This is a genomic window from Spirochaetales bacterium, assembly GCA_016930085.1.
GTDB lineage: Bacteria > Spirochaetota > Spirochaetia > SZUA-6 > JAFGRV01 > JAFGHO01.
Genome location: JAFGHO010000064.1, coordinates 57,672 through 115,342, shown reverse-complemented (window position 1 = coordinate 115,342; position 57,671 = coordinate 57,672). Strand labels below are relative to the sequence as shown.

The window sequence follows — 57,671 nt, the reverse complement described above, 5'->3', positions numbered from 1 at the left end:
TATCGATCTGTGTAATCGATACCGAATCCGCAAATACCGGAACGGCTGCAACAATAACAACCAATAAACACCATAATCGTTTTCTCATCTTATCCCCTCTCCTTTTTTTTGAAAAGAAACTGGGCCGTACCAATCCGGATAATGTCGCCGTTTTCCAGTTTCTTTTTCGCCGTTTGTTCGTCATTGACAAAGGTGTTTGTCTTTGTCCCCGCCTGGGTAAGATAAAATCCATCCTTTTCTTTCGTAATCTCCGAATGTACTTCCCCGATATTCTTATAACCTTCAAGATTCACAACCGTCAGCGGAGAAGATCCAATCGACGTCAATTGCTGTGTGAGGGGGTATTCCCTTCCCTTGTAACTTCCGTTCAGGAGGAAAAGTGATGCGTCGGTCATCTTTATCTCGATAAAGCCATAGAAGACTCCGATACAGAGTCCCAGGAGAACCAACCCCGCAAGCCGGGCGACCGGATTCCCTTCGAGAAGCAGCTTCAGGTATTCAAAGGCGAGTCCGCCGAAAATACCGCCGATACAACCGCCGATCAGGCCATTACGGATCTTCGCGAACGACCTGCTTCTGATTCCCTCGCCCATCCCGACAAGCGCTCCGAACAAAGCCCATCCCACCGCTTTCGATAGCGGGGTTCCGAGTGTCTTGATCGACAGATTGGAATTGAAAAAGGTCGTGCCGATTAAAAGAAGAACAAACTGACCCAGCAATAACCCCGCGGCACCTCCGATAGCGCCGAAAAGAATCCCCGTCAAAATCCCCGGTATCATTTTGGCTTTTGACATGGAAATGATTCCCTCACTCATTCCGAAACATCCTCCCATAAAAATTCCGATCGACACCCCCGTTGCCATACTGAAGAGAAGAAGGTTCGGAAAATCCTTTTGGAAAAAAATGACAAGCTCGGCAAACGGCCATGAGAGAATCCCGGAAGCGATACCGATACACCCATACATAATTATTCGCATACCAAGTGACATAGAACCTCCTTTACTTTCCAGGACTGATTATAATGGTATTTTTCTTGTTATCAAAGCTTATATCCAGAACCGTAGTTCTTTTTTGTATTATTTTAAACTGGTACGATTGCTGTTCCGCCGCTGCCCCCATTCTCACCGTCAGCGTATAATTGCCCTCGGGAAGCGGAAACTCCTTTTTTCCGTCGACGGTATATCCGTATGTAACGAATTCCTTACGGTCGCCCCCGATATAATTCTCCGACCGGTTGTCAATGAGTATTTCGCCTTCGGTGAAATTGCTTTTGAGAACGAGCTTCCCCGGATATTGAACGAGTCCGATATCGAGTTCGAGATTTTCGACATCACGTTCGACATAGAGGATTATCTGTTTTTCATAATAACCGGGGGCCTCGTATTTAAAAATATAATTTCTGCCCGAGGTGATTTTATCCAGCCGTTTCCATTCGCTTTTCCAGTTTTTCCACACCCTTCCGTCCTTTATCCATATGTTCGTCTGGGCATAGATCGATTTTCCGGTAACGCTGTCATATATCGCATGTTTGATGCCGATCGGCTGAACGGGCGGTTGATCCACGCTGAATTCGAATAACCTTCGCTTTTCCGTCTGGAGGGATTGTCTTTGTATTCTTCTTGGATTAAGATAAAAAGCCTTTAAGATTTTCTGATTTTCCAGAATCAGATTCAATTCGTAATTGCCTGCGGGTAAAAAAATTGTACCGGTGGAAAGCATATCCTTCCATTTTTTATTCAGTTTTTCCTGTTTTAAAAAAGGCAACGCAATGGGGAAGGATTGCGGATGCAACATGAATGTTTTCGCCTCTTCATTCTTGCTGTCCACTTTCAACAATTCCGCCACACCATAAATGAACCTGGTATCTTTATAATAATTCTTTGGAACGAACGCCCGTATCTCGAGCCCGCCGTACGCCTTATCCTGAAAAAAATCATGGTAGAATCCCCATGAGTAGAACAGGAATCCTGAAGCCAGCACCAAAGCGGCGACGACTGCCGCAGCCGCCAAAAGGAATAGGGGGTTCCTTTTTTTCTTGACTGCCATGGACGCAAGAAGCGATTCGCTTGACTTGGAATCCTCAAGGATATAATTCCTGATTGCCCTGTTCATCTCCCTCTGGTCTTTGAAACGGGACACATACGGCGACAATAATTTCAGGAGGTATTTCAAATCCTTATACCGCCGCTTGATTTTATGGTTCATTGTTTTTCTGATTATCCGTTTAAAAAGCGCCGGTATAGCGGGATTTATTTTTTCGGGTCTGTCGTAATGACCTTTAGTAATATTTTTTATCGTGTCGGCCGAAAAATTGGACGGGAACGGTTTTACTCCCGTCACTACTTTGTAGAAAAGCACCCCGAGCGAATATATATCGGACCTTTTATCCACTGTTTTCGCGCTGGTAAGCTGCTCGGGAGACATATACGCGGGTGTTCCCATAACGGCACCGGTTTTTGTCAGATCTTCCTCTTTCTCCTCCCGTGCCGTCGCGATGCCGAAATCAACCAGCTTCACTTCACCGGCTTTTGATATAAGAACATTATCCGGTTTTATATCACGATGAACGACTCCCTTGTCGTGAGCATATTTCAGACCTTTGGCAACCTCATAGAGGATGAGAATTGATGCCATCGGGCTTATCTGTTTTTTCTTTTTTATAAGGTTCTCGAGGGTAACGCCGTCCACATACTCCATCGCGATATAATATGAGGAGCCTTCTCTGAAATGATCGTAGACCTGGACGATATTCTCGTTTCTGAAATCGATCATTATCCGGGCTTCTCTTTTAAACCGCTGTGCAAGCGCCTTCTGCGAAGTGATTCGAAGCTGTTTTATGATAATCGGCCGTCTGAGGGTGGGGTGAAGGGCTTTGAATATTTTTCCCATCCCCCCTTCACCAATCTTATCGAGGACTCGATATTTCCCTATCTTCATTTTTTCTGACATCTTACATCCCATTCCTTATTCCGTCACAAAGTACGGTGATAACCGGATATCTGCAAGCCCCAATCCTTACACAATACCTTATCACCCGTGCAAATCCGTTCATCAGCAGACAGCTTTCGCTTTTGCTATAATAAGACAGAATTCTTGATATAATCCTCCGCCTGTCCATTGAGTTCAATAATATCATTTTCCAGATCTATCGGCCGGTCCTGCGGGATCCTCGCAACGAGATGTTTTTTAGGATTATGCAGCTGAATATACTTACCCCCCGCACGGGCAAAATAACGGTCGGTGACCGCCCGATGTCCACCGAAATAATAACCGTCATCTCTTTGGGATTCATCAAGATAATATTGAATCATCTTCTGGACACTACCCTGTCGAGCCGCTCCATTATCGGTCCACGTGAGACCGGCGACAACTTCCGTGTTACCCCGGTAATTTATAATCGTCTTTCTGTCAAAAGCCGATGCCGGTTCCGCATGCGAGACGAGAAAATTCTTCCCGACGGCAAAAAGCGGTAAATTCTTTTCAAAGGTATAATATGTTGTGAGAAACTCGACACCGTAAAATCTGTTGATAAACTCGAACACCATTGCGCCTTCGTATGCGTACTTTCTGAAAGGAAAGTTACCTCCACCGCCTTCATTCATGATATTTTCGTGGTTGCCTTTCAGAAAGTGAAAATTGTCGGGAAAAGCGGTTTTCACAAACATAACCATTTCCATGATACCGAGACTTTCCCGCATCTCTTCATCCATATGCCGGTGGCGTTTGTATTTGGTCGTAAACTCCTCGAAGGCCTTCTGCCACCTGGCGACAGCCCTTCCTTCCGCGTGGAATCCATCACCCACACAGACAATCTGAAGGGTATCGGAAGATAGTTTATCGATATTTGTTTCTCCTTGATCATCGGATAAAAGCATAATCTTGATAAAAAAATCGAGCCGGGCGTGCAAATCGGGAACGATAATTACCGGTGTATATTGCTTAAGCTGTATGACCCCCCCGGGTTTGTTGCCGTTAATGCCTTCGGTTCCGTACGGCCGTATTGATTCATTCTCGTTTTCCAGCACATAGTTGACCTGCTTCAGCACTTCGAGATATTCGGGAACGGGAGGAAGCGTTTTTCGATTATATATCTCTACCAATTTCTTTTTGATATGTTTGCTCTGTTCACAAATGGCCGTTTCCTCACTCATTTCCATATCCATATTTAATGTAAATTAACATAATCTAAAAATCGATTTCTCTTTACACACACGTTACGATCGACCGTGATGACACCGCATGTTTTGTCAATCGAAGGATATACCCTCCCGCGATAATCCATATCGGGTGAAACTTTCCACGCACACGGAACCCGCTTTTTCCCCGACACTCTCATTAATAACACACACCCCGATAAAACCCCGGGCAGACCGGAAGAAACTTTCCATAGATACCCGTGCCCTTCATAAGAACGCCGTTATCCCTCATTCGGAGTCCGCCGGATCGGGATAACGCACATTCTCTCTTCAATGTCGCTGCTTACCGGCAGACTCGTCGATTGTTATGGAATATATCCCTGACGGAATTAACCGAAGCTTTTATTCGTCAAGCATTATCGTTTTGTTTACGCCGAGCATAAGTTCTTCCACCTGGGTCATCACCTGTGTCAGATTTTCTTCCTGTTCCTCCGGACTGATATCATCCTTGAAAACGGCGATCTTGAAGATTTTGGAAGTGCTTTTTACCGGTCCCGATTCAAAATCGATAATTTCATCGATCGCAACGTCTTTGGCCAGTCTTGAGTTTTCTTCCTGGGCGGAATCCGGGGCATCCGTTCTGAGTCCGATACTCGTATAGACACAATTTCGAACTCCGTCAACAAGCGGACCAATATGTACCAGAGAGCCGGAATACGTCAGCGCGAGCGCACCCCTCTCGTCATCCCTTGGAAGCACATCAATATCTTCCATATTCTGCCGTTCGATTTCTTCTTCAAAAGCATCTTTTTTTTCAAGCCAGCCCCTCGCGACTTTCTCCATGGTCTCTTCATCGTCGGGTAATTTCGATGCCTTGACGATTGCCTTGATATGGCCATGTAAACTTTCCGGTACCTGATCCAAATATTCACCCATAATCTTCCTCCTTATTTGATTATACATATGAAATATCACGCGACATAAAGAATATCAGATGATATTTCCTCTTTTTAAATACCGCCTCTCTGATAAAGCCTACTAACAGATATATAAAATGTCAAGGTTAAAAGATAAATTTAAAGTATAGACCCTTTGGCATGAATTTTTATACGTAGGTACCCCTATACGGGTGGGCCGCCGGCCGTAGGTGTTGAAAAAAAAAACACCCTTTTACGTAAAAAACCGTGTTTTTTATCACTTGAGTTTCTTTAATACAATGAGAGAAATATCGTCGGCAAGCTTTCCCGCATATTTTTTCATATCGCCTTCTTTCGCGTGTTCTTTTACGACAGACACTATTTTCTTTACAATCTCGGCTGCCGAATGTTCGCTGTGAGTAAGAATAAGATGCTTGAGATTGGCAATACCATATTGGTTATAAAAATGGTCTTTTGCCTCGATGATTCCGTCGGAATAGATAACCAGAATATCACCTTCAGCCATGTCAAAGCTTCCTTCCGAATCTTTTGCATCGATTGAACTGGTCAATCCCATATATGCCGTCTTTTTCGCGCAATCTTTCAGTTCGATCATTTTCTCTTCTTTATTAAAATAAAGGAGGGCGATTTCATGCGCGCCGGCATGGATAAAATGGCCGTCTTTTTCAAGAAAATAATTCTGCGTCATAAATTTATCACTGCCTATCCGTTCGGAATTGAGTCTGCACAACACATTGTTCACGATATTATAAATCATATACGGTTTCGCCGGAATCCCGATAGCGAGTGAGGTAAAAATCGATGACTGAAAGGCGGCCTGCTGTATCAGGGCGGTAATCCCGGCAGGCAATCCGTGACCGCTGACATCACCGATTCCCAGGTAATTTCCGTTTTCCGTGGCAAAGAAATCATAGGCATCACCGCCGACTTCTGTCGTCGTTTCCATAAAACAGGCCGTATCATAGCCTGGAATATCAACGGTTTTGGGAAGAATCGACGTTTGTATGCGACGGGCCGTATCCATTTCGCCCTGGAGTCTGTTTTTCTCAGATTGCACCCGTTTTCCTTCGATAATCGCGAAAATGACCTTCAAGTCATCGATCATATCCTTTATTGCATTCTGTTCCTCGGGAAAGAGGAACTCAAATGAATCCTTGAACACGATAACGATACCGTCGACCCTTCCCATATTGATGATGGGGTATAACCCGATGAATCGCTGGAGGCCAAGAAACTCCTTTGGAAGCGGATCGATGATATATTCCTTGTTGGTATCAAACACATTCTTGATAACCTGCTCCCCCCAGTCATTGAGGTCTTCCTTTTTGCTTTTCATTATCCTATCGATATCATATGACTTTCTCAGAATGAGGTCGTTCAGCTGGGCCTTCGTTTGTTTTTTCAGATTAAGACCGGGTGTCTTTATAAGCGGTGTGCAATACTCATAGATCAGTTCGCTTGAATCGACCTTCAACCAGTTCTCCGTTCTTCTCAATACATAGGTTCCCGTTATTCGATACTCATTCACCACCAAATTTCGCATGGATCTTTCGATGGATTCGGCGACCGCGCTTTTAATAATATTGATGTCTTCGGATACGGGACTTGCCAAAACGAGATTGATAAGGTCGTTTTTCAATTCAACGGTTTCTATATATTTCTCGATCGTTTTGTCGAGATTAAGCAGCCGCTGATAAAAATATTCGGTATAAAGCCTTATCACATAAACGACGTTTAAAATAGTAAATATTTCGATCGGCAGATGACTGCTCGGGACCAGACCGAAAATCCTGAAATCCTTTTCAAGCCCGAATCCGTTAAAAAAGACAAAATAAATCGTGCATAAAAAGATAACGCCAAAAAGCGTGTTAAAGAGGATTGTCTGTTTTCGGATGACGCCGCGTTGTAAGTTGAAAATATTATTGTTGATATTGACCGTTATAAGGAAATAAAAAAGCGAGAAGCCCATTAAAAAATTAAAGTAGAGAATACCCAGCGGAATCCCCCGCTGGAACAGACCTCTTTCCCTTATTTCTTCCAATAAAGCAAGCGGTTCTTTCAAGGCATAGATAATACATGAGGCGATCGAAATGGATACAAGGGGGAAAAGGAGCCAGTAGAAGGATTTCAATTTCATTCTGAAATCATTTGTCAGAAAGCTTTTTTCAATTCTCTGGCAATGAATCGAGTATTCGAGAAGGAAAAAACAAAGGAGGTACGCGATACTTATAATGGTGAAGGCAGGAAAGACAAAGAGACTGTCAACCCCTGTTGCAAGGATGTCGAGAAAATCCTGCTTCAAGGGAGACTGCTGTAATGTCTCTGCGGCCGGCTTGGGGAGAGGCTTCGTATAATACCCGACAATGCTTGTCGCGAGGATAAAAACACCGATAAGGGCTAATATTAAAAGTGAAATCAAAAGATAAAGCGGCCTTTTACCAAAGGTCTGCTTTTTATTCACATCACTCCATAAAAAAAGAGAGAAAAAGGTAACACCGATGAAGCTGAATAAATAAAAAATATACATAACCGCTCCCTTACTTCCCGTTCACCTTGATCTTTACACACTATCCGTCATTCCACGCACTCATCATCCCATAATTATAGTTCCGACCTATATAACCATACTCCATGTATGATGTCACACAGAGACGGTATAAATGGAATATGATAATTAAGGTTTATTCAATATACCTCTTTTATATTTATATTGTAAAATAAAAAAAAAGATATGTTTACGTAGAAAATCCTTTTTTTTGTTATCCATTACATTTATTCTGATTCTACTCTACCTGGACCGCTCCTGGAACTAAAAAAGTAAGTGTCGGAAGACTTGTTACCTGCCATGTAATATCTTTGTTATGTACTATCTTAATTATATATTTCTGACTGTCATCCACCTCCGATAATTTCATGATCCACTTTGCGACCGCCTTGATACCGCTTGAATTGAGAAAATTCAATTCACGAAAATCCGCGACAACCTCTTTTATATCATTCTCCAGCACCTTGTTATGTACCTGTTCAAAAAGCGGGTCCAAAATAATACTCGGATCTTCCATATCTATATCGCCGATAAACTTTATAACCACTCCAACGGTACTATCCAATACTTCTATCTTGATTCTTTCCTCGTTTATCGCTTCAATTCCTAATTTATTCATTCTTTAACTCCTTGAAATATGTAGTTATTAATTATCCTATATCGATTGAAACTTTCACGACATTATCTTCGATAGTAATACTTAATTCTCCGCCTGTTTCATACCTTATTCTTGCCAGACCAAGTTGACTTTTTCCGTCGCTTCGAAGCGCAGCCTCCTTCATTTGGGAAACGTACGCATCCAGGGCATTGCCTTTTATGATTTTTCCATATACCTGCCTCAATGTACCGATTGAATCCCTGGAGGCGATATTTGTTACCTGCACCGTTATTTTTTCTGTTTTCGGTGAAACATTTACCGATATATGCGTATCTTCACCACTGGCATATTTAACGGCATTTTCAAGAAGTTCACTCGCCGCCATCGCGATCTTGTCCGCTTTTGTCTGATCGACGATACTGATTGCCAGAAAATTCTGAATAAAACTCCTTGCGCATGCAATATATTTCCATCGAGGGCCAAATCTTAGTTCTATATAGCCTTTTCCTATATCTTTTTCTGCCACCTCTATCACCTCCTCATTATACAATAAGTATAGACAAGTGTATTGCACAATGCAATAGTATTCTCGGTGTTATTGCCAATTTTTTTTTCAGTGCTATATTTTATATTATTTTGGGGCAAAATCGATTATTTTTTAACCAACGACCGGTTTTTTTTTGATTATCTCCTGAATTTCATACTCACGGAATAAAAGACCACTGTCGGAGGTTGTCTATTTGTATTAATGAATGCGGCGTCGTTCTCTCTTCGACATGATTCGTCTTTATTGAAATATCACCACCTGATAAGGTTTCCGCCATAAGTCAGTCCACCGCCAAATCCGACCGTGATGAGAAGTCCGCCTTTTCTGAGCATTCCTTTTTCCCACATCTCGTTCAAAGCAATAGGAATTGTTGCCGCCGATGTATTGGCATACTCGGCAATATTAATAAAAAATTTCTCTATTGGTATTTTTAACCTTTTCGCGGCGCCTTCGATGATGCGTATATTCGCCTGATGGGGTATGATATAATCGATATCATCATGTGAAAGATGATGTATATCCAGAATGCTTTTGATAATACCGGTAAATGCCCTCAGTGCAAAAGTATACACACGTCTTCCATCCATGAAAAGAAACAACTCCTGCGAATTGCTCGCATGAATCTTGCTCACGGGTAATCGCGCGCCGCCTGCGGGAATTTTCAGGTATTCCGCCCCTTCCCCTTCCGATCGTAATATCGAAAAAAGGATACCGCGATGTTCATCTCCGGCATTTGAAGAAAGAACGGCCGCTCCTGCTCCGTCACCAAAAAGGACGCATGTGTTTCTATCCTTCCAGTCAAGCACCCGGCTCATTATTTCAGCGCCCACAACCAGTATATTACGTGCCGCTCCGTTCATGATCATGTTTCGAGCTATCTCGATGGAATAGACAAAACCACTGCATGCCGCGGCAACATCGAACGCACCGGCGTTCATTGCGCCAAGATTATTCTGGATGATACATGCTGTCGACGGAAATCCGGGATAATCCGGCGTTGATGTTGCACATATGATACAATCGAGTTCCTCCGGTTTGATACCCCCCCGATCGAGGGCAATTCGGGCGGCTTTTGAACCAAGGTTGGATGTAAACTCATTATCGGCAGCAAGATGTCTGTTTTTTATCCCGGTGTGGGATACAATCCATTCATCCGAAGTATCGATAAACTTTTCAAACTCGCTATTACTCATGCATTTTTCAGGAACATATGCACCGGTAGAATGAAAAACTGCATTCACTTGTTACTCCTTGCAATCAATTCAACAAAAAGGATGATAATGATAAAAAAACCCAAGGTCAACCCTCTCGTACCTTCAAGTTTTCACTCTTTTTCTTGACATTGTATCAATGTCTATGGTATTTTCCCATTCAATAGGTCCTTATATAATGGATAAAGAGATTTGTCAATTTTTGCATAAATGGGTTGACGTATATCCTGTATTGCATAACAATAGTGTGAAACGTCACCTAGAGAAATAACGAAGAAGGAAAAAAATCTGATATTCCTGACAAGAAAGGAAGAGAGTGATGAAAACATGTTTTTTATTTCCAGGCCAGGGAGCCCAGTATCCAGGTATGGGGAAGGACCTCTGGGAAGAAAGTGACCAGGTAAAAAAACTCTTTGATATCGCTTCCGGGAAAACAGGAATAGATATGAAAAAACTTCTATTTGAAGGCTCGGAAGAGGACCTCAAGGCCACCGATAAAACCCAGATCGCGGTAACATTGGTGAATCTTTCTTCCAGTATGTTATTGCAGGAGAAGGGTATTAAACCGGATGGATTTGCCGGTTTCAGTCTCGGTGAATATGCCGCCCTCTGCGAGGCCGGCGTTATATCGATCGATGATGTCTTCCCCATAGTCAAAGCGAGGGGAATTCTCATGGAAAAGGCAAGCAGGGCTTTAGATTCGGGCGAAGGGAATCCCGGCATGGCGGCCGTTATCGGACTCAGCTACGACCAATGCAAGAATATCCTTTCAAAGGGCAATCTACCTGATGTTTACCCGGCAAATTACAACGGTCCCGATCAAATCGTTTTTTCAGGGACCTATTCAGGCCTTACGGCGGCCGAACCTCGCTGTAAGGAAGCGGGGGCTCGGCGATACATCATGCTCAAGGTTTCCGGTCCGTTTCATTCACCCCTTCTTTCTGAAGCTGCCGCCGGTCTTGCGGATGTCCTTGCCGGCTATACCTTCAACGATCCGTCCAAGCCTGTTTTTTCAAATGTTACGGGAACGATCGTACGATCGGGAAAAGAGGCAAAGGAGTTGTGTATTAAACAGGTGACCTCCACCGTCAAATGGGTCGATGAAGAAAAAGCTCTTATTGACAACGGGTTCGATACATTCATAGAAACGGGTCCGGGGGCTGTTCTTACCGGACTTCTCAAACGGTATACTAAAGAATATATCTGTCAACCCGCCGGTACACTCGTTGATATCGGGAAATTGATAACTACCTGAGGAAAGAAGAGGAAATAGTATGTTACTGAAAAACAAAAAAGCGATCGTCACAGGCGGTGCGCGGGGTATCGGAAAAGAAATTGTCACCGCTTTTCTGAATCAGGGCGCTTCCGTCTATATTATCGATCTTGTTCAGGGTGAAGATATGAACAGGCTTGAAGAGACTGCCGCCCGGAACGATACGACCGTATTCTTCAAAAAATCCGATGTTTCGGATGAAACCGCGATATCGGCATGTATCGAGGAAATAATCGATCAATCGAAAGGAATCGATATTCTCGTGAACAATGCCGGGATCACACGGGACGGATTGATTTTCAGAATGGAAACCGAAGCGTGGGAGAAGGTAATCAAAATAAATCTGACATCGGTTTTTTTAATATCACGTATCATTGCCCGTCACATGGTCAAACGGAAAACGGGCTCCATTATCAACATGGCGTCCGTTGTCGGAATCGGAGGTAACCCCGGACAGACGAATTATGCGGCGTCCAAAGCCGGCCTTATCGGACTCACGAAAGCCCTTTACAAGGAAGTCGCGTCCCGTGGTGTCCGCGTCAACGCCATCGCTCCGGGTTTTATCAAAACGGAAATGACCGCCGCCCTGGATGAAAAGGTAATCGATTCATACCTGAATCATTATATTCCTTTTAAAAGAATGGGAGAACCAACAGAAGTTGCATCTGTTGCCGTATTTCTTGCATCAGACATGTCCTCATATATTACCGGACAGGTAATCAGAGTTGATGGGGGGATAATCATTTAAGGAGTAACAAATGGAAAAACGAGTAGTGATAACAGGAATGGGGACGGTGAATCCCCTGGGAAATAATGTCGAAGATTTCTGGAAAAATATCCGGAATGTCGAAAACGGGATTGACAGAATCACGAAATTCGATGTATCAGATTTTCCCTCGAAAGTGGCGGGGATTGTCAGGGATTTTAATCCTACGGATCGACTCGAGAAAAAAGACGTGCGCAGAAACGATCTTTTTTCTCTTTTCGGCCTCTATGCGAGTATCGAAGCGATGGAAAACGCCGGCTTAAAAGAAGGGGATGTCGACCATACACGAATGGGGGTGATTTTGGGCAATGGTATCGGGGGGCTCGAAACTCTCGAAAGTGATATCATCAAAATGCAGAGCAAGGGGAGTATGGCGGTGCAACCCCTCCTCGTCCCGAAAATGATCAGTAATATCGGGCCCGCGGTGATTGCAATAAGACATAATGCACAAGGGCCGTGTTATTCGATCGTCACGGCATGTTCGTCCGGGGCGGATGCGATGGGCGCCGCAATGCGCTGGATAAAAATGGGCGTGTGTGATGTGGTCATCTCCGGCGGTACGGAGGCACCGATAACGCCGGTAAGCCTTGCAGGTTTCTGCGTTCTCCAGGCCTTGAGCACAAAGCGAAACGATTGCCCGGAGAAGGCAAGCAGACCGTTTGACAGGGACAGGGACGGATTTGTGGTCGGTGAAGGGGCGGGAATCCTCATTCTCGAGGAACTCGAACACGCAAAAAAACGCGGCGCGACGATATACGCGGAGTTTGCCGGATATGGTATTTCATGTGATGCATTTCATCTCACCGCGCCGCACCCCGACGGCGTAGGCGGCATTGCCGCTATTAAAATGGCGATAGCGACCGCCGGTCTCAAACCAGAGGATATCGATTATATCAATGCCCACGGTACGTCGACCCCCTTGAACGATCCCACGGAAACAAAGGCGATCAAGGCGGTATTCGGTGAACACGCAAAAAAACTGAAAGTATCGTCGTCAAAATCCATGACCGGCCACCTCCTCGGCGGCGCGGGCGGAATCGAGGCAGTCGTTACCGCACTCGCCCTCCATCATCAATATTATCCCGCGACGAGAAATCTTGAAGAATCCGATCCTGAATGCGATCTCGATTATGTCCCCAACAAAGGATACGACGGAACGATACGTGCGGCACTCTCCAATTCTCTCGGTTTTGGAGGGCATAACGGCATCATCTGCCTGAAGAAATACTCGGAATAATCGGGGTCGTGAAACGGTCTCGATTATTCGCACATGCCGGCTAATATTGCACACATCAACCGGACCCGGAAAAAACCGGGCCCGGTTTTTATCAGCGCAGGCATAAAAGCGGTCCGTCATTATATCCGCCGGATAACGGCGGGTATCATATACATACACACCACACGCCGTTTGACTCTTTTCACTTTTTTCATTATCTATAGATATCCATATAAAAAGGAAAAACGATGGATAAAGAACATGCGCCGACCAAGGGTGTGAAAACACTCCTTGGAGATCCAAAAAAAGCCATATTCAAACTCGCCGTTCCCATGATTATCGCGATGTCCGTCCAGACATTGTACAGTCTCGCCGACGCCTTCTGGGTCGCCGGCATCAGTTCCGACGCGCTGGCGGCTGTGGGATACTTTTTTCCTTTTTATATGTTTGCGATCGCGCTTTCAACCGGACTCGGAGTGGGGGGCGGTTCCGCGATATCGCGAAGAATCGGGAAAAAAGACAAGGAAGGGGCCAACGCTGCTGCAACCCATACACTCGCGATTATGATGATCCTCTCGTTTGTCTATATGATTCCGCTTTTTTTCAGTATCAGTTATATCTTTTCCCTTCTCGGCGCGGGGAATGCCCTTGGCATGGCGGTCGATTATGCACATATTCTTATCCTGGGAACGATCCCTATTTTCTTTTCTCAGATCGGAAACGCCCTGTTGCGTAGTGAAGGAAATGCGACAAAGGCCATGATCGCCATAACAAGCGGCGCCGTCCTCAACATCGCACTCGATCCGGTTTTCATCTTTTGGTTTGGTCTCGGGGTTGCCGGGGCGGCATGGGCGACCCTTATTTCACTCTGTCTTTCTTCTCTCATGCTCGCGTTCTGGCTATTTCGTGATGAAGGGACATATATCACCATACGTTTTTCCGGATTCAGGTTCAGGTCCGACATCCTCGCAGATATATTCAAGGTCGGTATTCCCGCGACCATTTCCCAGGCGTCGATGTCGATAATGATGTTCGCGATCACTTTTATCGTCCGCCAGGTGGGAGAAAACGAGGGGGTAGCTGTGTATACGACGGGTTGGCGCGTGGTGAGTCTCGCAATTCTTCCGCTTCTGGGTCTCGCGACCGCCGTCATATCCGTGAGCGGCGCGACATACGGGGCAAGGGAATACCGCAAACTCAATACCGCCTATCTTCACGCAATTAAAATGGGAATAATCATTGAAATAGGCGTCGCCCTTTTTACGGTTTTATTCGCTCCTCTCATCACTATGGCATTTACCTGGTCTCCTGAAACCAGGCATATCGCACCAGACCTGACACTGATGCTTCGAATCATCTGGATTTTTTATCCTTTTGTCGTTTTCGGCATGTTCTCTTCCTCCATGTTTCAGGGAACGGGAAAAGGCATCTACGCCCTCATCATCACCATCGGGAGAACGATCGTCCTCAACGTGGCGTTTGTCTATTTGTTCGGCATGGTATTCAAGCTTGGACTGGTCGGAGTCTGGATCGGAATGATCGCAGCGACATTTATTTCAAGCGCTATCGCGTTCGTCTGGGCACGGATATATATCAATGGATTATTGAATACCTCACCGTCTCCCCCGGCTGAACCGCAAAAAGAGGAACCGCCTCAAACCGGCGTTCATCAAATCAAAGAAGACCGGGCCGTTTCGACCGGTTAAGCGTGAACCGAACGCGCATCACCTTTCCTGCCTCGAAGCCGCGGGCTGCCGCTTTTCCCCGTATATCGAATTGAGAAGCTCATTGAGCCGGGTCAGCGGAGAAACATAACGATTGAACGTGATTTTCGACTGGTACCCGTGGGGAGATACCATGACAATATCTTTGTCCAGGCAATCGACCACAGGACCGTCCGTATCAGGGAAGTATTCGTTTTTTATCGGATTGAAAACATATGTTCCGTTTTCCTTATAGATTTCGGCGATATGCGACGGGATGGGTACAAGAAAGATAAGGAAATTCGAAAACCCTCCGCCGACACTCATTCGACGGTTTTTCTTGATTTTATGGATATTCCGAAAACCCACATGCGGGTTCTGGAAACTGACGCGCATTTCGATAAGGGGCAGGCCGTTTTTATTAATAGTGAGCAATCGTTCCTTCCATTTGACCGGTTTCATCACGGTTCCGAACATATTATCAACATTCTTTTTTCTGAGGGTGAGGATAATGCTGATAATAAAGACACTGATAAAAAGCAAAAAGAATATCACCGGTATCGCCCCGCTTACAAGCTGATACATTGAGCTTATGATGTCGCCTTTATAGTAAAAGGTCAGTATTCCTTTGCCGGGCCGTATATGTGTTCCCTCACCAAAAACAAGCCTGACGGGCAGGTGGTGTTGTCCTATTTCCGTTTCCGGACTCAGCATTATCGTTACGTCAAAGGGCTGCCTGGTTCCGGCAGCGACCGTTCTGGGCGAAACGGTACCGGTCAATATATTCGTTCCTTCATGGCTTAAAGCCAGAAGGGACACCACTATTTCTTCTTCATTCGGATTCTCGATGATAAAGGGAACGGAAAAAATACGACCCTGTTCTCCCAGGTCACCGGGAAACTCGATACGTGAATATCGGATGACATCATATGGATTATTCCCATAATCGACGGTATCATCATGGTCCAGAGGTATGTTCATATTGTCCGCCACTTCCCGGATGGTCCCGTATCCGGCCGTATTCCCTCCTTCCGAACCATGAACCCGGAAAAAGTAAATACTGTAGCCGCTTCGACGTATGACTCCGGTTGCGGATGCATCAAGGCGTTTTTCGAATAGTTCCGGATCGATGGAGGATGACCATGAGCCGGGCGGGGGATCATGGATTCCATCGGTAATCAGCGCCAGAACTTTCACGTGCTGTTCCGGAAGGCTCTCCCCGAAGCGGAGCAACTCCCGCGTTGCCGTAACAAGATCGGTATAGCGGCCGAAAACCAGTTTTCCCGATAACAAGAGAATTTCCTTCTCGAAACGGACCCGCTCCGCGGCATCATCGATGTACCGCGTCGTCTCATGCACGGGAAAATCGGAAAACCGGAGAAGATGCAGCTTTGTTCCACGGGGAAGCCACTCATCGAAAAATACCTGATTGAGGTACGCCGTCATCTCATCAAATACCGGTTCCATACTTGCCGAGGTATCGACCATGAGAACGAGTTCGTTTTCTGTGCCGTAAAGCGAAAAAACACAAGCCAAAAGAAAAATAATGTAATATAAAGATAATTTTCTCACCATTTTTATTATCGCCTTATTAATATATCCCACTTGAGCAGGAAATTCCATGAATTCAGCCCCTCATCGTCGATATAATCGTGCGGTATCGGGTTGTTGACGAATCACCATTAATGACTTTACTCTTTGGATGAAATCTGATATATAGAGATACGACCACAGTAAACAGGGTTTCGGACAAATGGAAACAAGAGAAGCGGATAAAATTTCAATAATTCTCCCCACCTTTAATGAAGAAAAAAATGTCGTTATGCTTTATGAAAAACTGACCGACGTTATCAAACATCTTTCCATACCGAACAAAGAGATCATATTTGTCGACGACGGATCGACGGATAACACAATCGAAAATATCAAGGAGCTGGCTGCATCGGATCCCGATGTCAAATTTCTTCGGCTTTCGACGAGGGTCGGGCATCAGATTTCATGTTTCGCGGGGATAAAGGCGGCAACCGGCGATATAGTCGTTTCAATGGATTCGGATCTCCAGCACCCCCCCGAGGTCATCTCCGAGCTTTACCGGAAGTGGCAGGAAGGTTACGATATCGTCAATACCGTACGTAAAGATACGTTGAAACGCTCCTTTTTGAAAAAAATGTTTTCACGTTTTTTTTATTCACTCATAAACAGAATATCGTCTTTGGACATCACGCCGAACACGGCGGATTTCAGACTGCTCGCGCGTAATGCCGTCACCGACCTCCTTACCTATGAAGACAGAGATCTTTTTCTGAGGGGAATCATCAGCAACCTTTCGTACAAGAAAGCGTATGTGGAATATGTCGCACTCGCCCGCCGGCACGGAGAGTCGAAGTATGATTTCAGGCAGAGTCTGCGCTTCGGCTTCATGGGGATTTTCTATTTTTCGGAACTTCCCCTCAAGTTGAGCGGTTACGCGAGTATTGTCTGTATTCTCTTTACCATCGGTTTCGTCATTTACGAAATCGTCCAGTACGCGACCGGCCATACCTCCGCGCCGGGTTATATCACGATCGTCCTCCTCATCAATATCTACTTCTTTTTTATTCTCTTTATTCTTGGGATTATCGGGATATATATCAATAAAATATATCATCAGACCAAACACAAGCCGGTCTTCTATATCGCAGAAAAAATCAACCTCGAGTGAGAACGCCATGCTGATCGTAAACGCAGACGACTTCGGTCTCGCGCCCCATATCAACAGGGGTATTATCGAGGCGGTCGAAGCGGGAGCGGTGAACTCGGTATCGCTTGTCGCAAACGGAACCGCTCTCCCTGAAGCAGTCGCGTTTTGCCGCCGCCGCCGGGGACTCGATACGGGAATTCACTTTGCACTGATCGATGAAATGCCGGTTTCACCCCCTTCCCGCATTCACTCGCTGATCGGAAAGCGTGAACGTTTTTATCCCGATTACCGCCATTTTATTATCCGCTATCTGTTCGGGCGGATCCGGCTTGAGGAAATCGCGATCGAACTCGAATCGCAGCTTAAAAAAATTCTCGACACGGGCCTTACCCTCTCTCACTGCGATTCCCACCAGCACCTCCATCTGCTTCCCGGCATTGCGGATATCGTCCTCGCACTCTGTAAGCAGTACGGGATCGGGCGGGTACGTATCGTCAATGAAAGACCCGATGCAAAATACGCTTTCCAGATACCCCCTCTTATCCTGATGAGGTTTTTCTCATGGATGATCGGTAATAAAGCCCGCACGATGGGAATTAAGACGGCGGGGAGGTTTTTCGGATTCAACACATCGATGAGAATCAATCGGTCCATAATAAAAAAGGCGGCACGGACCGCCCGCTACCGCGATGTTGAACTCATGACCCATCCGGGCTATAATACGAATTCCCCCGGCAGATACGCGCGATGGAAAATGAACTGGGACAGAGAAAGGGAAACGCTTCTGGATGCATTTGTGAAAAATCCAGACTGATTAGTGGAAGAGACCGATTGCATGGTTTTATAGGGGTGAAGCAATCACCCGTTACGCCGCACTGATAGATCAACCGACCGGATGAAAGTGAAAAAACCGCGCATCTTCCGAAGCAAAATCGTCGCGGATACTCTTGTGAGTTTCATATAAAGCCCTTATAATGGAAAGAAACAGGACATCGCGGCCGGAAAACCGGCCGGCCGCGTCATGAAATGAAAAGGCCGCCGTAGAAACGGTGATCCGCTTATAACATTCACTACCTGATCATTGGAGGAAAACGGAATCAATATGACAGACATAAAAAACAAAAAAGTTCTTGTTACCGGTTCGTCGGGCTTTATCGGCTCCCATCTTGCGGAGGAACTCGTCGCAAGCGGCGCGAAAGTCAGGGCTTTCGTTCATTATAATTCGAGAAACTCATTTGGAAACCTCGAACTTCTCGACCCGGATATTTTCAGATCCCTTGAAATCATCACCGGCGACATCAGCGATCCTTTTTTTGTGGAAAAGGCCGTATCCGGATGCGATATCGTCTTTCATCTTGCCGCCCTCATCGCGATTCCCTATTCCTATATCGCTCCAAGATGTTATGTGGAAACGAACATCTCCGGGACACTGAACATCATGGAAGCCTGCAGGAAGCGGGGGGTTGAAAAAATCGTCCACACCTCCACATCCGAAACGTACGGAACGGCGATCTACACCCCGATCGATGAAAAACATCCGCTGCAGGGCCAGTCACCTTATTCCGCCTCGAAAATCGGCGCGGACAAAATCGCCGAGGCCTTTCACCTCTCGTTCAATCTGCCGGTCTCAACGATCCGTCCTTTCAATACATACGGTCCGAGGCAATCGGCGCGGGCCGTCATTCCGACGATCATTTCCCAGGCCCTTGCCGGTGACGACATCAAACTCGGTTCACTGGATCCGGTCAGGGATTTTACTTATGTCAAGGATACGGTTTCAGGTTTTATCGCAATCGCACGATCCGAAGAAACCGTCGGCAGGGTCACCAATATCGGGACCGGCAAGGCGGTGTCGATCGGGGACCTCGCCGATACAATCATCCGTATCATGGGCGGAAAAAAACGGATCGTATCCGACGGAAAACGCGTACGTCCCGAGAAATCGGAGGTCATGCAACTACTTTGCGACAACGGCAAGGCAGCGGAATTGACGGGGTGGCGGCCGGCAACACGTCTCGAAGACGGTCTTGCCGAGACAATAGAATTCGTACGCGCTCACCCCGAACTCTATAAAACGGATATCTATAACATATAAGGGAGGTAGACAATGCAGGCGATCATTCTTGCCGGCGGCAAGGGAACCCGACTCTATCCGTATACCGTATCGATACCGAAACCACTCATTCCCGTGGGGGACGTTCCCATTATCGAAATCGTTCTCACACAACTCGCCGCAGCCGGTTTCACCGACATCATTCTCGCACTCGGCTACATGGCGGACATGCTGAAGGCCTATGTGGGAGACGGTTCGAAGTACGGGGTGTCCGTCACCTGTTCGATCGAGGAAAAGCCCCTCGGGACAATCGCCCCCCTGAAACTCATGTCGGACAACCTCGAAGACGATTTTCTGGTAATGAACGGCGACCTTCTTACCGACATCGACTACAAGGGACTTTACGATTATCATATGAAACAAAATTCAAAAGCAACCGTAGCGACCTATGTCAAAAAAACGAAACTCCAACTCGGGGTTATCGAAAACGACGGGGAGCACCGCATTGTGCGGTTCAGTGAAAAGCCCGTGCTCGAGAACAAGGTATCCATGGGGATTTATATCTTCAATAAAGCGATTATCGACTATATCCCCGACAACGACTATTTCGGATTCGACTCGCTCATGTACGACATGACGGAAAAGCGGGACAGGGTCTATTCATACGAGTTCGACGGCAGGTGGTTCGATATCGGCATGCATGAAGACCTCGTGACGGCAAGCGAAGAGTTTCTTTCCAACAGGCACATCTACCTGCCCGGTGTCAATCCCGCATGACGGTAACGCAATGAACCCGGAGTCCATGAACGCCGAAAGCAGCATTCTGATCACCGGTTCATCCGGCCTTGCCGGCACGTGGCTCGTCCGGGCTCTTCGTGAAAAGGGGTACCGCAGGCTTTCTTTGCTCGACATAGAAGACACAGCGGGCGAAGGGAGATATACGGGTTCAATCTGCGACAGGGCTTTTACGGAAGAAGTGATCCGCACCGTCCGTCCGAACTGCGTCTTCCACCTCGCGGGGATCGTCGGACACCGCCCTGATTCCGAACTCGTCGAAGTCAATGTCCGCGGCACCGAACTGCTTCTCGCTTCGCTCTGCATGGCGGGCCTTTCTTCCGCCCGCGTGCTTATCGCCTCTTCGAGTGCCGTTTACGGAGACAAAGGCGAAACACCGATTACCGAAGACTCATCCTCCTGCCCCGCGAACGGCTACGGCCGTTCTAAACTGATGCAGGAATATTCCGCCCTCTCGTTCTTCAGTCGCCTCGGGCTTCGGGTCATTGTGTCACGGGCGTTCAACAACACCGCGCCGGGTGAAAAGCCGCACATGTTCGTTTCACGCATCGCCTCCCAGATCGCCGAAGTGGAAGCCGGGTTGAAAGAAAAACTCTCTATCGGTCCCCTCCACTCATACAGGGACTACCTCGATACCCGTGACGTTGTCGATGCCTATATCGCCCTCATGAAATCGGGAATCCCGGGGGAAATTTACAATGTCTGTTCGGGAAAAGCGATCAAGGTGGAAGATCTCTTTCTCACCCTCATACGGCAAGCCTCCCGCCCCGTTCCCTATGAGGTGATCGAATACGATCAACGGGGCAATATTCCGTATCAATGCGGAAGTTCGGCCAAGTTGAACGAAGCGACCGGATGGAAGGCAAAGAGGGATATCACGGTCACACTGGGCGAGATATTATCGTACTGGAGGAGAAAAATAAAAGCATGAACAAAAGCCCGTTCATCGACACACACGCCCATTTCAACCTCATCCTCGAAGACGCCGGTCTTACCGAAGAAGCACTCCTCGACGATTGTTTCAAAGCCGGTCTTTCCCACGCGGTCCAGATCGCCATTTCCGAAGAAACCCTTCAGTGGAGTTATGATTTTGCTGTCAGGAACAAATCACGCGGCATTCTCTTCAGCCTCGGGCTGCATCCCTCCTCGCATGCCGGGGAGCGTGAACTCGGAAAACTCGAAAAAATGGTCGAAAGCGCCCTACGGTCGCATCCCGGCCTAATCTTCGGGATCGGTGAATGCGGTCTCGATTTTTACCGGATGCGGCAGAGTAAATCGATGCAGGAAGATTCCTTCCGTTACCAGATACTCTGCGCGAAAAAATACAACCTTCCCCTCATCATTCATAGCCGGGACGCGATGGCCGATACCATGTCCGCCCTGAAAGAACTCGAGCCCGCCCGAGGGATCATGCACTGTTTCCAGGGGGGAAAACGGGAAGCGAAACATGCCCTCGACTGCGGTATGATGATTTCGTTTGCCGGAAATCTTACCTATAAAAACGCGCACGATCTGCATGAATCGGCCGCATATGTTCCCCTCGACCGTCTTCTCCTCGAGACGGACGCGCCCTTTCTCACGCCGGTCCCCCTCCGCGGCAGGAAGAACAGGCCGGAAAACGTGGAACATACTTACCGCTTCATGGCCCGATTGAGAAATATACCGCTCGAAAAGCTTGCCGAACGGATTTCCGGGAATTTCACGGATATGATTCAGCGGCCTGCGTTGTGATCAAAATAGGCAAGAAAGATACCGGCTGCGACTCCCACATTTAGCGAATCCACCTCCCCCGATACGGGAATCGTCAATTCCTCCTCACAGCACCCGATCCATGACGCATGAAGTCCCTCGTATTCGTTGCCGAAAACAAGGGCATAAGGCGATCGGGGAACGCTGTCAAAAAGCGGCCGGGCAGCCCTGGACGTGCCCGCGGCGTACAGGTGAATCCCCATCCCGCGAAGCGATCCGCATTCGGCTGCTTCTCCGATGGAAATCATGGAAAGAGAAAGAACCGCCCCCATCGATACCCGCAGGGCCTTTCTGGAAAAAGGATCGCAACTCCCCACGCCGAGTACGAGGGAGTCGAATCCGAATGCCGCGGCACTCCGTGCGATACTACCGAGATTCCAGGTCTCGGAAAGCCGGGAACAGATGATGAGTTTCCGAACGCCGGGATTCTTTTTGATATATTCACCCAATACCGGATGGGCCGGCCTTACGGCCGCAGCCAGCACCCCCCGGTGAAAGGGGTATCCCGCTATCGATGCGATCTCCGGATGCGGCCGCACAATCACCGGACAGCGGGAACCCGCGCGGCGCGTGAAATGTCCGGCGAGACTATCCGTCGTGAGGAGACAGATCATCTCGAGGCCGCAATCGAGCATCCGTTCCGCCACAAGCCTTCCTTCCCCGACGATGATCCTCTCTTTTTGCAGTTCGCGGTCGGGCAGGCGGGAGAAGAGCGTGATATATTCCTCTTCATTCATTTTACGCATCTATTTCCGGTCCGCCTACGTCCCTGCATTTTCTATTCCTGCGCCGTGATCACCTCGAGCCCGGTCACTTCCATATACACATGATCGTGCGGCTGGCCCACGGTCTGAAACGAGATCTGGAATATCCCGTCAGGGTCAAACCCGACCGCATGACCCCAATCCTCCTGCTTCAAATCGGAATACAATACGCTGACCGCGGTTTCTTCAGCAGGCGCCCTGAACACATATCCGTGGTAATTATAATCCTTCACGCTTTTTACGGGCAGTCTGAGACGATACTCCTTGTTGTCCCCCCTCACCATGAAACGTATACCAGAGCCTTCCGAAAGCCGCTTTTTTCCTTCATCATCCAGATCGATTCCGCAACCGATGAAGCCCCATGCCAGATCCGTCGTGACAACGCCCTCGAGTACAAGCCTTCCCTTGTCGCATTCTTCATTGATAACGAGGGAAGCACCACCGTCCGCCCTGTCGTCATAATAGAAACAGCGTTCAAACGAAAGAGAAGTGTTATCCTCTGACACGACGAGGTCTGAGGATTCCTTCGCCTTCTTCTCCGGTTCAGGTGCCGGTTCCTCCTTTACCGTCACACACGAAAATACGAGAAAAATTACTGATAAAAGCGCGATACAATGATGTCCGATGTTTATATTCTTCATCTTTTGCCCCTTTTTTTATAGTTTTCCATGCCTGAAAAAGTAAAACGAAGAGGCCGTTCTGTCAATAAAAATTATCGCGAACATGCTGGAACTTTATTGTAATTTGGTGTAGGCTTATAGGTGCAGGCATTCTTCGAAACAGGAGGAAGCATCCAATGAAAAAAAGTGTGTGCTTTGTCATCGTGTTTTTGCTTTTCGTCTCCGCCCTTTTTTCACAGACGCTGGAGCCGGTGATCGACGATCTTTCCAATTTTTTTTACGAATTCGGAAAAGAAACACTCATCCCTATGTTTCAGAACGAACTTTCCGGGTGCGGTATCGGTAATGCCGATTTTGACGACGACGATACTTTTTATTTCGGCGCTTCGCTTGGGGCAAACCTCACCAATGGTATTTTCAAATTCGTAAACGAGGAAAACTCGGCTTTCGACCTCCTGGATGTCAATTATTTCGTGAGCACGATCATGGAAGACGCCCCCGATTTTGTCGGTGACGGCTATGATTTTTTCCAGACATTCTTTCTTTTTCCCAATTTCCGCCTCGCGGCCGGTTTCCCCTTCTTCTTCGATACGGAAATGACGATCCTTTTCTCGATCCTGCCGGGTATTCTCACGGACTGGATCGCCGACCTCGCGGCATACGGGGGCCTCGAGGCGAGCAGCCTCAACGCGGGCATCCGCCTCCGAAAGGTGCTATTAAAAGACGCCGGATGGTTTCCCGCCATATCCTTAGGTCTCGGCTATACCTTTTCCTACTTCCATATCAATATTCCGGTGCCCGAGTTCGAACAGGACATGGAAGGCGATATTCTCAGGCTTTCGGGAACGCTTTTCCTCGACAACATGCTCAATACCGTCGGGGTTGACTTGAATCTTTCGAAAAAATTCGGGATCTTCGTACCGTTCGTGAAACTGTCTCCCTATTTCCAGTGGGCATCGTATCACGGCGGCATGAGTGATTTTTATGCGGAAATCGAGGACTCGATCGGGGATACGATTGTCGATTCCACGACATCGCCGGAAGGCGAAATATTCCTCTATGAAATATCGATGGTCCTAACTTTCGGCTTTGAACTCGTCTTCGGCGACTACATCCTCTTTCCCTACTCGACCTTCGACCTTTCGACCAATAATGTTACCGTGAATCTGGAAATGAGGTCTGAGTTTTAGCAGGACGCCTTCCTGTCCGCTCCCGGTCAACAGGCCGAGTAGTTCCATGGGGAAATAGTGCTGGTTTTTTGGTTGGTGATTTGTTGTAGCTTAAAGGCGAAGTATCCAAAACGGAGAATTTTCGTGTGTATAAATAGAAACCAGGCGGTCTTTCCCCGGTATATGCCGGATGATTCTAAACAATTGTCGTAGATTTCTCCGCAGGTCGTGTTGCAGCCTTTCATCTTCTCTTTTCCAACGATTGAATATCTTTTTTAATTTCTGAAAAACATTAATTCCATATCTCTCCACAAACCACAAAAACACCTCCAGTAACCCCCTCAAAAACTGTGCGATACTGTAACAATTCAGATCCGAATGCAGCACCTTTATCTTTCGATACACATCTTCGGGGAAATAAACATGGACATGCTCCCTTTTTTCATCCGGCCGGGATGATACGGACCGGTATCGGCTCATCCGCTGTTTTCCCCATTGATGTTCCTTTATTATCAAAGGATCGATAAGTGAAACAATTTTGACGACAAGACCCGATAGTGATCCTTTTATACCATAACGAGTCAGGTTTTTAAGCTTTTCTTTCATCGAGTCGGGAATGACAAAATGGAACTCATGTGCATCCGTAATCAACATACAATACTCCTTGCAAATAGTGATGTTCATATAGGAGTATAACGCATAAAAAAGGCGTACCGCATTGATTTTTTATAAAAATTCAGATGAAAAATAGTCCTTTATTATATAACTAATATCGGATGAGGAAGCTATGTTAACATGAATTGTCTTCAGAAAAAGAATAAGCCGTACTGTCTTTTAAAGCGGCAGCGCGACAAGCCCTTCCGTCCCCGATATGATGAGGGTATTCACTTCCCAATCCATGGAGGTGACGTCTCCGGGCAGGCCCGCGACAAAGGGGTAGGTCGCAACCAGGTTTCCGCCACTGTCCTGAATATAGAGGTACGTTTTCGATGCGTAAGCCGTATAAGTACCGTTTGATTCTGCCATATAAATACGGTTATGTTCGGTTCCGGGGACAAGTGCCGGGGTGCCGCCCGAAAACATAGTCGGTATATTGATACTCCAGAGCCCGTCCTCTGTTCCGGCATAAAGGGTATTGGCACCATTATAGCCGAGGGCATAGATATAGAGTTCCCTTTTCCCCTGTCTTACCTTGAAAAAACTGGCAACCCTTAACAGATTGACCTTTGCGGGTGCAACATAGGTATCGATTAATGACTGTGGAACTAAAAACGCCCCGAGGGCGGTCGCGAAGTAAACGGCGTCACCGGTAACGACGAAATCATGAACGATTTCCCCCTTGAAATACCGCCCGTAATTGACATTCACCCAGACATTCTGTGCAGGTATCGCCTGGTCCCAATCGACGCCGCCGAGCCCGCCGTTTCGCTGGAAAAAGAAACTGACATTGCTTCCGTCATAATATGCCAGAGACCGGAGGATGTTGATGGTTCCAAGATTCGACATCAGTGTATCATCAAATGAATCCACTCCGTTCCAGACAATCACATTCCTGTTCGTATTGATATAGAGACATGCGGGCGGGGCACCGCCCGTGTAACGGTAGCCTTCCGTCAGGGAATTGATCATATACCCTGAAAAACTCTGGGAATGCACGGTCATTGTCAGAGTATCCGGGTCGGGAACGGCATCAAATGTACCCCTGTAGACATTTGTCCGTGTTGCTGCATAGATAGGCGGTGTCAATGATTCAACGACCGCAGCCCCGCCAACGTAACGGCCGAGTATGCTCTGCGCCTTGATAAAGGGCGAGGGGAGAAGGTCGACACGAACGTAGTTGTCCTTGTCCGGGATCACGGTGAAATCGCCGGATTCGGCGTAATATCTGACATCGTAGGCAAGAAAATCACCGTTCGAGATATACTGCCCGATCCCCAGCCATAATTTGTACGGACCGCCTGCCGGGATATTCTCCACCGTCACCTTCCGCTGGTTCCCGGAAAGTTCGAATTCACGGTAATCCGACCTGCTGCCGAGTCGGAACATTTCCCGGTTGAAGAGGAGGTAGACCCGCGCGTAATCGCGGCCCGACTGAGGCCCCCTGGTTTCACCCGTATCGCCGGATGCGGGAACGGTGAGGGTGATGCTTCCGGTTCTTGTTTCCGCCTCCATTGTGCATGAAAAAAAGGAAACAACCGTCACGGTAATGATTCCCGCTATAAAAACTGCCTTTTTCACCTTACGTTTCATGATCTCCCTCCTCGCTGGCTATTCCCAGACCACGACGATATCGCCGGTTGCGGACGGCCCCCTGTTTGCCGGAAAAAGCTCTTCTCCGGTGACGGCCGAAACCCAGAAGGTGTTCCGCTTGTTTTCCCTGGTCGTTTCCGGAAGGTCAATGCCGATGGTAAAACTCCCCTCCCCCGCGGCGATCCTCCGTTTCTGATTCAGCCTGTTCAGAAAATCGCAATATCCGTCTTTTACGAACACGCTGTACATATCATAGGTGATGATCGTGCCCCTGACCGCGGCGGTCGATACGGGACTTTTCAGTTTGAAATCCTGCTTTGTTCCTTCCGTTTTCTTTACCTCGGCCGTTACCTTACCGAAGTCGAGAAAGATATCCGTCTGTATCGTATCTTCCCGTCTTAAAAGCTCTTCGAGTTTCATCCGCGTCAGCGGTTTTACCGTCACAAAGGAGGTTCCCAGGTCGATCACCGCTTCCGATTTGAATCCGGTCGCGATCATGGTTCCCTTTGAAAGCGTCATATTCTCCTTTGCCGGCTGCCATGTTTGGGCGGGAAGTTTCACCTCCACTTTTCCCCTCACATTCTTCACGATGATCGTTTCCTGTGAAAAAACAGGCACAAGAAACAGGAATAAAAAAAAGCTGATAAAAAAACGCCGCATAGTCGGATACCTCCTCGTAGATACTACCTAAAAACTGAAAGAGAGTTCGAATTGAATACAATACTCGAAATCCCTTTCAGCGCTGTCGAACGCTCCTCCGGAACCGGTAAACGGGATAAAGAATCCATTTCCCAAACTCATGCCCAGATCCGAAAAGGGCCTGAAGTTGATGATGAAATCGATTTCCGTTCCCAGATAGACCGCATCCGAATCCGGCACAAGCCCCCTGGTTTCGGAAATAACTCCCGTCGTGGGCCTGAAAAATGCCGTTGCACTCAGAAGCGCCAGAACCTCATCCAGCATCCCGTAGCCCGCGAGGGCAAGCGGTTTTATCTGGTAACTCGCCGTCATATAGAAAAGATTGCTCAACGCGGGATCGAAGACGATGAATGATTCGCGGTTCGAAATAGGGGTAAAGAGAAAGGAAGGTCCTTCGATATTTCCCTCGACACAGGACACCGCATCCTCATCGCCGCTCGCAAAGACCGCCTCGAGCCCTATCCGTGAAAACGAGAGGGATTCGGCATAGTAACTTATCTCGAAGCCGGCAAGAAAGGCGAGGACTGGTTCATACCCGTATGATTTTCCCGTGTATGATTCATCGTCATCTTCATAGGTGAGGCTGCGTCCCGTTTCGACATAGGCAAAAGCGGAATAATAAAGAGACGGGGCCATCCTTCCCGAAAGCCCGGTACCCGCGTACACCGAATCGTAGAAGCCGCCCGCGAGCTGCGGTTCTTCCGTTCCCTCTTCCACGATCTGATCGCCGGACCTGAGATCTTTCTGAAAAAGAAGAGAAGCCCAGAGATCGGTTCCGGGGGCGACATCGGGAAACCTGCAATCGATCGTGCCGAGCATTCTTCCCGGGGCGAACCAGACATCGGGATCGCTTCTGTCCGCGGAATCTCCTATTGAGAGTGTTATTGTGGTATTGTGTTTGAACAGGAGGCCGGTATACCCGAATCCCACGGAAAGGATAGCGGCCGGATATGAAAAACCAAGCCGGAAACCGTCCGCATTATGATCCAGCACGAGACCGGTGGGGTCGGTAAAGGCAAAGCGGCCCAGATCCAGGGAGAGCATGGAGAGGTCACCTCCGTCAAGAAGCCATTTATACTGGAGGAGAAGGAGGTCGAGATCGCCCGAGACGGGCATATCGAGTGCATAGGTGTAATTGCCGTTCACGGAAAAACTCCCGTTTTCTCCCAGCCCCTGATTCAGCCAGAGGGCGATGCGGTCGATTTGATAAAAACCGGTCGCTTCATCGATGGAATAGGATGTCGCGTTATCGATATAACCGCCGAAATCGATCGAAAAGAGGTTCACTGCGGCACAGCTTATCACCGCAAAAAGAAATAAAACCTTCTTCATGATGCACTCTCCTTCCGGTCGATCACCCGTGAAATCAGATCGATGAGTTCCCTGCCGCTGACGGTGCGTGAAGGATCCGGACGGTCCGTAATTATCTTCAGGTAGACGAGTTCACGGACCGCGTAGCGCGGTCCCGGGAATATCGAGTACATCACCCCCCCCTTGAGATCGAAGGTCTTCATGAGAAGATACGCCGCTTCACCCAGGGTCAAAGGCGTATCGGCTGATTCAATAGTGAGTTTCCATTCCTTTTCCCGCAAAACCCCGAGGGCTTCCTCTATCGTGGCGTCTTCGGACACTATCCCGCCCGCAGAAAGAATTGCATACACGGCAGTGCCGGATTGAACCGTCTTTTCCTCGAGCAGGATATCGATTCTTTCCCCGATCTGACAGAAGAGAGGCCACTGGACAATGAAAAGAAAAAGGAGAGAATAGAGATAGTTACTTTTTCTCATGACGTACTCCTCGATTATTTGTCGCATGACATGGTAAAAGTATAGCACACTCGGAAACGGAACTCAATCCAAAAACGTGAAAAGAATACGTCATTACCGGACCGATAACCGGCCGGATGTATACACTGTTATAAAAAACCAGTCCCAACAGCGCGGGATAAATGATTGTACATAAAACCCGCACCGCCTGTGTGATAAAAAAATACTTTTATTTCTCCGGGTTTTCGCTTAGGGTTAAAGATGGACAGGAACCATGCTGTTCAAGGAGGGACTCCCATGGAAAATAAAAGCGAATCAATACGGCTCAAGATGTTTCTTATTCCGGCTATCGTGGCGGTCTTTTTTACCCTCTTCAATTTCCTGACATTTTACCGCCTTATCGATTTACGCCTGTATGACGCCCTCCTCCATGTAAAACCGCCGGTTACCGAAAATCACGATATCCTTTTTCTCGAAATCGACGATGAGGCGATCGCGAAACTCCAGCTTTTCCCCTGGCCCCGGAATTATATGGCGGAAGGCCTGCTTCTCATGAAAGAGTTCGATGCCGCCTATGCGGTCTTCGATATCGAGTACACGGAAGAAAGCCCGAAGGGCGTGAACAGTTCGTTCCTCGACAAGGATATTCCACAATATTTTTCAGAGGAGTTCCGCACGATCGACACGAATATCAGAGACCTTTTCGCGGCGATTAAAGACAGACAGATATCCCTCAAGGATGCGGAAGTATATATCGATGAGCTGGCCGGCCTCACAAGCCAATCGAAAGAGACGCTTCTGGAAAAAGTGCAGGAAATCGCCATCGACAACGATCGCTTCCTCGGACAAAGCGCGCGCTTTTTCGGCAAAGCCTTTTTCACCGTCAATATGCTTCCTGAAAGCGAAGGGACGACTTCACCGGAACTTGAGGCATTGAAGTCGTACGTTCTCGATGACGTTTCCCATAAAAATTGTACGGTCACATCCGGCCTCATGTACAGGGCGGTCGATATACGGCCGGCGATCGGCGTCATCCTCGAAAACTCATCGGGGGCCGGATACCCGAATGTCGTCTATGACGGCGACGGGGTATGGCGGAGAATCGATCTGATTCGTGAATACAAAGGAGAGTACTTTGCCCAGCTTTCCTTTCGACCCCTTCTCGATTATCTCGGTAATCCCGATATCCTTTTCAACGGTGAAAGCATCGTTCTTCATAATGCCGTCCTTCCGGGAAAAGGGACGCGTGAAATCTCCATCCCCTTAACCGATAACGGCATGATGCTCATCAACTGGCCCCCGAAAAAATTCGAAGAGAGTTTCAGACACTTCTCCTTCTATCCCCTTGTCCGTCACGGCATGGAAGAGGACCTTCTCCTTCAGAACCTGCGGGAAATGAAGCGGGTCGGCTATCTCCCGGCATCAGGCAATGATGATGATTTCATCGACGCCTACGACTATGCCGAATCCCTCAAGGGAGAGGTGTTCGAAGGCGGCGACCGTGCCCTCATTGCCGAATACGTGCAGTGGCGAAAATACTTTTACCGGAAGGCCAGTGAGATCCTCTCCGGCGGGCAAAAAGAATATCTTCTCAAACAGATCGACGAAATCCTTGATTCACCGAACGTATCGGAGGACATTAAGGGGCGGTATGCCGCGATCAGACCGGGTGTCATCGAGATTTTCGACGCGACGCAAAAGATTTACGCTACCATTTCCGGTATTCGGACCGAACTCGAAAAGGAGCTTCCGGGTTCGATCTGTTTTATCGGGTGGACCGGAACGTCGACCACCGATATCGGCGTGTCGCCGTTCGAGGAAGAATACATGAATGTCGGGATGCACGCCTCCATCATGAACACGATTCTCTCCGGGACGTTTCTGGATATCTTTCCATGGTGGATTTCGGCGATTATCGGTTTTATTTTGGCAATACTGATCAGTATTATCATCCGCAACCTGAATCCGCTCTTTTCGATAATCGTGGGAGTCGGGTGCGTCGCGGGAATCATCCTCCTCATCACCGCCCTCTTCATCGCGACCGGTATCTACCTTCCCATGTTCACCCCCGTGATGATCTGCTTCTTTACGTTTCTCATCAAGACATTCATCAACTTCCTCAATACGGAAAAGGAAAAGCGCTTCATCAAGTCCGCTTTCGGCCACTACCTATCACCCGTGGTCATCAATGAACTGATTTCCTCGCCGGAGAAACTGACGCTGACCGGGGAAGAAAAGAACCTCACGGCCCTGTTCACCGACATCAGGGGTTTTTCCACGATCAGCGAGGTGTTGACCCCCACTGATCTGGTCAAGCTTCTCAATTCATACCTGACGGAAATGAGCAACATCATCCTCAACCAGAAGGGCACTATCGACAAGTACGAAGGCGACGCCATCATCTCCTTTTTCGGTGCGCCCGTGGATTTTAACGATCACGCGAACAGGGCGTGCATGGCGGCGGCCAGGATGAAGCGGATGGAAGTATTACTCAACGAGCACCTGCTTCGGGAAAACCTGAGTCCGTCCCCCCTGTACACGAGAATCGGGATCAACACGGGGAGAATGACGGTCGGAAACATGGGGACCGAACAGAAAATGGATTACACGATCATGGGGAACGCGGTCAACCTCGCCGCGCGCCTCGAAGGCGTCAATAAACAATACAACACCAAAATCCTCATCAGCGAGTACACCTTCAATGAAGGCTCACAGGGAATCGTCACCAGAAAACTGGACAGGGTAAGGGTGGTGGGGATTAAAACACCGGTACGGCTGTATGAGGTTATCGACGAGGAGGAGTTTGTCGGCGAACAGGTAAAAGAGGGACTTCGTATATTCAATGAGGCGCTTTCATGCTTCGAGGACAAGGCATGGCCGATGGCGCAGAAGCTTTTCGAAGATGCAAGAAAGGCAATCCCGGGCGACGGACCGGCCGATATCTATATAAAACGATGCCGGGAGTTTCAGAAGAAACCCCCGGCAGACACCTGGGACGGTGTGTTCAACCTTGTCAAGAAATAACGGCGGCCCACGTGATATTTACGGTACTGCCGCGGGCCGCCGGTATGGGTTCGGGCCGCCGGTATGGGTGCGGGCCGCCGGTTTTTCCGTGCTACACGCTATCGAGGTATTCCCCGAGTCTGAAAGGGTACGGCGGGCAGCCCCTGATACGGCCCATATCCCCATCTCCCCGGCAAAGACTCTTCACCGCGCAATTTCCGAATGCCACGGCCTTCTTTGTCTTTACATCGGCGCTGCCATGACGGTTCCCCAAAAACACGGTTATTTCTTTTCGCGGTGCGGTTGTGAGGAGTTTGCAGGAAACGAGAAAGGCGTTCATGCAGGCGCTGCATGCGTTTGTCCCGCAAACGGTGAATTGCAGCGGCACGATGGCTTCCACATTCACCTTTTTAAACGGATACGCCACTTCTTCGACCCGGCGGCCGCGGACGTCGATCGATTGCATATCGTGCGCCGTTATATGATTCGACGTGCAATACTCGGCAAGATGCCGCACTTCATCGATGCCGTACCCCATCACACCGCACCCGATACAATCGATCTCCCAGCTGTTCCGGCCTGCCAGGATCACATTGAGATCGACGATATCCCCGCCGTGCGGGCCCATACCCTCCATGCAGGAAGTCGCATCGACAATGGTCAGGTTCGGTTTGACGGTATTGTTGAGATCCGCGATCGCCGCGTGAAGCCCTGCCTCATGGAAGCGTCTTTTCTCCCCGCAGACCAAAATCCCCTTCAGGTTTTTCAGGGCAAGGGAGATCCCCGTCGCGTAGTGTACCTTCATGACGGGGAGGTTGATCAGTTTATCGGCGGCGAAAATCTCCTCGGCGACGTCGATCGTATCGAGGGCGAGGGGTTGTTCGACGGTCAGCGTCTTCGCCCGGGACCGGTTCAGATTGACTAAAGGAATGCCGCAGGTTTCGGCGAGCCGGGTATACCCGGTCGCCTTGAAATATGCGTCCGTTATTCCCGCGTTTCCGAACGACGATTCTGCAATGGATATGCGCCTTATTCCGTAATCGAGGAGTATCCGGATCAAAGCTTCGACGAGGGCAGGTCTCGTGACGAGATCGGAACCGTTGATATTCGGTTTCAGAATGACGCTGTCGTTCCGGCAGATATAATTGCCGAGTCCGCCGACGAGACCCAGCGCTTCTTCGAGGCTTTCCCTGATGTCATTTCCCGTCCCGACAATCCCGACGATTCCCATACCGGTTGCCTTTCATCTTTCAGGTAATGATACGTCCGGTAGCGGATACATATCGTAACCGTGACGAATTTGGAAAATAACCGCGCTTTCGGCCATACACCCGCCGGCAGGTTACCGTGCCTCTCCGCATACCTGGAAATAGACGGTAAAACCGTATTCCCTTGCCGCAACACGACTCATATAGTCGAACGCCTTTTCCGGGATCCCCGTCATTCCTCCCGTTTCATAACCGACATAGTTGAAGGGGTTTCCGGGCGCCGGTTTCCCGCATCCGCACCACGGGAATACGCCGAAGGGAATGCGGACGGGATCATCGAGCGGCTTGCCGTCTATGGAATCCACTTCGAGAAGGAGTTCCTCCGTTTCGTTCGCCGCACGCCATATCGTATTCTCGATAACGGTCCCTTTGACCGTCACTATCTCTCCGAGCGGCCTGCCCAGCATTCCGGTTATTTGAACCGCCGTGCCCGCCTTCGTATAATGCATCGCTGCCTCCCCCTGCCTGCACGATAGAATCGGGACAAGACATATAATCACGCAGCAGGCCATTGTTTTTGTCATCGACATGGCTTTCCCCTTCACCCCCCCCATTTTGATTCTTCCTTTCACGACAAAATGCCGTGAACCCATTTTCTCCATATAGCCATCGGGTTTTGATCCCGCCCCTCATTCCTCCCCTGTTGTCACATCACATCCCTGGGGTCCGAGGTACGGGGCTTCATATCGCTCACCCAGGACAAAATTGATACAGGTATCTTTATACCTCGTTCCTTCATATACTTCAAGGATCGTTATCGCCAGGGAGGTTGTGACGCGCGGCAGTCTGATCATCCGGATATCCGGCGTATCCTCGATATCGAATGCCTTCCGTTCATGTGTTTCGAGATCCTCAATCGAGATCTTTTTCACCCGTGAATTGGCCGCGTAAAGGTCCGGTTTGAGCCCGGAAACGTAACCGTTTGAAAAACAGAGCCGGTAGACAGGTTTTTCGAAAATGACGGTTAATTTTTCTCCGGTACCATACCTGTTTCCCGCATTTACCCATGGTTGTTCAAGAAATCCGTATATACCGCAATTTTCAGGGATATAGCTGACATGACGCCCGCCGACCGCCTCTTCCAGAAATGAGGTTGCCGAATAATCGGCCCCGACCATATCAAAGGTTTCTTCGGGAGTTTCAGGATCCGCCCCTTCAAAAAAAAGCCGTCCGTCCTTTTCGTAGAGGAGAATATAGCCGTGATTCCGGAGAACGACAAATCCGTCTTTCATGTGTTCGCCGTAAAGGAGAAAGGGAATGCTGTCCTCCGTGACAATCCTGCAGGGATATCTCCTTGTTCCCGTCAATTCATACGTGGAGCGATTGTAATCCGGAATAACGATATAATCCTCCCCGAGAATCAGCCTGACATCATATTCGCAATACCCTTTTTCACTATTGAAAAGACAATACTCCTCCGCTTCGGGGGCCTGCCCGGAGATTGTCGTGTACGCGGATATCAGTAATAAGAGTACGGTAATCATCTTCTGCATATGATATTCATCATTATAATCGTTTTATATCCCGATTTCAAAGGGATTTACCGCTTGAATTCAGCCCAGATCGGCCTGTGGTCCGAAACGTAATACCGGATATACTGGAAAAATCTTTTTTGCTGTTCCCTGTCGCTTTTATCCCACAAATCGTCGAACACGGCATTGTCGAAATCGAAGACACCCATGTTGCCCGTAAAATCGCGGTTCGTATTTCCCGAAAAAAAGGCGATCTCGTCATAATCATTCTCTCCCGACAGGTTTGTTCCCACGAGGTTCGTATTGTGTTTCGGAAGGTGCAAGCCGTTTTTTTTCAGTATTTTATATATTTCGTCGTCATCGGTTATATATGGAAGATTGAAATCGCCGATGAGAATGATATCGTCGTTCGGCGGATAATCCTTGTTTTTTCTCTTTTTCGCCCACTCACTCAACGCTTTGGTCTCGAGTTGCCGCAGCCCGAACGACGACCAGTACAAATGTACATTGACGAGATTAAACTCGAAATCCCCCGCCAGCAACCCGATCATGTACGGGCTGCGGTTGAACCCGGTAAACGTTTCCTCGATATCCTCGATGACGACCTTTCTCTCCTCATGAACACGCATATCGAGTTCGCCATTGAGCCCGGTGAGACCGAGACGGCCGCGATCGAGCAGATATGCCAGCCGTTCGTTGTTTCCCCCCGGATCGGTAAATATCGCTTCCCAGGTATCACCCAGTGCCGCCCGCAGCTTTTCGAGGTCTTCCAGGTTTTCGGCGACTTCCTGAACCGCGACGACGTCAAACGAACGCAGGATCTCCGCCATGATGACAAGGTGCTCGTCCTTTCTTTTTTGAACCCCGAAGTTGGTGAGGTTCCATGAAGCGATGATAATATTGCGATCCGTCTTTTGCGGTATCTTTCTGTCGTCTTTTTCTTTCCATTTGCGGATTTTATCGAGTTCGTAATCAAGCCTTACCGTGTAGGCGAATTTAGGTTTTTCATGGGCATGCATAATGATACACCTCCGATCCGGTTTTTTGAGGCATCAAAAAACGATATGGTTTCGCCGACGCCTCTATTTATTCAACTCCATGCCGCAGACGATGCTTTCATCGATCAGGCCGTGTTTCCTGTAAAAAACGATCGCCCGTTTGTTGTCGAACGATGTCGAAACCTCGACTTCATTCAGGCCCCTGTCGCGGGCGATTCCGATGACAGTCTGCAGCAGTTTTTCACCGATCCCTTTCCCTCTGCTTTCGCGATCGATAACCAGTTCATTGATCAATAATGTACCCGATTTATGAAAGAAGGTTTTATATACGACTGCCGAAATAAATCCCATAATTGCATTATCGACTTCCGCGATATAATTGACGTATATATCATTTTTTTCTTCCATTTCCGCGAACGTCCGCTTTATCGTATCGAACGAAATATCATGGTGTGAATCGAATATCGAATCAAGTTGTTCCATCAACCGGTGGACACCCTCAATATCGCCTGCACACATTTCCCTGATAAAAACCTTATCCATACTGCCTCCCCTTCCCGGCCGAACCGCCGGTTCATGCCACCGCCATATGTCAATATCCTTTTTCTTTCAAATCCTTTACAATCTCCCTGTAAAGCGACGGAATGTCAATACCACCCGTCTTTATTCGTTTAAAATCGATAATATCGAGATGGGAGATGCCCTTCCTTTTTTTCCCTGTAAAGGTCCCTTTATATTCGCCCCATCGGCTCGAGGTGACCGAGACAAGTCCGTCATTGACGCCTTCTTTTTCATAGAGGATATTGTAGGAGAAATAAAAAAGCGGATCATTCAAACCCTTTTTCAGATCCGAACCGTAGCTTGCATAATAGACATCCTTGCTGTCCGGCACCGCTTCATTGAAGCCCTTCATATGAGCCGTCGTCAACTGCCTGACGACTTTACCGCCTTCAGGATCTTTGTCACCGATAATCCGGCCGTAAAGATCGAGGAGCTTACCGTATATTTTCTTGTCGTTCAGCAATTTATTGACAATGACATCGGCGATATACGATCCCCTGTGGGGTGTGGAAATCGTCGTCAAACTGGCGACCTGCCTCCTCGTATCCAGGACGGTAATCATGAACCGTGAATCGATACCTCCCTTTGAATGGGCGATGATATTGACCCTGTCGCATTTTGTTTTCCCGACGATATCCCCGATCCGCCCGCACAACAATTCCGCGTTTTTTTCATATGAACCCCAGCTTTCACTGTTGCCGAAAAAAACTTCCGCCCCCGACCGTCTCAATAAACCAGGTATCCGTCCCCAGTATTTCAGAAGCGGCAGGTCGTCACGGTATGCAATGCCGTGAACCATAAGAATCGGATAGCGGGTTTTACAGACAGTCCCGTCGTTCATAGACAACTCCGCTCATTATTATAAATCCAAAATACAGGAAAAGACAAGCGACGGGATACGGGAAAACGCTGATTTCTCCAATGACACGAATGAAAAGAATCTGTACAATCATAATACCGAATGCGCGAAAAAAGTATGGTTTAACAAAGACGGGGGAAACACGAGATTGAATACGCCTTACAATGTTTTTCTTTACGGCATGATCGGGCGAAGCACCCTTTATATGATCGACGAACGATTCCGGTTCCCGAAGCCGGACGGGTACGCGGAAATCAGCGGCAAATACGGCATGCTCGGCGGCGAGGCCGCGAATTCGGCAATCGTTCTTTCAGGACTCGGCGTAAAAACGAAAATCGACGGGAACTGGGTCGGCTCCGCATACCGGTCCGACATCATCGGCATGCTTTCACATTACGGGATCGATTGCACGCGTATAAGCGTCAAAGACGGTTACGACGGTGTCGAAGAGATTGTTTTTTCTGACGGGGCAACGCGAACCGTTTTCGGATCGTATATCAGGCTGCTTTTTACCGAAAAACAGTGGAATACACCCCTACGGTCCGACATCGAGAAAGCGGATGCGGTCACAATCGATCCCTTTTTCGGCGATGAATCGGAGACCGCTTCCCGACTATGCATGGAAAGCGATAAACGATATGTCACCATCGATTGCCGCCATGACAGCCCGGTCGCCTCCAACGCCGCCGTCACTATTCTTTCACGGGAGTTTCTTGAAAGGGAGTACCGGAAGACCGGCCCGCGGGAAGTGCTAAAACATTATATTCGGGAATGCACGGGACTGGTTATTGTCACTTCGGGAAACGACGACATCCTCTACTGCCGGACCGGCACCGGCATCAAGAACGTAAAACCGTATGACATCACCCCACATGACACATGCGGGGCGGGTGATGCCTTCAGGGCCGGAATTGTCTTCGGACTTCTTGAGAACATGCCGGACCGTCACATGATCCGGTTCGCGGCAGCGGTTGCCGCCGTGATCTGCACATCGTTTCCCGGCGTCATGCACCCGCCTTCGTGTGACGATGTTCTCCGCTTTATGCGTATTCATTGATAAAAGACCGATTTATTCACAACCGGCCGGCATTCGATTCAAAGACCCGAAAAAACCAAATCGAAACGGCTCCCGGGGGACGGACGCCTGTTTCCTGATTTCCCATCGGTATTAAAAAAGATAGATGGGATGTGAATCCGGATTCTTTCCGAAAAAGGTGACATCATCGATCTTTTTGACTTTATCACCCCGCAGCATTGCGTACACACTCCTTTCAATACCGATACCACCCCCCATTGTTTCGGGAAAATACTGTTTTCCTTCGTCGTTTTTCAACCATACGAAATAGAGAAAGGGACCATAGCCGCCCAACTCGTTCAGATTCTCTATTTCTCCGTCGCTGAAAACCGGCCTGGCCGTTAATACTTTATTATCGATGATTCTTTCGACAATCGGTTCATAAAGCCACTCCCTCAATGCGCCCGAAAGTATTTCTTTTGCCGCGGTCGCCTTGCCCGTTTCCGAGACGATGCTTTTCGCCAGGATATCATAATTGTAGACATCTGAAGAGGGAATATCGGCTATCTTTCTCTTGGTTCCATCGGAGGTGAGAAAAGGATAAACGAGATCATAGTTTTCCCTGTAAAGACCGGTAATCCAGAAGAATTGCGAGTCCGTTTCTTCCCCGGCTTTTTCCTCAAAAAGCCTTTTCCCGAATTTTTTTGTGCAATCATCCTTATGGAAGGTGGGAAAGGGAACACTCGGAACTTCAAGCACGACACCAAGTTTTTCCAGATCGTCACTGTTGTGTTTGTTCACTTCTTCCGTCATCGCGACGATCATTCGCTCGAAAAAGTTCTTTATCAGTTCCATGTCCTCCCTGAGTATTTCCTTTACCTTCTTCACATTATGATAATAATCTTCGAGGGTAATCCCGCGGTTCCGGCGTAATTCGACGTCGATTTGAGAAAAATCGATGAGGTACCTGCCCCGCTGAAAGTTATAGGGGCTTTCGAGTTCCAGCCGGATATTCGGTGAATCGACGTATATCCCTTTGATTTTCGGATTGCTGCAGGCCATGAATTTACTGTAAATCATGCTATGTGTGGTGACATACGTGTACCCCTTGTATTTTATTGACGGCGTATGTTCGATATCATGGGCAAGGGGATCGGTAATAATACTCAACATCACCTTCTCCAGATTCAGGAGACCTTCCCGTACCATAAACTGTGTTATCGCGTTGACCATTGTCGTGCGAACGGCCGTCGCGTGGTACAGCGTATCGGATACCCATTTCTCGCAGTAATTCTGTTTGATAAACTCCTCAAAACTCAATCCGCTTTCATGAAGCGCAGCCTGAAAATTATATAGACCGTCTCCGATTGATTTCATGTAATCTTCCATGATGTCTCTCCCTGTCTTTTTTATAGTGATGGCGTGTGTAGCGATCCTTTAAGCCACCCGGGCGATCATTAGGCTTCAGGATATACCATTGCGCGAGGATAGTCAATGATGATATCCGTTTCAGGTGGAAACGGCGACGGCGGTTTGCCGGAAAACGGCTCTATCACGCTTCATCGACGATGTTTGCCTCATCCGGCAACAACGCGTTATCGGATGACATCGGATAACTATGGAACGGCAAGAAAGATTTTTTCAAAATTATACATGGACTCTTGACTTTTTCATAACGAACTCCTATAGTATCATCGTTCAAACGCCATACTGGATAAATTTGTTTAAATATATTTTTAATATTAACAGATAAACCAAAACAATCTCCCTTCTGTTAATGAGTGCACTTAGATTCCCAAGGAGCTATCCGGTTGAAGAAAAAAAAGGTCCGTCCGACAATAGGGTTTCTCACCGACTGGTCAGAACAGGATTACCAGACAAATCTGCGGGAAGGTGTCATTGACGCCGCAGAAGCGTATGATGCAAACCTTTTTTGTTTTGTCGGCGGGGCGCTCCGCTCGACCAATGCCTACGAAGCCCAAAGAAACGTTCTCTATGATCTCATTAATGAAGACAATATCGACGGGATCATTGTCATGTCCGCTTCTATCGGCCATTTTATCAGTTATGAAGAAATAGTCGATTTTTGCCACAGCTTCAAGCATATACCGATTGTCAGTATCGCCCTTCCCATAGAGGGAATCCCATCGGTTCTGGTCAATCAGGAGATGGGGATGCGCCTGATACTCAACCATCTGATAGAAACGCATCATTATGAAAAAATAGCGTTCATTACCGGTCCGAAAATGAATCCGGAAGCGATACAGCGATATACCCTCTATAAGGAACAGCTTGAACAACACGGTATACCGTTCGATCCCGATCTCGTCGTTCACGGCGAGTTCATCATGCTTTCCGGGATCAACGCAATAAAAACACTCATCGATGAACGGAAGGTCGAGTTCGATGTCGTTTTTGCGGCAAATGATGTGATGGCCCTCGGGGCGCTTATCGAACTGCAAAACAGGAAAATTTATGTTCCGGGCAAGGTGGCGGTCGTCGGCTTTGACGATATCGAAGAAGGCCGATATTACTCACCCCCCCTTACGACCGTCACTCAACCGCTTTACGAGCAGGGACGAAGGGCGATGGAGATCCTTCTCGCGAAGATAGAGGGGGAAGAGGTTCCGGAGAAAATATTTCTCGATACGGAGATAAAAATCAGGGAATCATGCGGGTGCCTTCCCGAGCGCGTTCTCAATGCCGCCGTCGGAGAAATACATATTATCGAAAACAATTTTGAAGACGCTTTTATCGTCCACAAAGATGAAATTGCGACAAGAATCGAAGCCGTCGTCGACACCTTTCTCACAAATAAGGAAGAACATTTTGACACCGGATGGACATACCGGCTCCTCAATTCATTCTATTCTGAACTCATCAAGCAAAAAGAAGGAAAGTTCCTTAAAACACTCAACAGTATCATTTATCGTTCCATGGACGGTAATACCAATATCAGTGCATGGCAGCGGGTCATTTCCACCCTTCGCTGCCATACAGTCCCCTGCCTATCAAACAACAGGCTGCTTTCAAAAGCGGAAGATTTATGGCATCAAGCCAGGATCATGATAGGGGATATAACACAGAGGGTCGAAACCCTCCGCCGGCTCAATCTTGAGGTGGAAAACCTCAGCATGAGAAATCTATCCGAAGAACTCAATACTAAAATAGGTATCGAACAACTCCTTGAGGTCGTTTTCGATAACCTGCCGAAAATCGGGATTGAATCGGCGTTTATCATCCTCTATAATGACGCTATTATTCCGGGCGAATCATCCAGGCTTATCCTTGCGTATAACGAAAACGGCCTGATAACACTGGACGCCGGCGGCACAATTTACCCTTCCAGGATTTTCATCCCCGGAAACCATCTGCCGAAAAACAAACGATATATTTATATGGTAGAATCATTTTACTACGGACAACACCATATCGGGTACGGCCTTTTCGAGATGGGACCAAAGGACGGTGCGGTGTATGAACTGCTTCGCGTTAAATTAAGCAGTTCGCTCCGGGGGGGCCTTCTTCTCAAGCAGGTACAGGATCAGGCCCATTGCCTCGAAGAACAGGTAAAAGAACGAACGAGGGATTTGACGATTGCAAACGAAAAGCTGATCCAGGAGATAGGGGAACGGAAAAAGGCGGAATCCGCCCTCATACGGTCAAACGAAGATCTTCAATCGTTCGCTTATATTGCCTCGCATGACCTGCAGGAGCCGCTACGCATGATCGCGGGGTATGTCGGTTTACTTGAACGGCGGTACAAAGACAAACTCGATCAGAATGCGAACGAGTTTATCGAATTTGTGGTAGATGGCGCAAAAAGAATGCAGCACATGATCAATGACCTGTTGCTTTTCTCGCGTGTAAGCACAAAGGGAAAAAGCTTTGAAAACATTGCAGGAGATGCGATTATAAAGCAGGCTGTTTCCAATCTTCAGGCAATGATTGAGGAAAACAAGGCATCGGTGACGTGGGATCCCCTGCCCGTGATATATGTCGATTCATCGCAGCTAACGCAGGTTTTTCAGAACCTGCTCAGCAATGCGATTAAATTCCATGGTGACAATCCCCCGGAAATCCACATCGGATGTAAAAAAAATAAAACAAACTGGATTTTCTCAGTCCGGGATAACGGAATCGGGATAGAACCGGAATTCAAGGATAAAATTTTCATTATGTTCAAACGGCTCCATGGCCGCGGCGAATATCCCGGTTCGGGAATAGGACTCACTATCTGTCAACGGATAGTCGAACGTCATGGAGGACATATATGGGTGGAGTCTCAACCGAATCAGGGTTCCACCTTTTATTTTACAATACCACAATGAGGAGAAAAAACCGAATGTACCCAGAAAAAAGCGATACACCTATCGAAATCCTGCTCGTCGAAGATAATCCCGGAGACGTCCGCCTTACGCTTGAAGCACTCAAAGAGAGTAAGGTACTCAATAATATTTCAGTCGTCAAGGATGGGGTCGAGGCCATGTCTTTTCTCCGCCGGGAGGACAAATACGCCCATTCACCCTGTCCCGATATCGTCCTGCTGGATCTCAATCTGCCCAAAAAAACAGGCATAGAAGTGCTTACGGAGATCAAAAACGACAACAACCTCAAGCATATTCCCGTCGTCATCCTCACAACTTCGAAAGACGAAGAGGATATTTTGAAAACATACACCTATCACGCAAATGCATATGTCACAAAACCGGTGGATTTTGACAAATTTCTCAAAGTCGTGAGGGGTATAGAAGATTTCTGGCTCAATATAGTGAAACTACCTCATAAGTAGTATTTTTAATGTAAATAGTATATATTATACATATAGGTAACCCGTACGATGAATGATTTTGATGAATTGAACAAGGTATTACTCATAGAAGACAACAAGGGAGATGCGCGCCTTCTCGAAGAAATGCTAAAAGAAGTGGACAGCACCGCCTTTGAACTTGTCTGGGCGGATCGTATTTCAAGCGGGTTGACATACCTGAAAAGCGGTGAATTCGAACTCGTCCTCCTCGACCTCGGTCTTCCCGACAGTGACGGTTTCGAAACCTTTAAGAAAATCCATGATGCCGTTCCCGATCTTCCCATTATCGTCATGACGGGCCTTAATGATGAAACCTTCGCCCTGGATGCGGTACGAAAAGGCGCCCAGGATTACCTGGTAAAAGGCCAGGTCGATCCTAATACGCTTATCCGTGCCATGAGGTATGCAATAGAAAGAAAAAAACTCGAGATTGAACGGGAAAAACTCATCAAGCAGCTTCAGGAGGCCCTTGAAAAAATCAAAACCTTGAAGGGTCTCTTGCCTATTTGCAGTTTCTGCAAAAAAATAAGGGACGACAAGGGATACTGGAATCAGATAGAAGTATATGTGAGAGAACATTCCGATGCGGACTTCAGCCACAGCATCTGTCCCGAATGTGCAAAAAAGTATTATCCGAAACTCTATAAGGAACATGAGGCAAGAAAAAACAAGATAACACACGACGAATAATTCTTCGTTCCGGGTACAACGGACTGTTTTCAGTATATCCGATTCATTCCTTTTTATGAAAATAATCGACTCTGAATGGCCACAGTAGGCGGAAAATTCGGACCCCAAAGAATCCTTTAAAAAGGATTCCTCTCTATAATCCCGGAGAGATATCCTTTAAAATTATCATATTCGTATTAAATAAAAAATACCGGTTTCGGTAAATTTGACAATAAATACAAAGCATATCATAATTATGAGTAACGAGTATACGGCTTTCTGCCCCGGTTTATTCAGGGAGACATGTCATCAGGGAAAAGCGGCTTATTTTTATAAAATATTGTCGCGCTGAATGGAAAAACGGTTGTTTTAACATACCGGAAGAGGAAAAGCAAACTGCCTTGATGTTGCCGGAAAACTCAGCCGGTTGAGGAGTCATTCATGGAAGAAAAAAAGAAAAATAAAACCCCTAAACTCGATAATTTCGTCTTTGCCGAAGAAAAAAAGGAAAACGTCAAACGTTTAGGCAAATCACCCTGGAAAATAATGATTGTCGATGACGAGGAAGAAGTTCATAATGTGACAAAAATGGTATTAAAAGACGTCACCTATAAGGGGAAGGGACTGAAGTTCATTCATGCCTATACCGCTTCCGAAGCAATCAAACTCATCGATAAAAATCCGGATACGGCGATAATCCTGCTCGATGTTGTCATGGAAGAGGATGATGCGGGATTGGGTGTCATTAAATATATACGGGATACACTGTATAATAAACTTGTCCGCATCGTGATCCGCACGGGTCAGCCCGGGGAGGCACCTGAAAAACAGGTCATTGTCGAATATGATATAAACGACTACCGTGAAAAAACCGAGCTTACTTCGCAGAAACTCTTCTCCACAATCATTGCATCCCTGCGGGCTTACGAAAGTCTGCTCACGATCGATATCAATCGGAAGGGACTCGAGAAAATTATCGAAGCTTCAGCACGCCTGCTGGACCTGCAATCAGCGGATAAATTCGCATACGAGGTGCTGGAGGAGTTAAAACGGATTCTCGCTCATGATAAAGAGAGCGATCTGGAAAATATATGCGGCTTTGTCATCGAACATACCGATGACAGCTACATTATCAAATGCGGTATCGGCAAATACAAGGAACAAGCAAACAAAAACGCGAAAAGTATCATGAGTGAAGAAACATTATCACTTATCGACAATATCATAATATCGGGAACCAGTTATTACTTTGAAAACAACCGCTATATCGGTTATTTTAAAAGCAGGGCCGGATCCGAAAATATTATCTATCTCGAAGGGCAAAAGCATTTTAAGCAGTCTGACAGATATCTTATCGAAATTCTCGGTACAACCATCTCAAGTATCTATGACAATATATGTTTGACCAGAGAAATAGAAGATACACAGAAAGAAATCCTCTTCACTCTCGGTGAAGTGGTTGAAAGCAGGTCCCTTGAGACAATCAACCACGTCCGGCGGGTTGCAGAGTATTCGAAACTGCTCGCACTACGATACGGATTAAGCAAAGAAGCAGCGGAACTTATCAAGGAGGCGTCACCCATGCACGATGTCGGCAAAGTTGGAATACTCGATTCGATACTGCACAAACCGTCCAAACTGAGCGACCAGGAGTTTTTATCTGTAAAAAAACATACGACAATCGGATATGATATATTCAAGCGATCGGAGAGAAAACTCCTTAAAACGGCGGCAATAATCGCCCTTCAACATCATGAACGCTTTGACGGCACCGGATATCCTCATGGACTTTCAGGAGAAAAAATTCACATTTTCGGAAGAATCACCTGCCTCGCCGATATCTTTGACGCCCTTGGAAGCGACAGCGTCTACAAAAAAGCATGGCCGCTTGAGAAAATTCTGGACTATATAAAGGAACAAAGGGGGAAAATATTCGATCCGAAGCTTGTGGATATCTTCTTTGAAAACCTTGAAGAAATATTACAGATAAAAAAAACACTCCAATAGCATTTTTCAAGCCCATCAACACGCCGGTGTATATTCCGGACTCTTTTCCCCCTCCTACAACCCGATTATCAAAAAAAAAGTATTTACCTCTCTCCACTTTTCTCTTATATTAATAAGGGGGGATAATATATGTTTTATAGTATTCTCCGTCAGAAAATAAAAGGTATTGAAAGCGAACTTTTCAGAAAAAATCAATAGAGATATGAATATTCGAGGATGACGGTATAGAGAAGAGCAAGGATAGTAACAGAAATGAATGATATTTCGGGAACAGAACCTGTTGAAATGAGTGATATACTCCATTTTGCAGATGAAGATACGTCCGATATAAAAAAAACGAACATTCCGCCAAAATGGAAAATCATGATCGTCGATGATGAAGAGGAAGTTCATGATGTCACTAAAATGGTTCTTGGCGATGTCGAATACAAAGGCACGGGTCTTACTTTTCTGCATGCCTACTCGGTCTCCGATACAATCAGACTCATGAATGAACATCCGGATACGGCCCTCATCCTCCTCGACGTGGTGATGGAACGGGATGATTCGGGACTCAAGATTATCAAATATATCAGGGAAGAATTAAAAAACAATTTTGTGCGGATTGTCATCCGAACCGGACAGCCGGGCGAAGCGCCGGAAAAAAAGGTGATCGTTGATTATGATATCAATGATTATAAAGAAAAAACGGAACTGACGTCGCAGAAGCTATTCTCCACCGTGATCGCGTCGCTCAGATCCTTTGAAAATCTTGTCACTATCGATAATAATCGCCGGGGACTCGAGAAAATTATCGAGGCTTCCACAAAATTGTATGAACCGCAATCCCTTCATGATTTTTCAAAAGACACCCTTATCAACCTGCAATCGTTATTCAAACTCAACGACGGTATATTCGACGATAACATATCGGGTTTTATTGCAGAAAGGGACGGCATCGGATATAACGTTGTCGCCGTTATCGGCGGGTACGACAATTCGGAATATAGTAAACCACGGGACATTATAACCGATGAGATTACCGAATTCATCAGAAGGGCAAGCCAAAGCAAAAAGCGGTTCTATTTTGACGAATTCAGGTATATCGATATTTTACAAAGCAGCACCGGCAAAGAAATCGTCATCTATTTCACCTCGAAAATCCCGTTTAATCAATCCGACAGATACCTGACGGAAATATTGAGCTCCAATATCTCGGGTATTTATGAAAACATCTGTCTGACAAAGGAAATCGAAGAAACACAAAAGGAAATACTGACGACACTCGGAGAGGTCGTTGAAACACGATCAAAGGAGACCGGTTTTCATGTCACCCGTGTCGCAGAATATTCCAGGCATCTGGCCCTCCAATACGGGCTGAGCGAAGGGGAAGCAGAACTCATCAAACAGGCATCCCCCATGCATGACATAGGAAAGGTCGGGATTCATGACAACATCCTGAATAAACCGGGAAAACTCTCCCCGGAAGAGTTCGAAATAATAAAGACCCATACGACAATCGGATACGAGATTCTGAAACAGTCCAAACGAAAACTACTCAAGGCAGCCGCCATTATCGCACTTCAACACCATGAACGGTATGACGGAAAAGGATATCCGGCAGGATTACAGGGTGAGGAAATACATATTTACGGAAGGATAACATGCCTTGCCGATGTTTTTGATGCACTTGGAAACGACAGGGTGTATAAAAAGGCGTGGGCGTTGAAAGATATTCTCGATTATATAAAAAAAGAGAGAGGGAAACATTTCGATCCGGCCCTGGTCGATATATTCCTTGATACGCTCGATGATATTCTGACAATCCATGACTCCCACAAAGACGCAAGGACAAAATGAGTCGAAAAATACCCGTAAATCGGGTGATTTTTTTGGTTTTTCGTATTATATTCATGTGTAATATTCATGATTCATTTTAAGCAAGGACAAGCAATGTATAAAAACCTATTTTTAATTCTGATCTGCCTTATTATCACTTTCTTTATGGCGTGCAAAGCCGTGCAGGTAAAAGACATACATACAGAAAATGAAGAACAAGGGGAAAACAAGACCGGGGAACTTGTCATGGCAATGTCCCCGGCTAAAATCGATTTCGATCCTCTTCATGCATACACCTCATCCGAAGCGCAATTCTATTCGGCCGTGTATGAAGGATTGGTCGCATACCATCCGGTAACACTGGCACCGATTCCCGCACTTGCCATCAACTGGGAAATATCGGAGGACGGCCTCATCTATACATTTTATCTTCGGGAATACGCCGTGTTCAGTAACGGGGACACGGTTACCGCAGAAGACGTCCGGAACTCATGGATAAGATTTATGGAACCCGGAACAACAGCGGAATATTCCGTTTTTTTTGACATTATCAAGGGGGCAAAAGATTACAGGGCGTCCGAGACCGGAGATGCCGCCGATATCGGTATCCGTGCACTTTCAGATACAAAGCTGGAGGTTGAACTCGAAAAGCCCGCCAGTCATTTTTTAAAGCTTCTCTGCCATATGAGTTTCATCCCGCTGCACAAAACGTATGCCGGTCGGGAAGGATGGGGAAAGGACAAGAGTATCATATCGAACGGTCCTTATTTTCTCTTCGATCGTGACGACAATGAGATGATACTCAGGAAAAACAACCTTCACTGGTTCTCCGAACACGTCGAGATAGATACCGTCAGGGTCCTTTTTATGGACGATAAAACAGAAATATCCGACATGTTCAATAATTACCGGATACACTGGGCACTCAACTGGGAATCCGAACTCCTCGATGACACATCGCTTTTAGTCCTGAATCCGATGTTTGCCACAAGTTACCTGTTCTTTGTCAGCCGGCAGCCGCCCTGGAACGATCCGAGGGTGAGACGGGGACTCGCACGCCTGCTTCCCTGGAATGAATTGAGGAGTGAGGATGTCTATTTTACGACAGACACCCTTGTACCGAAAATAACCGATTATCCGGAGGTAAAGGGTCTAAAAGAAAAAAACAGCGATGAAGGACTTTCCCTTCTTGAAGAAGCGGGCTTCCCCGGCGGCGCCGGTCTTCCTCCCCTTACCATAAAAATACCCGATGACGAAGGATCGATCGAAATCGCCGGAATACTGGCGGAGACATGGAAAGAGGAATGCGGCCTGGAGGTCAAGATAAAGGTCGTACCACGTTCAATCTATTTTGACGAACTCTACAAGGAAGATTATACGATCGGGACAACGACGTGGATCGGTGATTTTGCCGATCCTATCGCATTCCTCCAGATGTGGACAAGCGGCAGTAATCTTAATGAAGCGCGGTATACGAATCCGGCATACGATGCACTCATCGAAGATTCATACAAAGAAAAGGGGACATCTCGCTATGAGATCCTTGCAAAAGCGGAAGAACTTCTCCTTTATGAAGCCGTCGTCCTTCCTTTACGAAACTACCCTGCCTTGAATCTCGTCAACTCCAATCTTATCGAGGGGTGGTATCCAAATCCGCTCGACATTCACCCGTTTCATTTTATCAATTTCAAGGAAGATAAAATATATCCGGGAATTGTCCTTGGGAATGGCACTGCGACGGATAACGGATAAAGCTTGTCGATGAGAAAATGGGGGGCATGAACCCGGTCATTCTTTGGCGGCACCTTCTTCTTTGTGAAAATGAAGCATGACCGTTCTGTAGATTTTCTCCCTTAAAAAATAACCGGTAAAAAAAAGGACCACGGCGATTACGGAAACAGAAATAACCAGCGGCCAGTTTTTCTGCGAAGCGGCATCACCGATAAGGGTACTCCCGACAATTCCCGGAAGCCTTCCCGAACCGGATATGACGAGAAACGATAAAAAACCGATCGGGGAAAGGCCGGCAATATAGGTAAAAAAATCCTTGGGCAGCCCGGGAATCAGGAATAATATAAAAAGGATTATCTGGGCCCGTTTTGATGTTGCAAGAGACTGTATCCGCTCGAATTTTTCCTCCTTGAACAGTGCCTTTACAAACGGTATTCCGAGGAATTTCGACAAATAAAAATTGATCGCAGAACCGATCATAATCCCGATGATCGAATACAATGTTCCAAAAGCGGTCCCGAAAAGGTAGCCGCCCGCTACCTGCGGGAATTCTCCAGGGATGATGAAAACAACAACCTGCAGGATCTGCACGCAGATAAAAATAATCGGAGCCGCGATACCCCGACTCTTGATCCAGTTTTTTAATGATTCGGTATTCATAAATAAGGATTTCAATGCATCAAAATTGAGGAAAATTATGAGAAACATGAGGAGAAACAGAGAAGGGAATCCGAGCAGACTGAGTATTTTTTTTATCGAAAATTTTTTTTTTGTCACAAAATGTGAGTATATATGAAAGGGAACCCTTTGACTACTCCCCAATTATATGATATATTGGGGTTATGAGTCCCGGTTCAAAAAATCGCTCCAATTTAAAATACAAAATGCATCAGGAAATAGTCTACCCCCTTCACGGAGTGGGAAAGATAGTATCAATCGAAGAGAAATCCTTTAAGGAAGAGAAAATTCTGTACTATGTAATTTACATCGATGTTTCGGATATGACCGTCATGGTACCTGTGGACAGGGCAGACGAACTCGGTATCCGGTCGATTGTCGGACCACATGAATCGCAAAAAGCCCTCAATATTATTTCGGAAAAATACGAACCTGTACCAAGCGACTGGAAAATACGCTACCAGATGAATCTCGATCATCTAAAAAGCGGTACTGTCGAGGATATAGCAATTGTCGTACGAACCCTGTACCACAGAAGTAAAATCAAGGAACTGCCGATTCTCGAAAGAAAACTCTTTGATAACGCTCTCCGGCTCCTGATCGACGAAATTTCCTTTTCCTTAAAAAAAGAAAAAGCAGAGGTTGAAGAGACAATTTTCAATAAAATGGAGGCTGTCGCATCAAAGCTGGAGCCGTCATAACTGCGGCGGGTTCAAGCAGCAGGATGAAGGGGGGGATAAAAAAAGAATACAGAACCCTTTCCGGCAAACCTGTTCTTGCCCGCGCCATCTTGCCATTTATTACGAGCAGGTTATTCAATACAATCGTCGTTACTGTTCCCGTTGAAGATATCGATAAAACCACGCGTCTCCTGCAAGATTTTCTGGATGTTTCTTCCGTGGCGATTGTCGGGGGTGGTGAAACAAGACAGGAATCTGTTTTTAGCGGACTCAAACACCTGAAAGCCGCACGTCCCCACTATGTCTTGATCCATGACGGGGCCCGTCCGTGGATAAATGAATCCCTCATCCGGGAGGTCTTCGACGGGACTATCGCTTACGGGGCATGTATCCCTGTTGTTGAAATACCGGATGCCCCCAAGGAGGTGGATGATAAGGGATTCATTCAAAAGAATTTAAACAGGGATGCGATTCGGGGAGCCCAGACACCCCAGGGTTTTCTCTTTAATAGACTATTCAAAGCCCACCACTACGCACGGGAGCATGACCATTCGGCACTTGACGATGCCCAGATTTACATGCTTCTTTTCAGCCCCGTCGCCACGATCATGGGGAATCACGAAAATAAAAAAATAACCTACCGGAATGATCTTGAATATCAGGACTACCGGAAAAAGGAATAAAAACGATGAGAGTCGGATTCGGATATGATATTCACCGATTGAAAAAGGGACGGAATCTTGTCCTTGCCGGCGTCACCATACCGCATACCCATGGCGAATCCGGGCATTCCGATGGCGATGTGCTTATACACGCGGTCATCGACGCGATTTTTGGCGCATTATCGGAAGGAGATATCGGAACCCATTTCCCGCCGGGCGATCCCGATTATAAAGGGATTTCAAGCAGAATACTCCTTCGGAAGACAAAAAATCTGCTTGATGAAAAAAATGTGAAAATAATTAATATCGATTGTACGGTCGTTCTCGAGAAGCCAAAAATCGCAACATATACCGGACAGATGCGTGAAAATCTTGCACAGGACCTTTTCGTCGATCACAAGGCGGTTTCAATCAAGGGAAAAACAAAAGAAGGCTGCGGGGAGGTCGGACACGGGAAGGCGGTCGAGGCATTTGCCGTTGTACTGATTCAATAATCCCCCTTGATACGAAAGTCTTTTTTTTGTATTGTTATTCGGAAAAAACTGACTGAATGATTCAGAAAGGAGAGAAAAATGTCAAAACATTCATTTCAATCTGAAGTAAATCAATTACTCCATCTCATTATTCATTCTCTCTATTCCCATAAGGAAGTGTTTCTGCGGGAACTCATATCGAATGCCTCCGATGCGCTGGACAAATTGAAATATCTCACCCTGACGGACGAGGCGTTCAAGAACATCCCCTTCACGTTCCGGATCGACATCGAATTCGACGAGAAGGCCGGAACGATTACAATCGCCGACAGCGGAATCGGCATGAATAATGAGGAGCTTGTTCAAAACCTCGGCACTATTGCAAGTTCCGGTACCAGGGATTTCCTGGGTAAAATCTCGGGTGACATGAAAAAAGACTCGAGTCTTATCGGACAGTTCGGTGTCGGGTTTTATTCGTCGTTCATGGTTGCCGACAGGGTCGAAGTAAAGACGAAAAAGGCCGGCGACGATAACGCCTGGCTGTGGTCGAGTGAGGGCAAGGGCGAGTACACGATTGATTCTGCGGAACGCACGGGAACGGGAACGACCGTCACGCTTTTTTTGAACGACGAAGGGAAGGAATACGCAAACAGATGGCAGATCGAAAATGTCATCAAGAAATATTCCAATCATATCCCCTTCCCCATCTATCTCCATTATGAAGAAATAAAATACGACAAGGACGGGAAAGAGGAAAGCCGCAAGAAGAAAGAAGATCAGATCAATACCGCGTCGGCCATCTGGAAAAAACCGAAAACGGAGCTGGAAGAAAAGGACTATATCGAGTTTTACAAGACGATTTCCCACGATTACGACGATCCGCTTCACTATGTCCATACCCATGCGGAAGGGACCCTTCAATACACGACACTCTTCTATATTCCCAAAAAAGCTCCGTTCGACATGTTCCGGGCGGATTACCAGCCCGGTGTCAAACTCTATGTCAAACGGGTTTTCATTACGGACGACGACAAGGAACTGCTTCCCACGTATCTCCGTTTTATAAGGGGTGTCATCGATTCGGAGGACCTCCCCCTCAATGTGAGCAGGGAAATTCTTCAGAAAAACAGGATAATGGTAAATATCCGCGCGGCCTCTGTCAAGAAAATTCTGGGAGAAATAGGAAAGCTTTCCACGGACAAGACCAAATACAAAGAGTTCTACGGCGAATACAGAAAACCCCTGAAAGAAGGGCTGTATGAGGATTTTGAAAACAGGGATACGATTCTGGAACTCCTTCGTTATCAATCGACAAAGGAAGACGGCTATACCTCGTTTTCCGATTACAAGGCGCGGATGAAACCTGATCAGAAGTTCATTTATTATATCACGGGCGAAGGGGGTAAAAGTCTGAAGGAATCCCCCCTTCTCGAAGTATACAAGAAAAAAGACATCGAAGTGCTGATCATGGAAGACGAGGTCGACGAACTCGTCATTCCCGCGGTCGGGAAATACAAGGATGTCGAGTTCAAATCGGTAAACAGAAGCGATGCGACAAAGGAAATCGAAACGGACGAAGACAGGGAGAAGAAGAAGGAACTCGAACCGCTGGTAAAGAAAATCAAAAAGGTGCTTTCGGACGAGGTGAAGGATGTCATCATAAGCGCGCGCCTGAGTGATTCGCCTTCCTGTGTGGTCGCCGACTCGAACGATCCTTCCATGCAGCTTCAGCACATCATGAAAATGATGGGACAGGGGAAAATGTCGGATATCAAACCGATACTCGAAATCAATCCGGAACATGAAATTATCAAAAAACTGGGCGATATCAAGGACAAGGAAGTGATCGAGGATATAAGCCGGCTGTTGTATGAACAGGCGATCCTTATCGAAGGGGTTGAACTGAAAAATCCGGTCGAGTTCGCACGGCGGCTCAACAGAATCATGTTGAAGGCTCTCTGACAATCCCGTGGGAAATATAGTATAGGCCCTTGATCGTAAAACACGCGGTATATGAAAGAGAAAATCGGCTGGGCCCGCATTTTCCGTTTACTTGATGGGGCCCTCAAAGAAAAACTCCTCCCCTCAGTCTCGCTTGTCGCGGCCGAGAACCCCGACCCGTACAGAATCTTGATCTCCACGGTGATTTCACTCAGAACGAAAGATGAGGTGACAAAAAAAGCGGCGGACAGACTTTTGAGCCGCGCCCCGGACGTCGAAAAACTCGCCGCATTAGATCAAGGGGTGATTGAAAAACTCATTTATCCCGCGGGCTTTTACAAAACGAAAGCGAAAAACCTTAAAAAAATAGCTTTTATACTCATTCGCGATCATCGCTCCCGTATTCCGGCAGACCGAGACATCCTTCTCACGCTTCCCGGGGTCGGCCGTAAAACGGCGAATCTCGTCCTGAATCTCGGTTTCGGTATTCAGGCGGTTTGTGTCGACACCCATGTCCACAGAATATCGAACAGAACGGGCTGGGTGAAAACGAAGAATCCGGAAGAAACCGAAAAGGCCCTCATGGAGATACTTCCGCGCAACTATTGGATCCGTATCAACGAACTTCTCGTCATACTGGGCCAGCACATCTGTACGCCGATAAGTCCCCGTTGCTCGATATGCCCCATCACGGAAGCGTGCATAAGAAGGGGCGTTCGCCGTTCGCGATAGCGTTTCACTTTCTCTTCCGGCAAGACGGGCGGTTTTATACGAATGAGAAGAGCGATTGCGTTTTTCGGCTTTATCCGCAGGCCGCCACTTGACTTTCTCCACTCCTGCTGTTAGATTTGTCGTTACAACGATACGGAAAGGGACGATATGGTAAAGGCGGGTTTTATCGGGTGGCGGGGAATGGTAGGTTCCGTCCTCCTGAAGCGCATGCTCGAAGAAAAGGATTTTCACGGGTTCACACCCGTTTTTTTCTCCACCTCACAAGCGGGACAAAAGGGCCCGGATATCGGCATTGATACTCCACCGCTAAAGGATGCGTATGATCTGAAACTCCTGGCAGACCAGGATATAATCGTCACCTGTCAGGGAAGCGCATACACGAAAAAAATCTTCGACGGCCTTTTGAAAAGCGGGTGGAAGGGATACTGGATCGACGCGTCATCCGCGCTGAGGATGTCGGAGGACGCAATCATCGTCCTTGACCCCGTCAACCGAAAGGTGATCGATGAAGCCCTCGCTTCCGGCATCACCATATTTACGGGCGGGAATTGCACGGTAAGCCTCATGTTGATGGCGCTCGGCGGATTGTTTCAAAACGGCTGCGTCGAATGGCTGTCCTCGATGACATACCAGGCGGCATCAGGCGCCGGGGCTAAAAACATGAGGGAACTCGTCAAGCAGATGATCGCAATCGGAAAGGCCGCATCAGATACCATCGACGACCCGGCGGAAAGCATTCTCGAGCTGGACAGAAAAGTCCAGTCCGCGATAACCGGCCCTTCCTTTCCGATCGATGTTTTCAAAGCCCCGCTCGCGGGAAGCCTTATCCCCTGGATCGATTGTGCCTCGGAAAACGGCCGCACAAGGGAAGAATGGAAGGGGCATGCGGAAACGAACAAAATTCTCGGGTTAAAGCATCCGGTTCCCGTCGACGGCCTCTGTGTCAGAATCGGCGCGATGCGGTGTCACAGCCAGGGATTTACCATAAAACTCACCCATGATATTCCGCTTGCCGATATCGAACAGATGATCGCCTCGTCGAACGAGTGGGCGTATGTCGTTCCCAATACATACGAAGAAACGATTGAAAAGCTGACGCCGGCCGCCGTCTCCGGTACACTCAAGGTTCCTGTCGGCCGTATTCACAAAATGAAAATGGGACCGGACTACCTCGCCGCTTTTTCCTGCGGCGACCAGCTTCTCTGGGGGGCCGCCGAACCGATACGGAGGGTATTCAGAATTATCCTCGAATACATGGCTTCGTAAGGGACTGCGCCATAATTGTATGATTATGCATCATATCACATCATCGCCTCCGGCAGTGTTTCAACTCGCATAAATGAATTTGATCACTTCCTCGATATCGATATTGCTGATATTAATATCCCGTATCGGTAATGTCCTGAATATCCGCGCCACCTCATCTTCCAGTTTTGTCCGGGTCATATCGAGTTCGACGCGCGCGGCCAAAGGCGAGAATTCCTTTACGTCATACCCCGCCAGTTCGGAAGATGCTATTTTCCTGCGGAAATGCAGTTCGACCATTTTCCTGTCCGCAAAATAGCTTTTCAGCTTATCGATGGTATCGTCAAACACGATGGTTCCCTTGTTGATGATACTCACCCGTTCACAGAGATTTTCAATATCGTTCAAATCGTGTGTCGTCAGGATAAACGTCGTCCCCTTTTCCCGGTTCACCCCTTTTATGAAGCCCCGAATCGCTTCTTTCGAGAAAATGTCCAGACCGATGGTCGGCTCGTCCAAAAAGACGAGGGGCGGTTCGTGAAGGAGTGCACAGATGAACTCGCACTTCATCCGTTCCCCCAGGGAAATCTGTCTCACCGGTTTTCGGATCACCTCCGCCACATTGAGTAAAGCGGTAAAGTACCTGATGTTTTCATCATAGACGTTATCGGGAATATCGTACATCTTGCGGTGCAGCTGAAAGGTATCGATTGCGGGCAGATCCCAGATAAGCTGGGATTTCTGCCCGAACACGACCCCGATTCGCTTGACCAGCCGTTCCCGATCGTGCCATGGCGTATGGCCCATGATATCGGCGCTGCCGGAAGTGGGGAAAAGGATCCCGGAAAATATCTTGATCGTGGTGGATTTGCCCGCACCATTCGGCCCGATCAACCCGCGGATCTCTCCCTGCCGGATCGCCATGTCGAGCTTTTTGACCGCGACCACCTCGGAATATTTACGGACAAAGAGTGATTGTATCGCGGGCAATAATCCCGATTTATCCCGAAGGTGTACCTTGAATACCTTTGTCAGCCCCTCTGCGCTGACAATGTTCTCTTTTCTCTTGATCATCGCTTATCCTCCGGCACTCGTATATCGTTTCAGGCAGGCCCTCCAGAGAAGCAGCGCCATACTGAAAAACACGATACTGAAACCCAATGAATAGACAATATTAATACTCCCCCTGCCAAGAAGCACCCTCGCCGGGAAATTTACCCAGATCGCCATGGGTACGGCGGTAATGAAAAAGATCCCGAGTGCCCTGGTAAAAATCTCGAGGGGAAACTCCCCGAATCGTGTGAACAGATGCAGGATATCGTAGAGTCTTCCCAGATGCACGAGAACAATGACCGCCGAAGAATAGATTATTTCGAATCCCATGTAGAGAAACAACCCGAATAACGTCAAAACAATCAATAGCCCGATCGTGAACGGAGTGATTTCCAGTTTCAGGGTAATCACCGATGAGACGATGATGATCCCTCCGGCCAGAATGGAACCCATGCTGCGAGGATTGAATCCGCTTGCCAGAATGACGCCGATGGCCGGGTATGGTTTCAAAAGCAGTC

At 47.5% G+C, this 57,671-nt stretch carries 52 protein-coding genes (2 of these 52 cut by a window edge); 25 read left to right on the top strand and 27 right to left on the bottom strand.

Annotated elements, in window-relative coordinates; all coding sequences use genetic code 11:
• The 9 genes from JW881_11465 to JW881_11425 all read right to left on the bottom strand — a co-directional run.
• Positions 1 to 88, bottom strand: the 5' portion of a protein-coding gene (locus JW881_11465; protein MBN1698123.1) for a VWA domain-containing protein. It extends 1,325 nt beyond the left edge of the window; the window shows 88 of its 1,413 coding nt (coding positions 1-88); it begins with the start codon at positions 86 to 88; its stop codon lies beyond the left edge, outside the window.
• 1 nt (position 89) lies between these two features.
• Positions 90 to 989 carry an FHA domain-containing protein gene (locus JW881_11460; protein MBN1698122.1) on the bottom strand — a complete coding sequence of 300 codons (900 nt, stop codon included), beginning with the start codon at positions 987 to 989 and terminating at the stop codon, positions 90 to 92.
• A gap of 10 nt (positions 990 to 999) precedes the next feature.
• The gene (locus JW881_11455) at positions 1,000 to 2,949 is read right to left on the bottom strand and encodes a serine/threonine protein kinase (GenBank protein MBN1698121.1); all 1,950 of its coding nucleotides are present in this window, start codon (positions 2,947 to 2,949) and stop codon (positions 1,000 to 1,002) included.
• 125 nt (positions 2,950 to 3,074) lie between these two features.
• Complete coding sequence (locus JW881_11450) at positions 3,075 to 4,151, bottom strand: metallophosphoesterase (GenBank protein MBN1698120.1); 1,077 nt, start codon at positions 4,149 to 4,151, stop codon at positions 3,075 to 3,077.
• 387 nt (positions 4,152 to 4,538) lie between these two features.
• The gene (locus tag JW881_11445) at positions 4,539 to 5,072 is read right to left on the bottom strand and encodes a hypothetical protein (GenBank protein MBN1698119.1); all 534 of its coding nucleotides are present in this window, start codon (positions 5,070 to 5,072) and stop codon (positions 4,539 to 4,541) included.
• A 258-nt stretch (positions 5,073 to 5,330) separates the two neighbouring features.
• Entirely contained in the window at positions 5,331 to 7,601 is a 2,271-nt protein-coding gene (locus JW881_11440; GenBank protein MBN1698118.1) for a SpoIIE family protein phosphatase, read from the bottom strand.
• A 256-nt stretch (positions 7,602 to 7,857) separates the two neighbouring features.
• Entirely contained in the window at positions 7,858 to 8,238 is a 381-nt protein-coding gene (locus JW881_11435; GenBank protein ID MBN1698117.1) for a hypothetical protein, read from the bottom strand.
• 31 nt (positions 8,239 to 8,269) lie between these two features.
• Positions 8,270 to 8,743 (bottom strand): ATP-binding protein, encoded by a 474-nt coding sequence (locus JW881_11430; GenBank protein MBN1698116.1) that lies wholly within the window; start codon positions 8,741 to 8,743, stop codon positions 8,270 to 8,272.
• A gap of 272 nt (positions 8,744 to 9,015) precedes the next feature.
• Entirely contained in the window at positions 9,016 to 9,957 is a 942-nt protein-coding gene (locus JW881_11425; protein MBN1698115.1) for a ketoacyl-ACP synthase III, read from the bottom strand.
• A gap of 337 nt (positions 9,958 to 10,294) precedes the next feature.
• Here JW881_11425 and fabD point away from each other — a divergent pair, with 337 nt between their 5' ends.
• From fabD to JW881_11405, 4 genes are all read left to right on the top strand, one after another.
• Positions 10,295 to 11,230 (top strand): ACP S-malonyltransferase, encoded by a 936-nt coding sequence (gene fabD, locus JW881_11420; protein MBN1698114.1) that lies wholly within the window; start codon positions 10,295 to 10,297, stop codon positions 11,228 to 11,230.
• A gap of 19 nt (positions 11,231 to 11,249) precedes the next feature.
• Positions 11,250 to 11,996, top strand: coding sequence for a 3-oxoacyl-[acyl-carrier-protein] reductase (fabG, locus tag JW881_11415; protein MBN1698113.1), 747 nt, complete (start codon positions 11,250 to 11,252; stop codon positions 11,994 to 11,996).
• 10 nt (positions 11,997 to 12,006) lie between these two features.
• Positions 12,007 to 13,251 carry a beta-ketoacyl-ACP synthase II gene (gene fabF, locus JW881_11410; GenBank protein MBN1698112.1) on the top strand — a complete coding sequence of 415 codons (1,245 nt, stop codon included), beginning with the start codon at positions 12,007 to 12,009 and terminating at the stop codon, positions 13,249 to 13,251.
• A 227-nt stretch (positions 13,252 to 13,478) separates the two neighbouring features.
• Positions 13,479 to 14,936, top strand: coding sequence for an MATE family efflux transporter (locus JW881_11405; protein MBN1698111.1), 1,458 nt, complete (start codon positions 13,479 to 13,481; stop codon positions 14,934 to 14,936).
• Positions 14,937 to 14,954: 18 nt separating this feature from the next.
• Here the strand turns inward: JW881_11405 and JW881_11400 are convergent, their stop codons facing one another.
• Positions 14,955 to 16,508 carry a VWA domain-containing protein gene (locus JW881_11400; GenBank protein ID MBN1698110.1) on the bottom strand — a complete coding sequence of 518 codons (1,554 nt, stop codon included), beginning with the start codon at positions 16,506 to 16,508 and terminating at the stop codon, positions 14,955 to 14,957.
• Positions 16,509 to 16,686: 178 nt separating this feature from the next.
• Here JW881_11400 and JW881_11395 point away from each other — a divergent pair, with 178 nt between their 5' ends.
• From JW881_11395 to JW881_11370, 6 genes are all read left to right on the top strand, one after another.
• The gene (locus JW881_11395; GenBank protein MBN1698109.1) at positions 16,687 to 17,634 is read left to right on the top strand and encodes a glycosyltransferase family 2 protein; all 948 of its coding nucleotides are present in this window, start codon (positions 16,687 to 16,689) and stop codon (positions 17,632 to 17,634) included.
• Between the two features lie 7 nt (positions 17,635 to 17,641).
• Positions 17,642 to 18,427 carry a ChbG/HpnK family deacetylase gene (locus JW881_11390; GenBank protein MBN1698108.1) on the top strand — a complete coding sequence of 262 codons (786 nt, stop codon included), beginning with the start codon at positions 17,642 to 17,644 and terminating at the stop codon, positions 18,425 to 18,427.
• A gap of 288 nt (positions 18,428 to 18,715) precedes the next feature.
• The gene (locus JW881_11385; protein ID MBN1698107.1) at positions 18,716 to 19,708 is read left to right on the top strand and encodes an SDR family NAD(P)-dependent oxidoreductase; all 993 of its coding nucleotides are present in this window, start codon (positions 18,716 to 18,718) and stop codon (positions 19,706 to 19,708) included.
• Between the two features lie 12 nt (positions 19,709 to 19,720).
• Positions 19,721 to 20,443, top strand: a complete 723-nt coding sequence (locus JW881_11380; GenBank protein MBN1698106.1) for a nucleotidyltransferase family protein — start codon at positions 19,721 to 19,723, stop codon at positions 20,441 to 20,443.
• A 25-nt stretch (positions 20,444 to 20,468) separates the two neighbouring features.
• Positions 20,469 to 21,392 (top strand): GDP-mannose 4,6-dehydratase, encoded by a 924-nt coding sequence (locus JW881_11375; protein ID MBN1698105.1) that lies wholly within the window; start codon positions 20,469 to 20,471, stop codon positions 21,390 to 21,392.
• Positions 21,389 to 22,192 carry a TatD family hydrolase gene (locus tag JW881_11370; protein MBN1698104.1) on the top strand — a complete coding sequence of 268 codons (804 nt, stop codon included), beginning with the start codon at positions 21,389 to 21,391 and terminating at the stop codon, positions 22,190 to 22,192. Before JW881_11375 ends, JW881_11370 begins: the two co-directional genes overlap by 4 nt.
• On the opposite strand, the gene JW881_11365 is transcribed toward JW881_11370, so the two are convergent.
• On the bottom strand, positions 22,174 to 22,956 hold the full coding sequence (locus JW881_11365) for an RNA methyltransferase (GenBank protein ID MBN1698103.1): 783 nt from the start codon (positions 22,954 to 22,956) through the stop codon (positions 22,174 to 22,176). The two genes, JW881_11370 and JW881_11365, sit on opposite strands and share 19 nt — an antisense overlap.
• Before the next feature lie 32 nt (positions 22,957 to 22,988).
• The gene (locus tag JW881_11360; protein MBN1698102.1) at positions 22,989 to 23,615 is read right to left on the bottom strand and encodes a CIA30 family protein; all 627 of its coding nucleotides are present in this window, start codon (positions 23,613 to 23,615) and stop codon (positions 22,989 to 22,991) included.
• A 155-nt stretch (positions 23,616 to 23,770) separates the two neighbouring features.
• On the opposite strand from JW881_11360, the gene JW881_11355 reads away from it, so the two are divergent.
• Positions 23,771 to 24,784: a hypothetical protein gene (locus JW881_11355; GenBank protein ID MBN1698101.1), complete on the top strand. Its 1,014-nt coding sequence runs from the start codon at positions 23,771 to 23,773 to the stop codon at positions 24,782 to 24,784.
• Positions 24,785 to 24,874: 90 nt separating this feature from the next.
• Here JW881_11355 and JW881_11350 read toward each other — a convergent pair whose 3' ends face one another.
• The 5 genes from JW881_11350 to JW881_11330 form a co-directional block, all read right to left on the bottom strand.
• The gene (locus JW881_11350; protein ID MBN1698100.1) at positions 24,875 to 25,417 is read right to left on the bottom strand and encodes a hypothetical protein; all 543 of its coding nucleotides are present in this window, start codon (positions 25,415 to 25,417) and stop codon (positions 24,875 to 24,877) included.
• A 180-nt stretch (positions 25,418 to 25,597) separates the two neighbouring features.
• Complete coding sequence (locus tag JW881_11345; GenBank protein MBN1698099.1) at positions 25,598 to 27,013, bottom strand: hypothetical protein; 1,416 nt, start codon at positions 27,011 to 27,013, stop codon at positions 25,598 to 25,600.
• A gap of 18 nt (positions 27,014 to 27,031) precedes the next feature.
• Positions 27,032 to 27,673 (bottom strand): FecR domain-containing protein, encoded by a 642-nt coding sequence (locus JW881_11340; protein MBN1698098.1) that lies wholly within the window; start codon positions 27,671 to 27,673, stop codon positions 27,032 to 27,034.
• Between the two features lie 27 nt (positions 27,674 to 27,700).
• Positions 27,701 to 29,044, bottom strand: a complete 1,344-nt coding sequence (locus JW881_11335; protein MBN1698097.1) for a hypothetical protein — start codon at positions 29,042 to 29,044, stop codon at positions 27,701 to 27,703.
• Positions 29,041 to 29,499: a hypothetical protein gene (locus tag JW881_11330; GenBank protein ID MBN1698096.1), complete on the bottom strand. Its 459-nt coding sequence runs from the start codon at positions 29,497 to 29,499 to the stop codon at positions 29,041 to 29,043. Before JW881_11330 ends, JW881_11335 begins: the two co-directional genes overlap by 4 nt.
• A 276-nt stretch (positions 29,500 to 29,775) precedes the next feature.
• Between JW881_11330 and JW881_11325 the strand changes: the two genes are divergently transcribed.
• The gene (locus tag JW881_11325) at positions 29,776 to 32,502 is read left to right on the top strand and encodes a CHASE2 domain-containing protein (protein MBN1698095.1); all 2,727 of its coding nucleotides are present in this window, start codon (positions 29,776 to 29,778) and stop codon (positions 32,500 to 32,502) included.
• A 91-nt stretch (positions 32,503 to 32,593) separates the two neighbouring features.
• On the opposite strand, the gene JW881_11320 is transcribed toward JW881_11325, so the two are convergent.
• The 6 genes from JW881_11320 to JW881_11295 form a co-directional block, all read right to left on the bottom strand.
• Complete coding sequence (locus JW881_11320) at positions 32,594 to 33,712, bottom strand: DUF362 domain-containing protein (protein ID MBN1698094.1); 1,119 nt, start codon at positions 33,710 to 33,712, stop codon at positions 32,594 to 32,596.
• Between the two features lie 111 nt (positions 33,713 to 33,823).
• Positions 33,824 to 34,342 (bottom strand): hypothetical protein, encoded by a 519-nt coding sequence (locus JW881_11315; GenBank protein MBN1698093.1) that lies wholly within the window; start codon positions 34,340 to 34,342, stop codon positions 33,824 to 33,826.
• Between the two features lie 36 nt (positions 34,343 to 34,378).
• Positions 34,379 to 35,242, bottom strand: a complete 864-nt coding sequence (locus JW881_11310; protein ID MBN1698092.1) for a hypothetical protein — start codon at positions 35,240 to 35,242, stop codon at positions 34,379 to 34,381.
• 47 nt (positions 35,243 to 35,289) lie between these two features.
• On the bottom strand, positions 35,290 to 36,240 hold the full coding sequence (locus JW881_11305) for an endonuclease/exonuclease/phosphatase family protein (GenBank protein MBN1698091.1): 951 nt from the start codon (positions 36,238 to 36,240) through the stop codon (positions 35,290 to 35,292).
• A 63-nt stretch (positions 36,241 to 36,303) separates the two neighbouring features.
• Positions 36,304 to 36,762, bottom strand: a complete 459-nt coding sequence (locus tag JW881_11300) for a GNAT family N-acetyltransferase (GenBank protein ID MBN1698090.1) — start codon at positions 36,760 to 36,762, stop codon at positions 36,304 to 36,306.
• 49 nt (positions 36,763 to 36,811) lie between these two features.
• Positions 36,812 to 37,621 (bottom strand): hypothetical protein, encoded by an 810-nt coding sequence (locus JW881_11295; protein MBN1698089.1) that lies wholly within the window; start codon positions 37,619 to 37,621, stop codon positions 36,812 to 36,814.
• Between the two features lie 166 nt (positions 37,622 to 37,787).
• Here JW881_11295 and JW881_11290 point away from each other — a divergent pair, with 166 nt between their 5' ends.
• Positions 37,788 to 38,696: a hypothetical protein gene (locus JW881_11290; protein MBN1698088.1), complete on the top strand. Its 909-nt coding sequence runs from the start codon at positions 37,788 to 37,790 to the stop codon at positions 38,694 to 38,696.
• Between the two features lie 111 nt (positions 38,697 to 38,807).
• Here JW881_11290 and JW881_11285 read toward each other — a convergent pair whose 3' ends face one another.
• Positions 38,808 to 40,043 (bottom strand): hypothetical protein, encoded by a 1,236-nt coding sequence (locus JW881_11285; GenBank protein MBN1698087.1) that lies wholly within the window; start codon positions 40,041 to 40,043, stop codon positions 38,808 to 38,810.
• 422 nt (positions 40,044 to 40,465) lie between these two features.
• Here JW881_11285 and JW881_11280 point away from each other — a divergent pair, with 422 nt between their 5' ends.
• From JW881_11280 to JW881_11255, 6 genes are all read left to right on the top strand, one after another.
• Positions 40,466 to 42,985 carry a substrate-binding domain-containing protein gene (locus JW881_11280; protein MBN1698086.1) on the top strand — a complete coding sequence of 840 codons (2,520 nt, stop codon included), beginning with the start codon at positions 40,466 to 40,468 and terminating at the stop codon, positions 42,983 to 42,985.
• A gap of 14 nt (positions 42,986 to 42,999) precedes the next feature.
• Positions 43,000 to 43,446, top strand: coding sequence for a response regulator (locus JW881_11275; protein ID MBN1698085.1), 447 nt, complete (start codon positions 43,000 to 43,002; stop codon positions 43,444 to 43,446).
• 48 nt (positions 43,447 to 43,494) lie between these two features.
• Positions 43,495 to 44,154, top strand: a complete 660-nt coding sequence (locus tag JW881_11270) for a response regulator (protein ID MBN1698084.1) — start codon at positions 43,495 to 43,497, stop codon at positions 44,152 to 44,154.
• A 420-nt stretch (positions 44,155 to 44,574) separates the two neighbouring features.
• Positions 44,575 to 46,140: a DUF3369 domain-containing protein gene (locus JW881_11265; GenBank protein MBN1698083.1), complete on the top strand. Its 1,566-nt coding sequence runs from the start codon at positions 44,575 to 44,577 to the stop codon at positions 46,138 to 46,140.
• 531 nt (positions 46,141 to 46,671) lie between these two features.
• Positions 46,672 to 47,979, top strand: a complete 1,308-nt coding sequence (locus JW881_11260; protein MBN1698082.1) for a DUF3369 domain-containing protein — start codon at positions 46,672 to 46,674, stop codon at positions 47,977 to 47,979.
• Between the two features lie 93 nt (positions 47,980 to 48,072).
• Positions 48,073 to 49,710, top strand: coding sequence for a peptide ABC transporter substrate-binding protein (locus JW881_11255; GenBank protein MBN1698081.1), 1,638 nt, complete (start codon positions 48,073 to 48,075; stop codon positions 49,708 to 49,710).
• Positions 49,711 to 49,746: 36 nt separating this feature from the next.
• On the opposite strand, the gene JW881_11250 is transcribed toward JW881_11255, so the two are convergent.
• Complete coding sequence (locus tag JW881_11250) at positions 49,747 to 50,349, bottom strand: TVP38/TMEM64 family protein (GenBank protein MBN1698080.1); 603 nt, start codon at positions 50,347 to 50,349, stop codon at positions 49,747 to 49,749.
• Positions 50,350 to 50,531: 182 nt separating this feature from the next.
• Between JW881_11250 and JW881_11245 the strand changes: the two genes are divergently transcribed.
• The 6 genes from JW881_11245 to asd all read left to right on the top strand — a co-directional run bounded on the left by JW881_11245 (position 50,532) and on the right by asd (position 56,121).
• The gene (locus JW881_11245) at positions 50,532 to 51,068 is read left to right on the top strand and encodes a CarD family transcriptional regulator (GenBank protein MBN1698079.1); all 537 of its coding nucleotides are present in this window, start codon (positions 50,532 to 50,534) and stop codon (positions 51,066 to 51,068) included.
• A gap of 23 nt (positions 51,069 to 51,091) precedes the next feature.
• Positions 51,092 to 51,730 (top strand): 2-C-methyl-D-erythritol 4-phosphate cytidylyltransferase, encoded by a 639-nt coding sequence (locus JW881_11240; protein ID MBN1698078.1) that lies wholly within the window; start codon positions 51,092 to 51,094, stop codon positions 51,728 to 51,730.
• 5 nt (positions 51,731 to 51,735) lie between these two features.
• The gene (locus JW881_11235; protein ID MBN1698077.1) at positions 51,736 to 52,203 is read left to right on the top strand and encodes a 2-C-methyl-D-erythritol 2,4-cyclodiphosphate synthase; all 468 of its coding nucleotides are present in this window, start codon (positions 51,736 to 51,738) and stop codon (positions 52,201 to 52,203) included.
• 78 nt (positions 52,204 to 52,281) lie between these two features.
• The gene (gene htpG, locus JW881_11230) at positions 52,282 to 54,144 is read left to right on the top strand and encodes a molecular chaperone HtpG (protein MBN1698076.1); all 1,863 of its coding nucleotides are present in this window, start codon (positions 52,282 to 52,284) and stop codon (positions 54,142 to 54,144) included.
• Between the two features lie 51 nt (positions 54,145 to 54,195).
• Entirely contained in the window at positions 54,196 to 54,855 is a 660-nt protein-coding gene (locus JW881_11225) for an endonuclease III (GenBank protein ID MBN1698075.1), read from the top strand.
• Positions 54,856 to 55,002: 147 nt separating this feature from the next.
• Positions 55,003 to 56,121, top strand: a complete 1,119-nt coding sequence (asd, locus tag JW881_11220) for an aspartate-semialdehyde dehydrogenase (protein MBN1698074.1) — start codon at positions 55,003 to 55,005, stop codon at positions 56,119 to 56,121.
• A 60-nt stretch (positions 56,122 to 56,181) separates the two neighbouring features.
• Here the strand turns inward: asd and JW881_11215 are convergent, their stop codons facing one another.
• On the bottom strand, positions 56,182 to 57,174 hold the full coding sequence (locus JW881_11215; GenBank protein ID MBN1698073.1) for an ATP-binding cassette domain-containing protein: 993 nt from the start codon (positions 57,172 to 57,174) through the stop codon (positions 56,182 to 56,184).
• A 3-nt stretch (positions 57,175 to 57,177) separates the two neighbouring features.
• Positions 57,178 to 57,671 carry the 3' portion of an ABC-2 family transporter protein gene (locus JW881_11210; protein ID MBN1698072.1) on the bottom strand. The gene runs 301 nt beyond the window's last position, so 494 of the gene's 795 nt are visible here — the last part of the coding sequence; the start codon falls outside the window, past its right edge — the gene reads right to left on this strand; it ends in the stop codon at positions 57,178 to 57,180.

Coding starts and splice junctions, on each gene's coding strand:
- JW881_11325 (MBN1698095.1), top strand. CDS start 29,776: ATGGAAAATAAAAGCGAATCAATACGGCTCAAGATGTTTCTTATTCCG.
- JW881_11405 (MBN1698111.1), top strand. CDS start 13,479: ATGGATAAAGAACATGCGCCGACCAAGGGTGTGAAAACACTCCTTGGA.
- JW881_11390 (MBN1698108.1), top strand. CDS start 17,642: ATGCTGATCGTAAACGCAGACGACTTCGGTCTCGCGCCCCATATCAAC.
- JW881_11285 (MBN1698087.1), bottom strand. CDS start 40,043: ATGGAAGATTACATGAAATCAATCGGAGACGGTCTATATAATTTTCAG.
- JW881_11225 (MBN1698075.1), top strand. CDS start 54,196: ATGAAAGAGAAAATCGGCTGGGCCCGCATTTTCCGTTTACTTGATGGG.
- JW881_11365 (MBN1698103.1), bottom strand. CDS start 22,956: ATGCGTAAAATGAATGAAGAGGAATATATCACGCTCTTCTCCCGCCTG.
- JW881_11250 (MBN1698080.1), bottom strand. CDS start 50,349: ATGAATACCGAATCATTAAAAAACTGGATCAAGAGTCGGGGTATCGCG.
- JW881_11240 (MBN1698078.1), top strand. CDS start 51,092: ATGAAGGGGGGGATAAAAAAAGAATACAGAACCCTTTCCGGCAAACCT.
- JW881_11400 (MBN1698110.1), bottom strand. CDS start 16,508: ATGGTGAGAAAATTATCTTTATATTACATTATTTTTCTTTTGGCTTGT.
- JW881_11395 (MBN1698109.1), top strand. CDS start 16,687: ATGGAAACAAGAGAAGCGGATAAAATTTCAATAATTCTCCCCACCTTT.
- JW881_11320 (MBN1698094.1), bottom strand. CDS start 33,712: ATGGGAATCGTCGGGATTGTCGGGACGGGAAATGACATCAGGGAAAGC.
- JW881_11360 (MBN1698102.1), bottom strand. CDS start 23,615: ATGAAGAATATAAACATCGGACATCATTGTATCGCGCTTTTATCAGTA.
- JW881_11345 (MBN1698099.1), bottom strand. CDS start 27,013: ATGAAACGTAAGGTGAAAAAGGCAGTTTTTATAGCGGGAATCATTACC.
- JW881_11440 (MBN1698118.1), bottom strand. CDS start 7,601: ATGTATATTTTTTATTTATTCAGCTTCATCGGTGTTACCTTTTTCTCT.
- JW881_11425 (MBN1698115.1), bottom strand. CDS start 9,957: ATGAGTAATAGCGAGTTTGAAAAGTTTATCGATACTTCGGATGAATGG.
- JW881_11310 (MBN1698092.1), bottom strand. CDS start 35,242: ATGCAGAAGATGATTACCGTACTCTTATTACTGATATCCGCGTACACG.
- JW881_11375 (MBN1698105.1), top strand. CDS start 20,469: ATGAACGCCGAAAGCAGCATTCTGATCACCGGTTCATCCGGCCTTGCC.
- JW881_11445 (MBN1698119.1), bottom strand. CDS start 5,072: ATGGGTGAATATTTGGATCAGGTACCGGAAAGTTTACATGGCCATATC.
- fabD (MBN1698114.1), top strand. CDS start 10,295: ATGAAAACATGTTTTTTATTTCCAGGCCAGGGAGCCCAGTATCCAGGT.
- JW881_11455 (MBN1698121.1), bottom strand. CDS start 2,949: ATGTCAGAAAAAATGAAGATAGGGAAATATCGAGTCCTCGATAAGATT.
- JW881_11255 (MBN1698081.1), top strand. CDS start 48,073: ATGTATAAAAACCTATTTTTAATTCTGATCTGCCTTATTATCACTTTC.
- JW881_11215 (MBN1698073.1), bottom strand. CDS start 57,174: ATGATCAAGAGAAAAGAGAACATTGTCAGCGCAGAGGGGCTGACAAAG.
- JW881_11275 (MBN1698085.1), top strand. CDS start 43,000: ATGTACCCAGAAAAAAGCGATACACCTATCGAAATCCTGCTCGTCGAA.
- JW881_11315 (MBN1698093.1), bottom strand. CDS start 34,342: ATGGGTTCACGGCATTTTGTCGTGAAAGGAAGAATCAAAATGGGGGGG.
- JW881_11260 (MBN1698082.1), top strand. CDS start 46,672: ATGGAACGGGATGATTCGGGACTCAAGATTATCAAATATATCAGGGAA.
- JW881_11355 (MBN1698101.1), top strand. CDS start 23,771: ATGAAAAAAAGTGTGTGCTTTGTCATCGTGTTTTTGCTTTTCGTCTCC.
- JW881_11340 (MBN1698098.1), bottom strand. CDS start 27,673: ATGCGGCGTTTTTTTATCAGCTTTTTTTTATTCCTGTTTCTTGTGCCT.
- JW881_11460 (MBN1698122.1), bottom strand. CDS start 989: ATGTCACTTGGTATGCGAATAATTATGTATGGGTGTATCGGTATCGCT.
- JW881_11450 (MBN1698120.1), bottom strand. CDS start 4,151: ATGAGTGAGGAAACGGCCATTTGTGAACAGAGCAAACATATCAAAAAG.
- asd (MBN1698074.1), top strand. CDS start 55,003: ATGGTAAAGGCGGGTTTTATCGGGTGGCGGGGAATGGTAGGTTCCGTC.
- JW881_11370 (MBN1698104.1), top strand. CDS start 21,389: ATGAACAAAAGCCCGTTCATCGACACACACGCCCATTTCAACCTCATC.
- JW881_11350 (MBN1698100.1), bottom strand. CDS start 25,417: ATGTTGATTACGGATGCACATGAGTTCCATTTTGTCATTCCCGACTCG.
- JW881_11385 (MBN1698107.1), top strand. CDS start 18,716: ATGACAGACATAAAAAACAAAAAAGTTCTTGTTACCGGTTCGTCGGGC.
- JW881_11245 (MBN1698079.1), top strand. CDS start 50,532: ATGAGTCCCGGTTCAAAAAATCGCTCCAATTTAAAATACAAAATGCAT.
- JW881_11235 (MBN1698077.1), top strand. CDS start 51,736: ATGAGAGTCGGATTCGGATATGATATTCACCGATTGAAAAAGGGACGG.
- fabG (MBN1698113.1), top strand. CDS start 11,250: ATGTTACTGAAAAACAAAAAAGCGATCGTCACAGGCGGTGCGCGGGGT.
- JW881_11435 (MBN1698117.1), bottom strand. CDS start 8,238: ATGAATAAATTAGGAATTGAAGCGATAAACGAGGAAAGAATCAAGATA.
- JW881_11265 (MBN1698083.1), top strand. CDS start 44,575: ATGGAAGAAAAAAAGAAAAATAAAACCCCTAAACTCGATAATTTCGTC.
- JW881_11305 (MBN1698091.1), bottom strand. CDS start 36,240: ATGCATGCCCATGAAAAACCTAAATTCGCCTACACGGTAAGGCTTGAT.
- fabF (MBN1698112.1), top strand. CDS start 12,007: ATGGAAAAACGAGTAGTGATAACAGGAATGGGGACGGTGAATCCCCTG.
- JW881_11335 (MBN1698097.1), bottom strand. CDS start 29,044: ATGAAGAAGGTTTTATTTCTTTTTGCGGTGATAAGCTGTGCCGCAGTG.
- JW881_11295 (MBN1698089.1), bottom strand. CDS start 37,621: ATGAACGACGGGACTGTCTGTAAAACCCGCTATCCGATTCTTATGGTT.
- JW881_11270 (MBN1698084.1), top strand. CDS start 43,495: ATGAATGATTTTGATGAATTGAACAAGGTATTACTCATAGAAGACAAC.
- JW881_11300 (MBN1698090.1), bottom strand. CDS start 36,762: ATGGATAAGGTTTTTATCAGGGAAATGTGTGCAGGCGATATTGAGGGT.
- JW881_11330 (MBN1698096.1), bottom strand. CDS start 29,499: ATGAGAAAAAGTAACTATCTCTATTCTCTCCTTTTTCTTTTCATTGTC.
- JW881_11380 (MBN1698106.1), top strand. CDS start 19,721: ATGCAGGCGATCATTCTTGCCGGCGGCAAGGGAACCCGACTCTATCCG.
- htpG (MBN1698076.1), top strand. CDS start 52,282: ATGTCAAAACATTCATTTCAATCTGAAGTAAATCAATTACTCCATCTC.